General features: G+C 71.6%; 52 protein-coding genes (1 of these 52 only partly in view). 23 read left to right on the plus strand and 29 right to left on the minus strand.

What is annotated here, in order from left to right; translation table 11 throughout:
* Positions 1–478: 478 nt before the first annotated feature.
* A complete protein-coding gene (locus AC07EQ_RS32580) occupies positions 479–1,246 on the minus strand; it encodes a gamma-glutamylcyclotransferase (protein WP_478391669.1) in 768 nt (255 codons plus the stop codon).
* A 275-nt stretch (positions 1,247–1,521) separates the two neighbouring features.
* On the opposite strand from AC07EQ_RS32580, the gene AC07EQ_RS32585 reads away from it, so the two are divergent.
* Complete coding sequence (locus tag AC07EQ_RS32585) at positions 1,522–1,668, plus strand: hypothetical protein (RefSeq protein ID WP_478391670.1); 147 nt, start codon at positions 1,522–1,524, stop codon at positions 1,666–1,668.
* A 24-nt stretch (positions 1,669–1,692) separates the two neighbouring features.
* Here AC07EQ_RS32585 and AC07EQ_RS32590 read toward each other — a convergent pair whose 3' ends face one another.
* The 4 genes from AC07EQ_RS32590 to AC07EQ_RS32605 all read right to left on the minus strand — a co-directional run bounded on the left by AC07EQ_RS32590 (position 1,693) and on the right by AC07EQ_RS32605 (position 5,893).
* Positions 1,693–2,298 (minus strand): DsbA family protein, encoded by a 606-nt coding sequence (locus tag AC07EQ_RS32590; RefSeq protein ID WP_478391671.1) that lies wholly within the window; start codon positions 2,296–2,298, stop codon positions 1,693–1,695.
* A 30-nt stretch (positions 2,299–2,328) separates the two neighbouring features.
* Positions 2,329–3,750: a selenium-binding protein SBP56-related protein gene (locus tag AC07EQ_RS32595; RefSeq protein WP_478391672.1), complete on the minus strand. Its 1,422-nt coding sequence runs from the start codon at positions 3,748–3,750 to the stop codon at positions 2,329–2,331.
* Positions 3,751–3,853: 103 nt separating this feature from the next.
* Positions 3,854–4,141, minus strand: coding sequence for a DUF1540 domain-containing protein (locus AC07EQ_RS32600; protein ID WP_452615638.1), 288 nt, complete (start codon positions 4,139–4,141; stop codon positions 3,854–3,856).
* Between the two features lie 90 nt (positions 4,142–4,231).
* Positions 4,232–5,893, minus strand: coding sequence for an AMP-binding protein (locus tag AC07EQ_RS32605; RefSeq protein ID WP_478391673.1), 1,662 nt, complete (start codon positions 5,891–5,893; stop codon positions 4,232–4,234).
* A 104-nt stretch (positions 5,894–5,997) separates the two neighbouring features.
* Here AC07EQ_RS32605 and AC07EQ_RS32610 point away from each other — a divergent pair, with 104 nt between their 5' ends.
* On the plus strand, positions 5,998–6,843 hold the full coding sequence (locus tag AC07EQ_RS32610) for a helix-turn-helix transcriptional regulator (protein WP_478391674.1): 846 nt from the start codon (positions 5,998–6,000) through the stop codon (positions 6,841–6,843).
* Positions 6,844–6,909: 66 nt separating this feature from the next.
* Here AC07EQ_RS32610 and AC07EQ_RS32615 read toward each other — a convergent pair whose 3' ends face one another.
* Both AC07EQ_RS32615 and hrpB read right to left on the minus strand, forming a co-directional pair.
* Positions 6,910–7,323 carry an STAS domain-containing protein gene (locus tag AC07EQ_RS32615; RefSeq protein ID WP_478391675.1) on the minus strand — a complete coding sequence of 138 codons (414 nt, stop codon included), beginning with the start codon at positions 7,321–7,323 and terminating at the stop codon, positions 6,910–6,912.
* 186 nt (positions 7,324–7,509) lie between these two features.
* Positions 7,510–9,936, minus strand: a complete 2,427-nt coding sequence (hrpB, locus tag AC07EQ_RS32620; RefSeq protein WP_478391676.1) for an ATP-dependent helicase HrpB — start codon at positions 9,934–9,936, stop codon at positions 7,510–7,512.
* Positions 9,937–10,038: 102 nt separating this feature from the next.
* Between hrpB and AC07EQ_RS32625 the strand changes: the two genes are divergently transcribed.
* Positions 10,039–10,815 carry an IclR family transcriptional regulator domain-containing protein gene (locus tag AC07EQ_RS32625; RefSeq protein WP_478391677.1) on the plus strand — a complete coding sequence of 259 codons (777 nt, stop codon included), beginning with the start codon at positions 10,039–10,041 and terminating at the stop codon, positions 10,813–10,815.
* A 12-nt stretch (positions 10,816–10,827) separates the two neighbouring features.
* Here the strand turns inward: AC07EQ_RS32625 and AC07EQ_RS32630 are convergent, their stop codons facing one another.
* The 4 genes from AC07EQ_RS32630 to AC07EQ_RS32645 form a co-directional block, all read right to left on the minus strand.
* Positions 10,828–12,393 carry a GMC family oxidoreductase gene (locus AC07EQ_RS32630; RefSeq protein ID WP_478391678.1) on the minus strand — a complete coding sequence of 522 codons (1,566 nt, stop codon included), beginning with the start codon at positions 12,391–12,393 and terminating at the stop codon, positions 10,828–10,830.
* A 139-nt stretch (positions 12,394–12,532) separates the two neighbouring features.
* Positions 12,533–13,435 (minus strand): CPBP family glutamic-type intramembrane protease, encoded by a 903-nt coding sequence (locus AC07EQ_RS32635; RefSeq protein WP_478391679.1) that lies wholly within the window; start codon positions 13,433–13,435, stop codon positions 12,533–12,535.
* On the minus strand, positions 13,432–14,061 hold the full coding sequence (locus AC07EQ_RS32640; RefSeq protein ID WP_478391680.1) for a TetR/AcrR family transcriptional regulator: 630 nt from the start codon (positions 14,059–14,061) through the stop codon (positions 13,432–13,434). The genes AC07EQ_RS32635 and AC07EQ_RS32640 overlap by 4 nt, the downstream gene beginning before the upstream one ends.
* Positions 14,058–14,288, minus strand: a complete 231-nt coding sequence (locus AC07EQ_RS32645; RefSeq protein ID WP_478391681.1) for a DUF5708 family protein — start codon at positions 14,286–14,288, stop codon at positions 14,058–14,060. The genes AC07EQ_RS32640 and AC07EQ_RS32645 overlap by 4 nt, the downstream gene beginning before the upstream one ends.
* A gap of 247 nt (positions 14,289–14,535) precedes the next feature.
* On the opposite strand from AC07EQ_RS32645, the gene AC07EQ_RS32650 reads away from it, so the two are divergent.
* Genes AC07EQ_RS32650 through AC07EQ_RS32660 form a run of 3 tightly spaced genes read left to right on the plus strand, consistent with a single transcriptional unit; the run spans position 14,536 to position 17,179 of the window.
* Complete coding sequence (locus tag AC07EQ_RS32650; RefSeq protein ID WP_478391682.1) at positions 14,536–15,489, plus strand: MetQ/NlpA family ABC transporter substrate-binding protein; 954 nt, start codon at positions 14,536–14,538, stop codon at positions 15,487–15,489.
* A complete protein-coding gene (locus AC07EQ_RS32655; protein WP_478391683.1) occupies positions 15,486–16,520 on the plus strand; it encodes a methionine ABC transporter ATP-binding protein in 1,035 nt (344 codons plus the stop codon). Before AC07EQ_RS32650 ends, AC07EQ_RS32655 begins: the two co-directional genes overlap by 4 nt.
* Positions 16,517–17,179 carry a methionine ABC transporter permease gene (locus AC07EQ_RS32660; protein ID WP_132480038.1) on the plus strand — a complete coding sequence of 221 codons (663 nt, stop codon included), beginning with the start codon at positions 16,517–16,519 and terminating at the stop codon, positions 17,177–17,179. The genes AC07EQ_RS32655 and AC07EQ_RS32660 overlap by 4 nt, the downstream gene beginning before the upstream one ends.
* Positions 17,180–17,220: 41 nt before the next feature.
* Here AC07EQ_RS32660 and AC07EQ_RS32665 read toward each other — a convergent pair whose 3' ends face one another.
* Positions 17,221–18,177, minus strand: coding sequence for a DivIVA domain-containing protein (locus AC07EQ_RS32665; protein ID WP_478391684.1), 957 nt, complete (start codon positions 18,175–18,177; stop codon positions 17,221–17,223).
* A 320-nt stretch (positions 18,178–18,497) separates the two neighbouring features.
* Between AC07EQ_RS32665 and AC07EQ_RS32670 the strand changes: the two genes are divergently transcribed.
* Both AC07EQ_RS32670 and AC07EQ_RS32675 read left to right on the plus strand, forming a co-directional pair.
* Complete coding sequence (locus tag AC07EQ_RS32670) at positions 18,498–19,244, plus strand: DUF427 domain-containing protein (protein ID WP_478391685.1); 747 nt, start codon at positions 18,498–18,500, stop codon at positions 19,242–19,244.
* Positions 19,245–19,319: 75 nt separating this feature from the next.
* The gene (locus AC07EQ_RS32675; protein ID WP_478391686.1) at positions 19,320–19,841 is read left to right on the plus strand and encodes a DinB family protein; all 522 of its coding nucleotides are present in this window, start codon (positions 19,320–19,322) and stop codon (positions 19,839–19,841) included.
* Between the two features lie 9 nt (positions 19,842–19,850).
* Here the strand turns inward: AC07EQ_RS32675 and AC07EQ_RS32680 are convergent, their stop codons facing one another.
* Together AC07EQ_RS32680 and AC07EQ_RS32685 are read right to left on the minus strand one after the other, a co-directional pair.
* Positions 19,851–20,768, minus strand: a complete 918-nt coding sequence (locus tag AC07EQ_RS32680) for an LLM class flavin-dependent oxidoreductase (RefSeq protein WP_478391687.1) — start codon at positions 20,766–20,768, stop codon at positions 19,851–19,853.
* A 20-nt stretch (positions 20,769–20,788) separates the two neighbouring features.
* The gene (locus tag AC07EQ_RS32685) at positions 20,789–21,379 is read right to left on the minus strand and encodes a TetR/AcrR family transcriptional regulator (protein ID WP_478391688.1); all 591 of its coding nucleotides are present in this window, start codon (positions 21,377–21,379) and stop codon (positions 20,789–20,791) included.
* An 82-nt stretch (positions 21,380–21,461) separates the two neighbouring features.
* Between AC07EQ_RS32685 and AC07EQ_RS32690 the strand changes: the two genes are divergently transcribed.
* Positions 21,462–22,352, plus strand: a complete 891-nt coding sequence (locus AC07EQ_RS32690; protein WP_478391689.1) for an oxidoreductase — start codon at positions 21,462–21,464, stop codon at positions 22,350–22,352.
* A gap of 54 nt (positions 22,353–22,406) precedes the next feature.
* Here AC07EQ_RS32690 and AC07EQ_RS32695 read toward each other — a convergent pair whose 3' ends face one another.
* Entirely contained in the window at positions 22,407–24,473 is a 2,067-nt protein-coding gene (locus AC07EQ_RS32695; protein WP_478391690.1) for a 3-hydroxyacyl-CoA dehydrogenase NAD-binding domain-containing protein, read from the minus strand.
* 41 nt (positions 24,474–24,514) lie between these two features.
* On the minus strand, positions 24,515–25,303 hold the full coding sequence (locus AC07EQ_RS32700) for a crotonase/enoyl-CoA hydratase family protein (RefSeq protein ID WP_478391691.1): 789 nt from the start codon (positions 25,301–25,303) through the stop codon (positions 24,515–24,517).
* A 90-nt stretch (positions 25,304–25,393) separates the two neighbouring features.
* Between AC07EQ_RS32700 and AC07EQ_RS32705 the strand changes: the two genes are divergently transcribed.
* From AC07EQ_RS32705 to AC07EQ_RS32720, 4 genes are all read left to right on the plus strand, one after another.
* Complete coding sequence (locus AC07EQ_RS32705; RefSeq protein ID WP_478391692.1) at positions 25,394–25,897, plus strand: winged helix-turn-helix transcriptional regulator; 504 nt, start codon at positions 25,394–25,396, stop codon at positions 25,895–25,897.
* 188 nt (positions 25,898–26,085) lie between these two features.
* Positions 26,086–26,907, plus strand: coding sequence for a bifunctional allantoicase/(S)-ureidoglycine aminohydrolase (locus tag AC07EQ_RS32710; protein ID WP_478391693.1), 822 nt, complete (start codon positions 26,086–26,088; stop codon positions 26,905–26,907).
* 141 nt (positions 26,908–27,048) lie between these two features.
* Positions 27,049–28,866, plus strand: a complete 1,818-nt coding sequence (locus AC07EQ_RS32715) for a glycoside hydrolase family 15 protein (RefSeq protein WP_478391694.1) — start codon at positions 27,049–27,051, stop codon at positions 28,864–28,866.
* Between the two features lie 160 nt (positions 28,867–29,026).
* Positions 29,027–31,363 carry a putative bifunctional diguanylate cyclase/phosphodiesterase gene (locus AC07EQ_RS32720; protein WP_478391695.1) on the plus strand — a complete coding sequence of 779 codons (2,337 nt, stop codon included), beginning with the start codon at positions 29,027–29,029 and terminating at the stop codon, positions 31,361–31,363.
* Between the two features lie 4 nt (positions 31,364–31,367).
* Here the strand turns inward: AC07EQ_RS32720 and AC07EQ_RS32725 are convergent, their stop codons facing one another.
* Positions 31,368–32,348, minus strand: coding sequence for a DUF5996 family protein (locus tag AC07EQ_RS32725; protein WP_478391696.1), 981 nt, complete (start codon positions 32,346–32,348; stop codon positions 31,368–31,370).
* Between the two features lie 91 nt (positions 32,349–32,439).
* On the opposite strand from AC07EQ_RS32725, the gene AC07EQ_RS32730 reads away from it, so the two are divergent.
* Complete coding sequence (locus tag AC07EQ_RS32730; RefSeq protein WP_478391697.1) at positions 32,440–32,904, plus strand: hypothetical protein; 465 nt, start codon at positions 32,440–32,442, stop codon at positions 32,902–32,904.
* 53 nt (positions 32,905–32,957) lie between these two features.
* Positions 32,958–33,323, plus strand: coding sequence for an RNA-binding S4 domain-containing protein (locus tag AC07EQ_RS32735; RefSeq protein ID WP_478391698.1), 366 nt, complete (start codon positions 32,958–32,960; stop codon positions 33,321–33,323).
* 76 nt (positions 33,324–33,399) lie between these two features.
* Here the strand turns inward: AC07EQ_RS32735 and AC07EQ_RS32740 are convergent, their stop codons facing one another.
* Genes AC07EQ_RS32740 through AC07EQ_RS32755 form a run of 4 tightly spaced genes read right to left on the minus strand, consistent with a single transcriptional unit; the run spans position 33,400 to position 36,765 of the window.
* Positions 33,400–34,197, minus strand: coding sequence for an ABC transporter permease (locus AC07EQ_RS32740; RefSeq protein ID WP_478391699.1), 798 nt, complete (start codon positions 34,195–34,197; stop codon positions 33,400–33,402).
* Positions 34,194–34,946, minus strand: coding sequence for an ABC transporter permease (locus tag AC07EQ_RS32745; protein ID WP_478391700.1), 753 nt, complete (start codon positions 34,944–34,946; stop codon positions 34,194–34,196). The genes AC07EQ_RS32740 and AC07EQ_RS32745 overlap by 4 nt, the downstream gene beginning before the upstream one ends.
* Positions 34,943–35,713: an ABC transporter ATP-binding protein gene (locus AC07EQ_RS32750; RefSeq protein WP_358565299.1), complete on the minus strand. Its 771-nt coding sequence runs from the start codon at positions 35,711–35,713 to the stop codon at positions 34,943–34,945. The genes AC07EQ_RS32745 and AC07EQ_RS32750 overlap by 4 nt, the downstream gene beginning before the upstream one ends.
* Positions 35,710–36,765 carry an ABC transporter substrate-binding protein gene (locus AC07EQ_RS32755; RefSeq protein ID WP_478391701.1) on the minus strand — a complete coding sequence of 352 codons (1,056 nt, stop codon included), beginning with the start codon at positions 36,763–36,765 and terminating at the stop codon, positions 35,710–35,712. Before AC07EQ_RS32755 ends, AC07EQ_RS32750 begins: the two co-directional genes overlap by 4 nt.
* 204 nt (positions 36,766–36,969) lie before the next feature.
* On the opposite strand from AC07EQ_RS32755, the gene AC07EQ_RS32760 reads away from it, so the two are divergent.
* Both AC07EQ_RS32760 and AC07EQ_RS32765 read left to right on the plus strand, forming a co-directional pair.
* Positions 36,970–37,956: an adenosine deaminase gene (locus tag AC07EQ_RS32760; RefSeq protein ID WP_478391702.1), complete on the plus strand. Its 987-nt coding sequence runs from the start codon at positions 36,970–36,972 to the stop codon at positions 37,954–37,956.
* Entirely contained in the window at positions 37,953–39,155 is a 1,203-nt protein-coding gene (locus tag AC07EQ_RS32765) for an amidohydrolase family protein (RefSeq protein ID WP_478391703.1), read from the plus strand. The genes AC07EQ_RS32760 and AC07EQ_RS32765 overlap by 4 nt, the downstream gene beginning before the upstream one ends.
* A gap of 65 nt (positions 39,156–39,220) precedes the next feature.
* Here the strand turns inward: AC07EQ_RS32765 and AC07EQ_RS32770 are convergent, their stop codons facing one another.
* On the minus strand, positions 39,221–40,375 hold the full coding sequence (locus AC07EQ_RS32770; protein ID WP_478391704.1) for a PucR family transcriptional regulator: 1,155 nt from the start codon (positions 40,373–40,375) through the stop codon (positions 39,221–39,223).
* Between the two features lie 150 nt (positions 40,376–40,525).
* Entirely contained in the window at positions 40,526–41,173 is a 648-nt protein-coding gene (locus AC07EQ_RS32775) for a GntR family transcriptional regulator (protein WP_478391705.1), read from the minus strand.
* Positions 41,174–41,251: 78 nt separating this feature from the next.
* On the opposite strand from AC07EQ_RS32775, the gene lhgO reads away from it, so the two are divergent.
* Positions 41,252–42,499, plus strand: a complete 1,248-nt coding sequence (gene lhgO, locus AC07EQ_RS32780; protein ID WP_478391706.1) for an L-2-hydroxyglutarate oxidase — start codon at positions 41,252–41,254, stop codon at positions 42,497–42,499.
* Between the two features lie 31 nt (positions 42,500–42,530).
* Here the strand turns inward: lhgO and AC07EQ_RS32785 are convergent, their stop codons facing one another.
* The 4 genes from AC07EQ_RS32785 to AC07EQ_RS32800 all read right to left on the minus strand — a co-directional run bounded on the left by AC07EQ_RS32785 (position 42,531) and on the right by AC07EQ_RS32800 (position 48,580).
* Positions 42,531–43,751, minus strand: coding sequence for a damage-control phosphatase ARMT1 family protein (locus AC07EQ_RS32785; protein WP_478391707.1), 1,221 nt, complete (start codon positions 43,749–43,751; stop codon positions 42,531–42,533).
* Positions 43,752–44,013: 262 nt separating this feature from the next.
* Positions 44,014–44,604, minus strand: a complete 591-nt coding sequence (locus tag AC07EQ_RS32790; protein ID WP_478391708.1) for a hypothetical protein — start codon at positions 44,602–44,604, stop codon at positions 44,014–44,016.
* A 239-nt stretch (positions 44,605–44,843) separates the two neighbouring features.
* Positions 44,844–47,504 (minus strand): sugar-binding protein, encoded by a 2,661-nt coding sequence (locus AC07EQ_RS32795; RefSeq protein ID WP_478391709.1) that lies wholly within the window; start codon positions 47,502–47,504, stop codon positions 44,844–44,846.
* 101 nt (positions 47,505–47,605) lie between these two features.
* The gene (locus AC07EQ_RS32800) at positions 47,606–48,580 is read right to left on the minus strand and encodes an aldo/keto reductase (RefSeq protein ID WP_478391710.1); all 975 of its coding nucleotides are present in this window, start codon (positions 48,578–48,580) and stop codon (positions 47,606–47,608) included.
* A gap of 188 nt (positions 48,581–48,768) precedes the next feature.
* Between AC07EQ_RS32800 and AC07EQ_RS32805 the strand changes: the two genes are divergently transcribed.
* Entirely contained in the window at positions 48,769–49,608 is an 840-nt protein-coding gene (locus AC07EQ_RS32805; RefSeq protein ID WP_478391711.1) for a helix-turn-helix domain-containing protein, read from the plus strand.
* A 43-nt stretch (positions 49,609–49,651) separates the two neighbouring features.
* On the opposite strand, the gene AC07EQ_RS32810 is transcribed toward AC07EQ_RS32805, so the two are convergent.
* Positions 49,652–51,367 carry an NB-ARC domain-containing protein gene (locus tag AC07EQ_RS32810; protein ID WP_478391712.1) on the minus strand — a complete coding sequence of 572 codons (1,716 nt, stop codon included), beginning with the start codon at positions 51,365–51,367 and terminating at the stop codon, positions 49,652–49,654.
* A 102-nt stretch (positions 51,368–51,469) separates the two neighbouring features.
* Entirely contained in the window at positions 51,470–51,931 is a 462-nt protein-coding gene (locus AC07EQ_RS32815; RefSeq protein ID WP_478391768.1) for a YcxB family protein, read from the minus strand.
* A gap of 184 nt (positions 51,932–52,115) precedes the next feature.
* Here AC07EQ_RS32815 and AC07EQ_RS32820 point away from each other — a divergent pair, with 184 nt between their 5' ends.
* The 4 genes from AC07EQ_RS32820 to AC07EQ_RS32835 form a co-directional block, all read left to right on the plus strand.
* Entirely contained in the window at positions 52,116–53,654 is a 1,539-nt protein-coding gene (locus AC07EQ_RS32820) for an alkaline phosphatase D family protein (RefSeq protein WP_478391713.1), read from the plus strand.
* Positions 53,655–53,659: 5 nt separating this feature from the next.
* Positions 53,660–54,505 (plus strand): polysaccharide lyase family protein, encoded by an 846-nt coding sequence (locus tag AC07EQ_RS32825; RefSeq protein WP_478391714.1) that lies wholly within the window; start codon positions 53,660–53,662, stop codon positions 54,503–54,505.
* A 325-nt stretch (positions 54,506–54,830) separates the two neighbouring features.
* The gene (locus AC07EQ_RS32830; protein WP_478391769.1) at positions 54,831–55,514 is read left to right on the plus strand and encodes a FadR/GntR family transcriptional regulator; all 684 of its coding nucleotides are present in this window, start codon (positions 54,831–54,833) and stop codon (positions 55,512–55,514) included.
* Positions 55,515–55,519: 5 nt separating this feature from the next.
* A protein-coding gene (locus AC07EQ_RS32835; protein ID WP_478391715.1) for an amino acid permease crosses the window boundary here: on the plus strand, positions 55,520–56,430 show its 5' portion. It continues 526 nt past the right edge of the window; 911 of the gene's 1,437 nt are visible here — the first part of the coding sequence; the start codon lies at positions 55,520–55,522; its stop codon lies off the right edge, out of view.

Raw genomic sequence — 56,430 nt, forward strand, 5'->3', positions numbered from 1 at the left:
TCCGCCAACCGAATCTGATGCCGCCCAGCCTCCGCCAACGACAAATCCCGGACAGCGAACTCAAGACCATCGACCTTCTGCAACTTGACGCTCATCGCTACCTTCCCCTTGCAGGAATACTGATTCGGATCTGTTCATCCAAAGTGGAACGCCGAGATGGCCCGATCTGCTACTGCACTCGGGCGCGCAACCGCGAGATCTCGCGGGTCGGATTCGGTACGGCGTCAGGCCGCCGTCGACCGCGATGGACCGGCTCCGGGCCGCAATCTCAAGCCGCGCACAAAAAAAGCACCTCCCGTAGGAGGCGCCCTTACCGTGGTCTTCAAGCGGCTCGGCTGAGCGTGGCGGACGATAGTCCGTTGCAGCGCCTCTCAGCCAGCGCTCGCGCCGTTGTGGCGCATCGTGTCGGTCAAACCCGGCGTGACCACATTCTGAAACCGGCCCAATGGTTTGTCAAACGACTCCCGCCTCGCCGGACTCACCGATCCGCGCAGCGGGCGGCAGGCGGCTCGCCGGTGATTTCCGCGCACACCAATCCGTCGCCGGCGGCCGGAACACCGGAAAGACCCAGCGCGGCGCGCTGGTCCACTTCGGCGCACCGCACCGGGCGGCCCTCGACCAGCAGCGGCGCGCGCTCGCGGGACGCGCCCGCGTAGGCCAGGACGTGCCGAAGTTCACTGCCGTCCGCCAGCCCGATCCGCTCTGGACCGTGCAGGCACACCAGGCGGTAGCGGGCACCGCGTCCTTCGCATTCGTCGAGCACCCGGCGCTGTTCGGGTGTTGCGAGCCACACCGCGTGGTGTTCGACGATGCCCGGCGCGGTGGCCAGCACCGCCGGGCGCTGGCCGTCTCCCCTGGCCCGCAGCCCCGTCGCCCAGACTGCCGCGAGGCCGGTGCAGCGGGCGCGCAGCACGACCGCCGGCCCGGTCAGCCCCAGGTTCTCCCGCAGCCAGGTGATCTTCGAGGGGCAGGCGTTCGAGCCGTAGGCCAGCACCGGCCGCCGGTCGCGGAGCGGAGCCGCACCGCGTTCCGCCAGCCACCGGTCGACGCATGGCTGCGCCTCCGCGGCGGTGTGCACCCGCCAGCCCGACGGCGCGGTGCCGTCCGGGGCGAGCGGATGACCGAATCCGTCGAGCTGGACGAACGAGAAGTCCGGCCGCGCACCGGGATACGGGGCCTCGGGGTATTCGGCGTCGACGAAGCGGGTTCGCGCCGGGGGCTGGGTTTGCTGCTCGGGGAAGCACATGGCCGCAACAGCATCGCGTCGGAGGCGCCGCGGCGCTATGACCGCGATCGCAGGTTACGCCCGAAACACCGTGTTTTACGCCATTCGCGCCGACTCGAACACACTCGGTGTTCGACGACGGCCCCACCGGACGACACCGTCCACATCGGACACAAGACCGCGACCTCGCGGTTTTCGGCATGTGAGATCGCTCTACTTCGCGGCCGCGGCTGCGTAACATGCCCAGCCATGGATTCCGGTTCGGTACACCTGGTCGCGCGCCGGCACGTCGACACGTGCCGGATCAGCAGCGCCGCCTGGCGCGGCTGACCGCAGGCGGTGCTGCCCGGCGCGCGGTCGCAGTGCTCAGCCTCGTCACGCTCGCGGTCGTGCTCGTCGGCTACGAGATCCGCCGCCGGAAGGGCGCCCCGCAGCCGGGCTGACGCGGCGCCTCTCCACTGTGGACGTCAGCGCGGGATGGCGGTGTGCTTGAACTCGTTGAGGTCGCTCCAGCCCAGCAGGTCCACCACGCGTTCGACGGTCGTGATGGACGCCGCCGGGTCGGCGCCCTGCGGGGCGCGGTTCATCAGCCGGACGAACACGGCCTGCTCGTCGACGATGAAGGTCGGCACGCCCCAAACGCTGTGCGAGGAAACGAAGTCCTCGTGCTCGGTACGCACCTTCCCGAGCGCGGAACCGTCGTCGATGCGCGCGAACACCGCGTCGGCGGGAACGCCGTGGTCGGCGAGGACGCGTTGGACCACCGCGCGGTCCTCGAGGTGCAGTCCCTCGTCGTGCCGCGCCTCGAACAGGGCGCGGTGCACGGCCGGGAACCGGTCCGGGAACTCATCCCGGACCACGACACCGGCCTGCAGGGCGAGGATCCCGCTGTCCTGCTCGGGTTTCTCCCAGACGCTGGGCTGGCCCTCCTCGACGTGCGCCTGGCCGAGGGAGAACGGCAGGTAGCGCACCTGCCAGCCGGCACCGGCGGCCAGGCCGGTGAGCAGGTGCTCGTGCGCGTTGCGAGCGAACGGGCAGCGGTAGTCCCAGGTGACGGCGAAAGCGGAGGTCATCTTCGGTCAACATCCTTGTCCGGTTGCGGGTCACGGGTAGCAGTAGGAATCGGAGGAGGCGTCGCCGCCCTGCAGGCGCACCTGGTGGACCCGCCGGCCGCGGAATTCCGCGCCGTGCGGGAAGAAGCTCTCGTCGACCGCCAGTCCGCCGCCCGCGTCCGGGTCGGTGTCGATCTTGGCGAACCACGAGCCCACGCCGTCGGGGTAGAACTGGTCGTCCCACGATCCGTACAGCGAGTTCGTCAGGTAGATGCGCCGGCCGTCGCGGCTGACCTCCACCATCTGCGGCCCGCCGGCCAGCGGCCGGTCCGGCTCGGCCGGGTGCGGCACGCGGCCGGTGATCCCGCCGAGGCGGACCGAGCCGGTCTCGCGGGGCCGCGCCGGATCGCTGACGTCGTACTGCTTCAGCTCACCCGTGCCCCAGCACGAGACGTACAAGAACCGGTCGTCGACGGACAGGTTGATGTCGGTGACCAGCGGCGGCACCGCGCCGAAGGGCTGCAGCGCGGGCGGGAGCTCCGCCGCCGGCGCCGGCTCGGCGGGGATGGTGATCACCTTGTCGGCCTGCCAGTCGCCGTTCTCGCGGTGCCAGCGCCAGACCGACGCCGACAAGTCCTCGGTGCTGACCACCACGCCGGCGAAGCCCCAGGTGGCGCCGGGGTCGTGCGACGGCCGCAGCTCCAGCACCATCTGGTGCTGCGCGCCGAGGTCCACGCGCTGCCGGTGGCGGCCCTCCGCCAGGTCCCAGAAGTGCAGGGCGTGGCCGTACTCGTTGTTCAGCAGCAGCTCGGGGACGACCCCGTCCTCGATCATCGAGGGCGTGCCCCACTCGCTGGTGATCAGGGTGTTCTGGTTGAGGTGCCACCAGGCGTCGTAGGCCAGGCGCTGCGGCCCGCGGTCGGTCTCCCACGCGCGCACGACGTCGAACGTGTCGTGGTCGAGCACCGCGATGCCGCCGGGTCCGTCGTCCCCGTTCGCACCGCCGAGGCAGGAGAGGTAGATCCCGTCCGGGCCGCAGTGCAGCGTGTGCGGCCGGGAGTAGCCGGCCCCGGTCGCGAGCTCCTCGGCCGTCACGGTCCGCACCAGCCTCGGCTGCCGCGGGTCTGGATGGGTGTCGTAGATGTGCACGTTCGACGACCGCAACCCGGGGAGCAGCAGGTAGCGGCGCTGCAGGCCGTCGGTGTGGTGTCCGGCGTGGGCGAACACGCTGCTGCACGCGTTCCAGCCGAAGTGGTGCAGTTCGTCGCCCCGGGTCGGCAGGTCGGCCCAGCCGACCACCCGGCCGAAGCTCGCCGACCCCGGATCGGTGTCGACGACAGTGAGCGCGTCCGGCTGCTGTCCGGACCGGTCGAACGCGACGACGTAGGCCAGGCGTTCGGCTGGCGCGGCGATGGCGTCGCCCGGGCTGCGGTAGAAGGTGGGATCGAGCTCGTGTCCGGTTGGAGAACTCATCGCGTCTCCTCGACTGCAACGGCTTCGTCACCCAGCGTCTCGCCAACCGCACTGAGCGTCGAGGCCGTCCACATCGTAGGACCCGTGCGCCCGCCGGCCCCCGCTAAGCGGGTTGGTAGGTCAGGCAGTCGACGATGTCCCGCTGGTATCCGACGGAGATGCCCGGCGCCTGGCATTCGAGGTGGTCGTTGTACCGGCAGTCGGCCATCTTGCACGCCCCGACGTGGCCGATGGCGTTCGGATCGCCGCCGTCGAACTCGCCGCCGACGAAGGTGTCGCACTGCGCGTGGGCCGGTTCCCCGATGGTGATGGCCAGGGCGTGGCAGTTGTGGTCGTGGTTGAACGCGCAGTTCTCGGCCGTGCAGTTGTTCACCAGTGGCATTTCTGGCATTTCCATGTTTCCCCCCGGATCCGGTCGGTTGCCGAAGCGGTTCCCATGATGGACCGCGTGCGGCCGCCCGGCAGCGGATCCGGGGGCCCGTCAGCGGGCGGCGCGGTGCCGCTCGCGGAGCAGGAAGCGCTGGATCTTGCCGCTCGGCGTTTTCGGGAGCTGCTCGACGAAGTGCACTGAGCGCGGATAGGCGTGCGCGGCGAACCTGCGCTTCACCAGCTGCTGGAGGTCCGCGACCAGCTCCTCGTCGCCGGTCCGTCCCGCGCGGAGGACGACGTAGGCCTCCAGGACCTCGCCGCGCAGCTCGTCGGGCACGCCGATGACGGCCGCTTCGGCCACCGCGTCGTGGCGCACCAGGACGCTTTCGACGTCGAACGGCCCGATGCGGTAACCGGCCATGATGATCACGTCGTCGTCGCGGGAGGAGAAGAAGAAGGAGCCGTCGGCGTCCCGCGTCCCGGCGTCGCCGGTGAGGTACCAGCGGCCATCGGCGGAGAAGCGCTCGGCGGTCTTCTCCGGCGCGGCGGCGTAGCCGGTGAACCACATCAGCGGGCTGTCGGCGACGTGGAACGCGATGCGCCCCGCGGTGCCCGCGGGCGCGGGCTCGTCCCGGTCGTCGTGCAGCACCTCGGCGGACCAGCCAGGCAGGACGCCGCCCATCGAGCCGGGCTTGACCGGCTCGCGAACGCCGTCGGCCCAGGCGTTGACGATGACCATGCCGTGCTCGGTCTGCCCGTAGTGGTCGCGCACCGCCACGCCCAGCCGCTCCTCGGACCAGGACACGACCTCCGGCGTCAGCGGTTCGCCCGCCGAGGACGCGCGGCGGAGCCGGATTCCCTCGGGCACGCCCGCCGGATCGGTGCGCAAGCTGCGGTAAACCGTTGGCGCGGCGGCGAAGTTGGTGACGCCGAACTCGCGGATGACCTGCCAGGTCAGCGCGGCCGAGAACCCCGCGTGCAGCAGGATGCTGCGGCGACCGGCCGCCAGCGGCCCGAGGATCGCGTAGTACAGGCCGTACGCCCAGCCCGGGTCGGCGGCGTTCCAGAACACGTCATCGGCCCGGACGTCGAGCCCGAACTCCAGGTACGCCTGGAACGAGGCCAGGGCCTTGATCGGCACCGGAACGGCCTTCGGGGTTCCGGTGGTGCCCGAGGTGAACAGCTGGACCAGGATGCCGTCCCCGCCCCGGCGGACGGGTTGCGCGGTCGGCTCGTCGCCGCTGTACCGGCCGAGCAGCCCGGCGACGGTCGGCTCGTCGGTGGCGTCCCCGGCGACGATGATCCGCCACGGCGCGTCGGCGGGGATGTCCTCGCCCGGCTCCAGCTTGGCGCGCTGGTCCTGGTCGACCACGATGACCTTCGCGCCGCTGGCGTTGAGCCGCAGGGCGATGGCGGGCGGCGCGAAGGCGGTGAACAGCGGCACGTGCACGGCACCGCGGCGCCAGAGGCCCAGCAGCGCCACGACCAGGTCGGCGGACTTGCCCATCAGCACCGCGACCGCGTCGCCCGGCTCGACGCCCAGGTCGGCGAGCGCGGCGGCGAAGCGCGCCGAGTCGCGGCGCAGCTCGCCGTAGGTGAGGTCCCGGCTGGTCAGGTCGGCCTCGACGACGGTGCAGGCCACGGCGTCCGCGGGGTGGTCGTCGCACAGCAGGCCGGCCGCGCACGCGTCCGGCGAGCCGAACCTGGCGAGCAGCTCGGCGACCCGTTGCGGCGGCGGTGTCGTCCCTGGTGCGGCGGTCGGCTCGATGCTCACGAATGCCCCTTCCCGCCGCATGCTCCTTTGCCGCGGCGTAGCCGGGCGTTATGCTCCGCGCCACACATCAGTCCGCGATACCCCCGGAAAGGGGTGAAGGGGTCGTGTACTTGCGCCCGGATGACGGGAACGCCTTCCGGCAGGCCGTGCGGGTGGTGCGGCAGCGGGCCGACGTGCCGGTCGCCTTCGGCGGGCAGGTCGCGGCGGGTTCCCTGCACCTCTCGGAGTTCGCCGGCGTCCGCACGGCCGCGCTGAAGGGCCTCCAGATCCGCGCCGCGGCGGGTCTCGGCGGGCAGGTCATGACGTCCCGGCGCCCGGGCGCGGTGAGCGACTACGGGTCCGCGGTGACGATCAGCCACGACTACGACGCGCCCGTGCTCGCCGAGGGCATCTGCTCGGTGGCTGCCGCGCCGGTGACGGTGCACGGTTCCGTTCGCGGGGTGCTCTACTGCGCCGCGCGCGGCGTGGTCCCGCTCGGCGACCGGGTGCTCGACACCATGGTCGACGCGACCCGTCGGCTGGCCGGCGAGCTCGCCGTCCGCGACGAGGTGGACCGGCGGCTGCAACTACTGGACGTGGCGGACGCCGACCGCACGGCACTTCGCGACAGCGTGGCGATCGAGGAGGTTCGCGAGCTGCACGCCGAGTTCCGCGCCATCGCCCAGGGACTCGACGACGCGGTCCTGCGCGACCGGCTGCACCGGGCGTGCGAGCGGCTGGCGCACCTCACCGACGCCCGGGACGCCGGCGATCCGCCCGCGTTGTCGCCGCGCGAGCTGGACGTGCTCTCGCAGATCGCGCTGGGCTGCAGCAACGCGGAAACGGCGCGGAGGCTCTCGCTGAAACCCGAGACCGTCAAGGCGTATCTGCGCAGCGCCATGCGCAAGCTGGACGTGCACACCCGGCACGAGGCGGTCGTCGCAGCCCGGAGACGCGGCGCGCTGCCCTGATTCCTCTGCGCAGCCGGGAAGCGGTTGCGCCGCCGCCGTTGCGACGGCGGTGAAATCCTGACCCGGCTAGCGCAGGACCGTCGCGCCCGAGGGGCCGACGGCCTCCTCGACCGTGGTCGCGTAGGTGAACCGGTCGGCGACGTCGAGCATCTCCAGCAGGCGGTCCACGACCCTGTTCTGGGAGAGCAGAACCAGGTGCACCCCGCGCATTAGGGCGCGGTGCGCGGCCTCCAGCAGCACGACCGCGCCGTGGGTGGACAGGAAGGACAGCCTGGACAGGTCCAGGACGGCGGTGCCGGTGGCGGCCGAGAGGTGCGCTCGCACCGCGTCGGCGAAGTTCGTGGCGCTGTTCATGTCCAGGATTCCGGCCGTTTCCAGGACGACGACGCCCGGAGCGGGGCTCGTGGTGCGCAGTCGCAGCGCTCCTGGCGCGTGGTCGTCGGTGCCGCGTTCGGTGCGCGGGGCGGGGATGAAGGACATGTGCGGCCTCCCCAATGTTCGGGATTCGGGCTGTCGGCCACGTCGCGGAGAACCCCGGCGGGCCGCCCTCCACGCTACGGCCAAACCCTAGATCACCAGGCAAAATGACCCTTCGAGCGCATCACAGCACGAAGGGTGTTCGCCCCTCGGCCGCGCCCCACGATCGGGCGACGGCGGCCGTCACGGTCAGCTCGCGGGGCTGCGCCGGGTGCGGCGGGTCGGCGTCGCGGTGGCCGGGTCCTCCGGCCACGGGTGCTTCGGGTAGCGCCCGCGCAGTTCCGCGCGGACCTGCCGGTAGCCGTTGCGCCAGAACGAATCGAGATCGGCCGTGACCGCCGCGGGGCGCCCGGCCGGCGAGAGCAGGTGCAGTACCACCGGCACCCGGCCGTCGGCGATGCGCGGCACGTCCTGCCAGCCGAAGACCTCCTGCAGCTTCACCGGCAGGGCGGGCCGATCGCCCTGGTAGTCCACCTTGATCCGGGAGCCGGAGGGGACCTCGATCCGGTCCGGCGCGAGCTCGTCCAGGCGTCCCGCCGCGGACCACGGGATCAGCCGCCGCAGCGCGGCGCCTGCCGGAATCCGCAGGTCGGCCCGCCGCCGCGCGGCCGAGAGCTCCGGTTCCAGCCACTGGTCCACCATGGACAGCAGTGTTCCGTCGTCGGTGGCGGGCCAGGGATCGCCGAGGGCGGCGTGCAGGAACCCGAGCCGCTGCCGCAGCCGTCGCGCGTCGTCGTTCCAGGACAGCAGTTCCAGGCCCTCGGCGCGCAGGCCGGCCAGCAGCGCCTGCCGGACCTCGGCGGCGTCCGGGTCGCGGATCTGCCTGCTGCTCAAGGTGATCGCGCCGAGCCGCTCGACGCGGACCGCCCGCACATCGCCGTCCGCCCAGCCGATCTCGTCGCCGGTCGTCACAAGCGCGGGCGCCGCGCTGCGGGCCAGCGCCTCGTCCGCAGGCGCGGCCAGCCGGACGACCCCGGAGGCGCTTCCCGGCGCCCGGTCCGCGACGGCCACGGCGAGCCATTCCGATTCGCGCAACCCGGAGTTGCCGGGCAACTCCACCGCCGTCCCGGACGCCATCAGGTACACCGCGGATCCGGAACCCCGGCGCCGCGCCAACCTCTCGGGCTGCGCCAGCGCGACGACGAGCGCCGCATCGTCGCGCGCGGAGGTGCCGGGATGCGGCTGCACCGAACCGCGCAGCCTGCGGACCTCGCGCCGCCACCGATCGCTGCCCGGCGCGCCCCGGCGCAGCCGGGAAAGCGCCGTGGTGACGTCGACTTCGCTGGTCAGCGCGTCGTTGTCGAGCAGGGCGACGACCTCGGTGGTGATGTCGGTGCCGGCCAGTTCGCGGCCGTCGAGCAGGGCCCGGGCCAGCCTCGGGTGCAGACCGAGCTCCGCCATCCGGCGGCCCCGGGCCGTGACCGCATCTTCTTCCAGCGCACCGAGCCCTCGCAGCACGTCACGGCCTGCGGCCAGCGCACCGGCTGGCGGCTCGTCCCACCACGTCAGCGCCGATCCGTCCGGCGTTCCCCAGCACGCCAGCTCCTGGGCGAGCCGGGTCAGATCGGCCGTCCGGATCTCCGGTTCCGGGTACGCGGGCAGCGTGCTGTGCTCGTGCTCCGGCCAGCACCGGTACACCGCGCCGGGCCCTTGCCTGCCCGCGCGGCCCGCTCGCTGGTCGGCGACCGCCGCCGACACCCGGACCGTGGCCAGCCCGGCCAGGCCGCGCCGGTTGTCCACCCGCGACACCCGGGACAGCCCCGAGTCGACGACGGCGCGCACCCCGGGCACGGTCAGGCTCGACTCGGCGACCGCCGTGGCCAGCACCACGCGGCGCCGCTTCCCCACCCGCAGCGCCGAATCCTGCTGCGCGTGCGGCAGTCGTCCGTGCAGCGGCAGAACGTCCACATCGGACTCGCCCAGCTGGTTCGCGACGCGGCGGATCTCGCCGGCGCCGGGCAGGAACGTCAGCACGTCGCCGTCCTGCTCGGCCAGCGCGGTGCGCACCGCCCGCGCCACGCACGCCTCGATCCGCTCCCCGCGTGTCGGCGGCAGGTACGAGGTCCGGACCGGATAGGTCCGCGCGTGCGCCTCCAGCACCGGTGCGCCGCCGAGCAGCTCCGCGGCGCGACCGGCCGCCACCGTGGCCGACGTCGCCAGCACCCGCAGGTCCGGGCGCAGCCCGTCCCGCGCGTCCAGCAGCAGCGCCAGCAGGAGGTCCGCGTCCAGGTGCCGCTCGTGGCATTCGTCGAGCATCACGACGTCGACGCCGGTCAGCTCGGGATCGGATTGCAGCCGCCGCACCAGCAGGCCGGAAGTCACCACCTCGACGACCGTCGCCGCGCCGCGACGGCGCTCACCCCGCACCGAGTACCCCACGCGCTGCCCGACCTCTTCGCCGAGCAGGCTCGCCATGCGCTCCGCCGCGGCCCGGGTGGCCAGCCGCCGCGGCTCCGCCACCACGACGCGAAACCCCTGCTCCGCCAACGCCAACGGCACGAGCGTCGTCTTCCCGGTGCCGGGCGGCGCCACCAGCACCGCCGTGCCGTGCTCCGCGAGAGCACGGGTGACGTCGTCGAGCACGGCACGCACGGGAAGATCGGGGAAGTCGAGCATAACGGCCTCATCTTGCCATCCCCGCCGCGAAGTTCGATTGACGCACGGAAGTTCGGCGGATACGTTGCCGGAAAACCACCGCCGCCGAACGGGAATGGCACCTTGGGACGACTCGCGGACGCCGACAGCGCCGCCCGGAAGCAACGGCAGCTGGCCGGCGCACCGAACGCGGCGGACTTCTCCGAGGCGCTGGCCCGGGGCTTGGCCGTGCTCGCGGCCTTCGACGGCGAGAACCGGCGGCTGACGCAGGCCGACCTGGCGCGCAAGCTCGGCCTGTCCCGCGCGACCGTGCGGCGCGCCGTGCTGACCCTCGAACACCTCGGCTACCTTCGCGCCGAAGGCCGCGCGTACGAACTCAGCCCGCGAATCCTGCGGCTCGCGGCCGGATACCTGACCTCGAACGTCACCGGCGCGGTCATGCAACCGGTGTGCGACCGGATCTGCGCGCAGCTGCAGGAGGCGTGCTCCGTCGCCGTGCTCGACGGAGCGGACGCGGTCGTGATCGCCCGCGCGGTGCCGAACCAGCTGATCCACGTGGGCAGCGGCATCGGCTTCCGGACTCCGGCGAACATCTCCTCCCTCGGCAAGGTCCTCCTCGCGCACCTGCCGGAGCAGGAGCGCCCCGGCGCGCTCGACGCGGCCGGGGCCAGGGCCGATGCCCTCGACGGGATCGAGCGCGACGGGTACTGCTACGTCGCGAACGACGTGGAGCCGGGCGCCCATTCGATCGCCGTGCCCCTGCGCCGGTGGGACGGGCGGGTGATCGCGGCCGTGCACGTCGGGTGCAGCATCGAGCGGATCTCGCCCGAGGCCATGCACGGCGACGTCCTGGCGCTGCTGCGGGAGGCGGCCGACGAGCTGCACGCCCAGCTCATCTGAGCCGCCGCACCGTCAGCCGAGGCGGTCGGCCATGAGCTCGCCCGCCATGATCGCCGCGAGGTTGGTGTTCGCGCGGGGAACCGCCGGGAAGATCGACGCGTCGACCACGCGGAGCCCCTCCACGCCCAGCACGCGGCAGTCGGGATCGACCACCGTCGCCGGATCCGACGGGCTTCCCATCCGGCACGTGCTGGTCGCGTGCTGCGCGTCGGCCGCCGTCACGAGCAGGTAGTCGTCCAGCTCCGCGTCGTCGTCGATGGCCGCGAGCAGCGTCTCGTTGAGCCGGTCCGGCGAGAACGCCGTGATCGCCGCGACCTCGTCGCCGCGCACCAGCTCGACCAGGTGGCGGATGCCGCTGCGCAGCCGCGCCAGATCCCGCTCGTCGGAGAGCATGCGTTCGCGCACCTCCGGCTGCGCCGTCGGGTCGGTCGAGGTCAGGCCGACCGACCCGCGCGAGTAGACCTGGTTGTTCCACACGCCGAAGGAGCCCGCGCCGAAGCGGATGTCGGCGATCTCCATCGCGAGCACGCTCTGGTTGGCCGCGATGACCATCATGTCGTCGGCCTGGGCCGCCGGGTGGTCGCTGGTGTAGCGGATGCAGACGTTCGTGTGCCGGTCGTCGGGCGTGCGCACCGCCGACTCCTCGTTCAGCGGGATGCCGACGAAGACCACCGGGTGGTCCTGCAGGCCCTGGCCGACCGGCAGGTCCCGCAGCACGTCGATGCCCATCGAACGCAGGTGGGCGGCCGGGCCGACGCCGGATCGCAGCAGGATCGCCGGCGTGTGGATCGCACCGGCGCTCAGCACGACCTGGTCCGCGTGCTCGCGGCTCATCGTCCCGCCGGCGAGGACCTCCACGCCGACCGCTCGCCCGCCGGACACGATGACCCGGTCCACGACGGCGTCGCCGCGGATCACGAGGCCGGGCAGCGCCCTGGCCGGTTCGAGGTAGGCGTCGTTGGTGGACACCCGGCGGCCGAACCGCGAGTTGATCGGATACGGCGAAATCCCCGTCGCACCAGGGGCGTTCACATCGGCGGCCCACCCGTGCCCCGCCGCCAGCGCGGCCCGGTGCAGCGCCGCGTCCACCGCGCCCCACTCCGCTCGGGGCGTCCGGTAGACCGGGATCGGGCCACCGCGCCCGTGGTACGGGGCGTCGCCGAACTCCTCGTCGTCCTCCAGCTTCGCGAAGTACGGCAACACGTCCCGGGGAGCCCAGCCCTCGCATCCCGCGCGGGCCCAGTCCTCGAAGTCCGCCATCGGCGGGCGGATCGCGATCTGCCCGTTGATCACCGAACTGCCGCCGACCCCGCGGCCGCGCCAGAACGGCTCCGGAGCCTGCTTCTCGGTCCGCGACGCGGTGAGCCCCTGCCACACGAGATGCCGCCCGGCGTCGGGATCCAGCAGCGCGCGCATCGGGTTCGGCGACCGCCACACCTCCGGCATCTCGGCGGAGCGGTAGTCCGGGCCGGCCTCCAGGAGCAGCACCCGCCTCCCCTGTTCCGCGGCCCGGACCGCCAGGGCGGACCCCGCGGAACCGGCCCCGACCACGATCAGATCCCAGCCACCCTCAGCCACCGCGTCCTCCAAAAAGTTCGATTGCCGCACATATGTGCGCTGTTTCGGAGACGCAACGGTACGACCACCCGGCCGGACGCCGCAACGGATTTCCTCGCCGGTGTCCGCTGGTCACGCTGCCCGTGGTCTGCCCCGTTCGCTACACCGTCCCGGGGCCGGCCTGGCGGGAAACCGGGTCGCGGCGCACAGCCGGGCGGGTCAACCAGCGGACGCCGAGGAAGACGACGGCCGCGAGCAGCAGGTAGGCAGGCACGAGGAGCAGGGCATCGGGCGTGGTCATCTCGGCCGACCAACCCGCGTCCCGGGCTTCGCCGTCCAGGACGATTCGCTGCACGGTGAGGAACGTCAGGTGGGTCGCGATGCTCGTCCACAGTGAACCGGTGGCGCCGCGCGCGGCGATCAGCGCGATGCCGAAAACGGTGAGCAGGATCAGGTAGGACACCGGGTCTTGGCCCGCGGGTGCCAGGCCGATGGCGCCGGGCGAGCCGCCGGCCAGCACCTCGATACCCGCCGAGACCAGGAAGGACATCGCGGGGGTGGCGAGGAACATCGCCGTGGTCCCGACCGCGGCCGCCCACCGCCCGAACCGCGACCGCAGGGTGCTCCAGGCGTGCCCGCGCAGCGTCAGCTCCTCCGGAAAGGCCTCCAGCAGGAACGCGATGATCGCGTTGGTGACGAGGAAGGCCGCCAGGCTCCCGGGATCCAAGGCGTTCCACCGCAGCCAGCCCGCGGCGGTCCCGGCGCCGAACACGACGGCGGCGCTGGCCGCCGTCACGACACATCCGAGCAGGAAGCCCCGGAGCCCACGCAGGCCCGCCGTCAGCCCCAGCCCGCGCAGCCCGCCGCGGCGTCGCCACAGCAGGACGATGAGCGGTACGGCGATCAAGCTGGTCAGCACCGCCGGCAAGAGGCGAACCGCGAACCCGTCGTCGCCGGCTGCCGGCGCCACCGCCGTCGCGATACCCAGAGCCAGTGCCATCGTGATCGGGCCGAGAGCGGCGCGCCCGAGCACCGCGAGTGCGCCAGGACGGTGCACGATCATGTCTCCTTCCGTCCTTTCGGTTTCTGCTGCGATGTCTTGGGAAAGAGCAGGTCCAGGTGAGCCTCGACGCGCGGGGCGAGGAATCCCGCGCGCTCGGACTCGTCGAGGACCAGCGACTGCACGACGAGCCCGTCGATGACCGCGAGCAGCCCGGCCGCCGCCGCCACCGGGTCGGCGGCCGGGTTGAGCTCACCGCGCTCCCCCGCGCGCCGGAGGATCTGCGCGAACGCCTCGCGGAGCCCCTCGTCCACCTCCGCGGCGAAACTCATGAGCGACGGCCGCGTGGTCGCCTCGGCGGAGAACGCCAGCCACACGCGGGCGTCGCGGCTGAGGCGCTCGTCGACCGGCAGCCAGAGGTCGATCAGCGCACGCAGCACCGAGCGGGCGGGCCCGTCGAAACCCACCGCCGCCGCGCGCCCCTCCACATCGCGGCAGATGTGGCGGAACGCCTCGACGATGAGCTGGTCCTTGCTCCGGAAGTAGTACTGGACCTGCGCGAGGGACACGCCCGCCGCGGTGGCCACCGCGCGCATGCTGACGGCCGGGATCCCGCCCCCGTCGATCAGGTCGAGCACCGCGCCGATCAGGTGCGCTCGCCGCTCGGCGGCGCGGTCCCCAGCGGTCACTCCTGCCGGCCGCGCGCCGACCGGCCGATCATCATCGCGAGACCCACCACGATCTCGATGGCGCCCACCACGAGCAGGACGACCCCGACCTTGCTCGGCGAGACGACCGGCAACTCGATCCCGCCCGTCGTCGCCCACAGCACGGCGCCGATCAGCGCCAGAACCACACCGCTGACGAGGGTCGTGCGCGCGGCACGAGCGCCGCTTTCGATCTTTTCAACACCCATACGACCGTATAGTACAGACGTACTATACGACCGTATAGGACACCCCGAGCAAGCCTTTCGATCGATCGCGGGATGCAGGTCACGGTGAGGCGGGCGCCTAGCACGACGCATGCCGCGACGGCAAATCGCGCCCGGAAAATCCAGATCATGAAACGATGTCAGGTTCCTCGGCCGGCTGCTGCATCGTGGCGTCCGAAGGGCGCGCACGCATCGGATTCCCGCGCGCCGACACCGCGAAAGGCATGACATGTCCGAGAACGACAACGCCCCCGAGAACAACGACCTCGGGCTGCCGGAGAAGCCGAAGCAGAAGCGACGGGGCGTCCTGCTGGGCCTGGCCGCGCTGGTGGTGATCGCCGTCGTCGCGGTGGTCGTCGTGGTGCAGGGCGGCTCGACCGACACCGCGGCCGGCCGCACCAAGGTGCGCATCGGCGTGACCGACGCCAGCAAGTCGTACTGGAAGACCTACAAGGACCTCGCCGCCGCCCAGGGCATCGACCTGGAGACGGTCAACTTCAGCGACTACCACCAGGCCAACCCGGCGCTGTCGCAGAAGCAGATCGACGTGAACCTCTTCCAGCACCTGCTCTTCCTCGCCAACTACAACGCGTCCAATTCGGACACCCTCACCCCGATCGGCTCGACCTACGTCGTGCCGCTGAGCCTGTACTCCCGCAAGCACACCAACGTCGCCGACGTCCCGCAGGGCGGCACCGTCGCGATCCCGAACGACCCCACCAACCAGGCGCGGGCGCTGCTGGTGCTCCAGCAGGCCGGGCTGATCAAGCTCAGGGACGGCGGGACCGTGCTCGCCACCCCGGCCGACATCGACGCCGCGGCCTCGAAGGTGACCGTCACCCCGGTCGACGCCGCGCAGACCGTCGCGTCGCTGCCGTCGGTGGACGCGGCGATCATCAACAACAACTTCGCCCTCGACGCCGACCTCGACCCGAGCAAGGCGCTGTTCGGCGACGACCCCGACAGCCCGGCCGCCGCGCCCTACATCAACGCGTTCGTCGTCCGCGCCGAGGACCGGGACAACCCGACCTACCACAAGCTCGTCGAGATCTACCGGGACGAGCGCGTCTCCGGGCAGGCCGAAGCCGACTCGAAGGGCACTTCGGTGCTCGTCGACCGCCCGCAAGCCGAGCTGGAGGGCATCCTGGCCGACCTCACGCGGACCGTGCAGGCCGCCAAGTGAGCACGGGGTCCCCGCTCATCGAGTTCCGCGGCGTCGGCAAGACCTTCGGCTCCGGCGATCGCGCGGTCACCGCGCTGGCGGACGTCGACCTGACCATCGACGCCGGCGAGGTGTTCGCGATCATCGGCTATTCCGGGGCGGGCAAGAGCACCCTGGTCCGGCTGATCAACGCGCTGGAGCCGGTCAGCACCGGGCGGGTCGTCGTCGGCGGCACCGACATCACCGGCCTGCCCGAGCGGCGGCTGCGCGAGGTCCGGCTCGGCATCGGCATGATCTTCCAGCAGTTCAACCTGCTCCGCTCGCGCACCGTGTTCGGCAACGTCGCCTACCCGCTGAAGATCGCGGGCTGGGACAAGCGGCGGCGCGAGCAACGGGTCGCCGAGCTGCTCCGGTTCGTCGGCATCGCCGACAAGGCCTGGCACTACCCCGATCAGCTCTCCGGCGGGCAGAAGCAGCGGGTCGGCATCGCCCGGGCGCTGGCGACCAACCCGAAGATCCTGCTCGCCGACGAGTCCACCAGCGCACTCGACCCGGAGACCACCGGCGAGGTGCTGCGGCTGCTCAAGCGGGTCAACACCGAGCTCGGGGTGACCATCGTGGTGATCACCCACGAGATGGAGGTGGTCCGGGAGATCGCCGACCGGGTGGCGGTGCTCGACGCCGGGCGCGTCGTCGAGCAGGGCAGCGTGGTGGACGTGTTCTCCGCGCCCAAGACCGCGATCACCCGCCGGTTCGTCGAAACCGTGCTGCACGACCAGCCCGACGGCGAGAACCTCGCCAGGCTGCGCGCCCGGCACGACGGCCGGCTGGTGACCGCGAAAATCCGCGACGACCGGCGGATCGGCGCCGTGCTGTCCAACGCGCTGGGCAGGCACGGCGTCCGGTTCGAGATCGTCTACGGCGGGATCAAGGAGCTCGGCGGCGAGTCGCTGGGCAGGCTGACGCTGGAGCTCAACGGCGCGGCCGACGGCGTCGACGCGCTGATCGCCGAGCTCCGCGAGATCACCGACGTGCAGGAGCTGGTGGCGTGAACATCGACTGGGCGACGATCGGGCCGGTGCTGCTCACCTCGATCGGCCAGACCATCTGGATGGTGCTGGCCACGATGCTGATCGGCGGCTTCCTCGGCCTGGTGCTCGGCATCCTGCTCTACACCACGCGGGCGGGCGGGATCCTCGCCAACCGCTTCGTGTTCGTGGTGCTGAACGTGCTGGTGAACATCATCAGGCCGATCCCGTTCATCATCTTCATCACGGCGATCGGCCCGCTGACGATCCAGGTGGTCGGCACCACGCTGGGCACCACCGCGGCCACGTTCGCGCTGACCGTGGCGGCCACGTTCGGCATCTCGCGGATCGTCGAGCAGAACCTGGTGACCATCGACCCCGGGGTGATCGAGGCGGCCCGCGCGATGGGGGCGAGCCCGCTGCGGATCATCGTGGGCCTGCTGGTGCCGGAGGCGCTCGGGCCGCTGATCCTCGGCTACACCTTCGTGTTCGTCGCGGTCGTCGACATGACGGCCGTCGCGGGCGCGGTCGGCGGCGGCGGGCTCGGGGACTTCGCCATCACCTACGGCTATCAGCGCTTCGAGTGGGGCATCACCGCGATCGCGGTGCTGATCATCATCGTGCTGGTGCAGGCGGCCCAGTACCTGGGCAACCTGCTATCCCGCAAGGCGCTGCGCGGCTGATCCTCGTGAGTGTTCGTTCCGGCAAGAACCGGAACGAACACTCACGAGCGGCGCGGCACCGCGTCGGAGTCCAGCTGATCCGCGATGAGGTCCAGCAGCGAATCGACCTCCGCCCGGTCGTAGCCGGTACCGGCCTCGGGCTGCGCACGGAACGCGACGGACCGAACGTCCTGCGAGGTCAGCGTCCCGGCGCCGCGCAGGGCGTCGGCGACGCGGTCCAGGAAGTCATCGACCTCGTCCTCGTCGTAGCCGTGCTCGTTGCCTGCGGAACCGTGCAGCACCACGCTGCCGATCGCCTCTGGGGTGAGCTGCGGCGTCCCTGCGATCAGCGCGCGCGGGAAGGCGCGGGCGATCGGCATCCGCTGCGCCGGGACGGCCTGCGGCCGCTGCCGCGGGGTCATGTTCTTGATCATCGTGGAGACCATGACGAGGAAGGCGAAGACGCTGGCCTCCTGGTATCCCGGCCGGCCCGGGCCGGGCGGGTTGAACCGGGCGCCCAGCACGTCCTGCGCGGTCAGCGTGTCGGCACCGCGGAGGGTGGCCTCGACGCGGTCCATGAACGCATCGACCTCGGCCTTGTCCAGCACGTTCTGCTGCGCCGCCGAACTGCTGAACACCTCGACGCGCCCCGGCTGCACGGCCTCGCCGCGCCGGGGCGCCGGCTCCACGACCGGGGTCGCGCGCCGGACCACGGTCTTCTCCTCGCTCACTGCGCCGCCCTGCTTCTCGCGGCGCTCGGACTCCCGCACCTCGCGCTTCATCAGGGTCAGCGCGATCTGGTCCAGGAACTCGGCGACCTGGGACTTCTTGTAGGACCGTCCGGGCCTGCCCGGGCTGAACCGCGCCGTGAGCACGTCGCGCGCGGTCACCAGCCGCTTCCCGCGCAGCGTCGCCTCGACGCGTTCGAGGAGTTCGTCCACCTCGCGCTCGTCGTAGCCGCGGTTGCGCCGCCAGCTCCTGGCGAAAGCAACGTTGCGCACGTCGTCGGGGGTGAGCATCCTCGGGCCTCCAGGGCATGTGCCGCCAACTTTCGGACGCATGCCCGGCGTTGAACCGCCCGAGCCCCCGACCCGCCCGTTCTGCGCGAACAGCTTGCCCGGGGCGGCGCCCGAGATCAACCCTTCCGGGCACCCCCGAAATGGGGCGTTCGTCGCACGCTGCGCCGAGCGCCCGGCCGACTGCGGACAGTGGCCCCGGCGGCTGCGCCCGAACGGTCCAACCCACTTGATCATCCACTGAGGACCAGGCGGGTGGTGGCCCGCGCCGCGCCCGCGCGCCAGGATGGGAGGTAGCAGACGCGCGAGCATCGGAGAACGCCATGACCGACAACCCGGGCGAGCAGCCGAAGATCCAGCGATCGCCCAAGCGGGTGCGCACCTATCTCGGCGGGCGGCTCGTCGCGGACTCCAGGCGCCCGATGCTCGTGTGGGAGCACCCCTACTACCCGACGTACTACCTGCCGGCCGAGGACGTCCAGGCGCAGCTGCGCCCGACCGGCGGCACGCGCCACATCGACCTCCTGGGCGACGGAGACGTCCACGACGTGCTGGTCGACGGGGCTTCCGCCGAGGGCGCCGCCGTCCGGTTCCCGGACTCCTCCCCCGCCCAGGGCCTGGTGCGTATCGACTGGGATGCGATGGACGAGTGGCTCGAGGAGGACGAGCCCGTCTACGTCCACCCGCGCGACCCGTACAAGCGGGTCGACATCCTGGCCGGCTCGCGGCACGTCGTCGTGCGCGTCGGCGGCGCCGTGGTGGCCGACTCGCGCCGCCCGCAGATCCTCTTCGAGACCGGCCTGCCGCCGCGCTACTACCTCCCGCTGGCCGACGTCCGGATGGACCTGCTGCGGCCGTCGGACCGGCGGACCCAGTGCCCCTACAAGGGGACCGCGACGTACTGGCACGTGGTGGTCGACGGCACCGAACACCCCGACATCGTCTGGGCCTACCGCACGCCGCTGCCGGAGAGCCAGAAGATCGCCGGCCTCGCCTGCTTCTACGACGAGCAGGTGGAGGTCACCATCGACGGCGAGCTCCAGGAGAAGCCGCACACGCCGTTCTCCTGACCACCAGCGACCGTCCACCATGGACGATCGGAAAGTCGCTTTCGGCCCGGCCGGACGGAATGCGAAGATCCTCCCATGCCCGCATCCCGTCGCGAACTGCTGCGCTGGCAGTTCGACCTGACCTGGTCGCTGTTCGAGTTCCACCTGGAACGGCTGAGCCCCGAGGACTTCCGCTGGGAACCCGCGAAGCACTGCTGGACGATGCGCCGGGGCGAGGACGGGGCGTGGGTGCCGGACTGGGCCGACGCCGAACCCGATCCCATCCCGGTGCCCACCATCGGCTGGCTCACCTGGCACATCGGCTGGTGGTGGAGCGTGACCATCGACCACGCGCGGGGCGTGCCGCCGCGCGACCGGACCGAGGTCGAGTGGCCCGGCGCCGGGCAGCCGGCCATCGACTGGCTGCGCGGGCTGCGCGCGGACTGGCTCGCCGTGCTGGACGAGTTCACCGAGGCCGACCTGGACGCCGTCGCGCCATTCCCCTGGCAGAACGACCCCGAGATGACCGTGGCGCACACGGTCGGCTGGGTCAACGCGGAACTGATGAAGAACGCCGCCGAGATCGGCCAGCTCCGCCTGGTGCGCGCCGCGTCGTGACCGGGGACGTCAGCCGAGCCGGGGCAGGACCTCGGCCGCCAGGCGTTCGGTCTGCTCGGCGTGGTCGAACATCGGGCTGAGCAGGATGCGCTGCGCACCGGCGGCCGCGACCGCGCGCAGCTCCCGCTCGCAATCCTCCGGGGTGCCAACCACTGCGGCGGCCTCGATGGTTTCGGAGCGGCGCCCGTAGAGGCGCTCGAGCTCGGCGTTCATCCGCTCCCGACCGCGCTCCGGCGAGTCGTCGACAGCGATGTAGACGCGCTTGGCGATCGGGAAGTCGGCCGGGTCCCGTTCCTGCTCGGCGAGCGCGGCCGCCACGGTCCGGGCCTGGTCGGCGAACCGCTCGGTGGGCGACGATCCGGCGCCGAAGAAGCCGTTGCCGTGGCGGACCGCGCGCCGCAGCGCCACCGGGCTGTTGCCGCCGAACCAGATCGGCGGATGCGGCTTCTGGAACGGCTTGGGCTCCATCGCGGCGTCTTCGAGCTGCCAGAACCGGCCGTCGAAGGTCACCCGCGGCCGGGTCCACAGCTGCTTCATCAGCTCCAGGCCCTCGGTGAACCGGCCGACGAAACGCTCCGGCTCGACGCCGAACGCGGCGAACATCCGGCCCCGGCCGCCCGTGCCGACGCCGATCTCCAGCCGTCCCCGGGACAGCTGGTCCAGCGTGCTCAGGCTCTTCGCGAGGTGCACCGGGTTGTGCAGGGTGGTCACCAGCACGGCGCAGCCCAGCCGCAGCCGGTCGGTGCAGGCCGCCGCGAAGGTCATCGTCTCGATCGGGCTGAGCTGCGGCATGGTGCCCAGCACCTGCTCCTGGGTCCACGCGCTTTCGAAGCCGAGTTCCTCGACCCGCCTCAGGTAGCCGGCGAAACCGGCGGCGTCGAACTCGCCGTCTGCGAAGAACTGCGGGATCGAGATCGCGAACCTCATGCGGTGATCGTAGCCCCCGCTCAGCGTGGCGCGATGCCGTTGAGGAGCTCGCCGAGGAGGACGTCGAGCGCGGCGTCCGAGCCCTCTTCCGGGACCATGCCGCCGGCCGCCAGGCTGGCGAAGCCGTGCAGCCCGGCGAACACCGACAGGCCGATGCCGTCGGTCCCACCGGCGTGCACGTCGCCGCTGCGCTGGCCGTCCACGATGACCGCGAGCATCGATGTCCCCAGCCGGTGGCCCGCCGCGACCAGTTCCTCGGAGGCGTCCGGCGCGTGCTTCCGGACGAACATCAGCTCGAGCAGTTCCGCGTCGTGCACGGCGAAGCGGACGTAGGCGCGGGCCAGCGCGGTCAGCCTGCGGCGGAACGGGCCCTCGGTGGCCGCGGCCGCGTCGAGCTCGGCGGTCAGGCGCTCGAATCCGCGCAGGGCGAGCGCGTTCAGCAGCGCCCGCTTGTCCTTGAAGTGCCGTCGTGGCGCGGCGTGGCTGACGCCGATGTCCCGCGCGAGTTCCCGCAGGGACAGGGCGTCGACCCCGCTCGTGCGCAGCGCGGTGGTGGCGGAGTCCAGCAACGCGGCGCGAAGGTCCCCGTGGTGATAACGACCTCCAGCCATGACCAGCACCCTACCGTGGATGTTGACACCGGCAGCATTGTTGCCATTGTCAACTTTGTTGTCGGTGACTACATTGGCGCCCATGCCTGCTTGGAGCATCGATCGGATCCCCGACCTGACCGGCCGCACCGCGATCATCACCGGCGCCAACAGCGGCCTCGGCGTCCACACGGCCCGCGCACTGACCAGGGCCGGCGCGCACGTGGTGCTCGCCGTCCGGGACGTCACCAAGGGCGCGGAGGCGGCGGCCGCGCTCCCCGGCAGCCACGAGGTCCGCCGCCTCGACCTCGCCGACCTCGCCTCGGTGCGGGAGTTCGCCGGCTCCTGGGACGGCGACGTCGACCTGCTGATCAACAACGCCGGGGTGATGATCCCGCCGGAGGGGCGCACCAAGGACGGGTTCGAGACGCAGTTCGGCACCAACCACCTCGGCCACTTCGCGCTCACGAACCTGCTGCTCCCGCACGTCACCGACCGCGTGGTGACCGTGGCCTCCACGGCGCACCGGTACGTCCGGGGCATCGACTTCGACAACCCGAATTTCACCGGCGCTTACAACGCGCAGCGCGCCTACGGCCAGTCGAAGCTGGCGAACCTGCTGTTCGTGCTGGAGCTGCAGCGGCGGCTCACCGAGGCCGGTTCGCCCGTGCGGGCATTCGCCGCGCACCCCGGCTACGCGGCCACGAACCTGCAGAACCATTCCCCGAGCGCGGCACTGCGCCTGCTCATGCGCGTCGGCAACCGGATCGTCGCGCAGGACGCGAAGGCAGGCGCGCTGCCGACGCTCTACGCCGCGACGCAGGACCTGCCCGGCGCGAGCTACCTCGGCCCGGACGGCCTGTTCGAGGTGCGCGGCGGTCCGACGCTGGTGAGCAGGTCGGCCGCGGCCAGCGACTCGGCCGCGGCGAAGAAGCTGTGGACGCTGTCCGAGGAACTGACCGGCACCGGCTTCCCCCTCGCCGGGGCGAGCTGAAAGCAGCTGGGACACTGTGGACTCGTCCACAGTGTCCCAGCTGATCACCTGCCGTCAGCCGAAGTTCGCGGACTCATCGGCCAGCCGGACCAGCAGCGGCGCCGGCTCCCAGCCGTCGTCGTGGAACTTCCGCAGTGCGGCCAGCACGTTCGCCGTGCCCACGGTGTTCGCGTAGTGCATCGGGCCGCCGCGGTGCCGGGGGAATCCGTAGCCCGCCAGGTACACCACGTCGATGTCCGAGGCTCGCAGCGCGATTCCCTCGTCGAGGATCCGCGCGCCCTCGTCCACCAGCGCGAAGACCAGGCGCTGCACGATCTCCTCCGCCTCGAAGGTGCGGCGCTGGGTGCCGTGCTTCTCGTGGTACGACGTCAGCAGCTCGTCGACGACCGGGCTCGGGATCGCCTCCCGGCTGCCGGACTTGTAGTCGTACCAACCCGCCCCGGTCTTCTGGCCGAACCGCCCCAGCTCGCAGAGCGCGTCGGAGATCTCGTCGCGCGGCGAGTCGGGGTGCTCCGCGTAGCGGCGCTTGCGGATCGCCCAGCTGATGTCGTTGCCCGCCAGGTCGCCCATCCGGAACGGGCCCATCGCGAAGCCGAAGCCCTCGATCGCCGAGTCGACCTCGGCCGGCGATGCCCCGGCGCGAAGCAGCGCCATCGCGGCATCCCGGTACTCGGCCAGCATCCGGTTGCCGATGAAGCCGTCGCACACCCCGGACACCACGGCGGTCTTGCCGACCCGCTGCCCCACCGACATCGCCGTGATCAGCACGTCGTCGGCGGTCTCGGCGCCGCGCACGACCTCCAGCAGCTTCATCACGTTGGCGGGGCTGAAGAAGTGCATGCCCACCACGTCGCCGGGCCGCCCGGTGACCGCGGCGATCGCGTCGACGTCGAGGGTCGAGGTGTTCGACGCCAGGATCGCGCCGGGCTTGGCCGCCGCGTCCAGCTTGGTGAACACCTCGCGCTTGACGCCCATGTCCTCGAAGACCGCTTCGATGACCAGGTCGCTGTCGGACACGTCGGCGTAGTCGAGGCTCGGCGTCAGCAGCGCCATCCGCCGTTCGAGCACCTCCGCCGCGAGCTTCCCCTTGTCCACCTGGGCCTGGTAGTTCCGGCGGATGATGCCCAGCCCGCGGTCCAGCGCCTCCTGGCCGGTTTCCACGATGACGACCGGGATGCCCGCGTTGAGGAAGTTCATCGCGATCCCGCCGCCCATGGTGCCGGCGCCGATGACGGACACCTTCTCGACGGGGCGCGGCTGCGTCTCGCGCGGCACATCGGGGATCTTGCGGGCGGCCCGCTCGGCGAAGAACGCGTGCCGCAGCGCGGCGGACTGCGTGCCGCCCATCAACTCCAGGAACGTCCGGCGCTCTTCGGCCAGCGCCTCGTCGAACGGCGCGGTCCCGGACAGCTCCACCAGCTTGAGGGCGGCCAGCGGCGCCTCGAACCCGCGGCTGCGGCGGCGCAGCGGCTCGCGCATCGCGCTCACCTCGTCCACGCCGCCGACGGCGAGGTCGCGGACCCTGGGCAGCGGCCGCACCGCGGCGATCTCGCGGGCGAACGCCGTCGCGGCCGCCACCACGTCGCCGTCCACGACCCGGTCGAGCAACCGCTGGCCTTCGACGCCCGCGAGCGCCTTGGCGGTGCGCGGCCTGCCGCCGGTGATCATCTCGGCCGCGACCGCCGGGCCCACCGCGCGCGGCAGCCGCTGGGTCCCGCCGGCACCGGGGACGAGCCCGAGCGTCACCTCCGGGAGCCCGAGCTTGCTGGCGGCGGTGGCGACCCGGTAGTGCGCGCCCAGCGCGAGTTCCAGCCCGCCGCCGAAGCAGGTGCCGTCGATGGCCGCCACGACCGGCTTGCCGGCGGCGTCCAGCGCGGCGATGACGTCCACGAGCGTCGGTTCCGCCGCGGACTTGGGCGTCCCGAACTCGGTGATGTCGGCGCCCGCCGAGAAGAAGCCCGGACGGCCGGTCAGCACGACGGCTTCGACGTCGGCGGATTCCAGGGCCCGGCGCAGATCCCGCACGATCCCCTCGCGCACGGCGTGCCCGAGCCCGTTGACCGGCGGGTTCTCGATTCGGATGATCGCGACGGGACCGTCTAGGGCGTACTCGGTGGACATGCAGCAGACCCGCTTTCTGGTAGTGCGTCGTTCTCTTCGGCTCAACGGCCCTGGAATTCGGCCGCGCGCCGCTCCACGAAGGACTGAATGCCCTCCCGGAAGTCCTCGGTTGCGAACACCTTCTCACGAATTAGCGGGATTTCGGCGATCGCTGCCCGCTCGGCCGCATCGACGAAGGTCAGCGCCGCCTCCTTGGTCGCCCGGATGCCCAGCGGCGCGTTCCGGCAGATCAGCTTCGCCAGCTCGATCGCGCGGTCGACGTGCTCGCCGAAGGGCACGACCTCCTGCACGAACCCGATCTGCAGGGCGCGCTGCGCGTCGAACTCCTCGCACAGGAACAGGTGGTACATCGCGTTGCCCCAGCCGGTCCTGGTCAGGTACCGGAAGTGCGCGCCACCCAGCGGCGCGATGCCCCGCTTGGCCTCGATCTGCCCGAACCGGGCGGTGTCCGCGGCGACCACGATGTCCGCGGCCAGCATCAGCTCGATCCCGACGGTGTAGGTGATGCCCTGCACCGCCGCCACGACCGGTTTCCGGCACCGGCGGCCGAGCCCGAACGGGTCGACCTGGTCCTCCGAGCGCGGCTTCGCCGTGGCCTTCGGCCCGAAGAACTTCGGCATGTCCAGCCCGGCCGTGGTGTGCTCGCCCGCCGAGCAGAACACCGCCGCCCAGAGCTCGTCATCGTCGTCGAACGCCGTGAGGTGCGCGCTCAGCTGCTCCATCATCGCCGGCGTGTAGGAGTTCTTCTTGGCCTCGTTGGCCACGGTGATGATCGCGACCCGACCATCGACCCGCATCGTGACCTCGCCGGGCTCGGCTTCCGCGCTCATCCGGTCCTCCGCTCGGAGTCAGTCCTCTAGAACAACTGACTGGAACGTAGCAACGTCCGTCCAGTAGGACAACCCACTACGATCGGCGGCATGAAGCGGACTTCGCTGGCGAACTGGCCCTGCTCCATCGCCCGGACCATGGACCTGATCGGCGACTGGTGGACCCCGCTCGTGCTGCGCGAGGCGTTCGCCGGGATCCGGCGGTTCGACGACTTCCAGGAGTCCCTGGGCCTCGCCCGCAACACGCTCAACGCCCGGCTGCAGCGGCTGGTCGAGGAGGGCCTGCTCGACCGCGCGCGCTACCAGCAGCGGCCCGACCGGTACGAATACGTCCTCACCGAGAAGGGCGAGGACTTCTACCCGGTGCTCGCGGCCATCATGACCTGGGGCGACCGCTGGCTGGCCGGCGAGTCCGGGCCTCCGGTGATCACCCGCCACACCTGCGGGCAGGCCACCCACGGCGTCGTCGTCTGCGAGCACTGCGCGCAACCGCTCACGGCCGGTTCCGTCACCAAGGAGCTCGGCCCCGGGTTCCCCGCCCGCCTCGCCGACCGCGAGGACGTCCGGGCGCGCTTCGGCTCGCGACCGGAGTGACTCCACGCCAAACCGATTCAGCGCGGTTCAGCGAAGTCCGGATGTGATGTATACGTAGGCCTCGGACGGCTGTCCCGACGGGTTCCGGAGCCTTACGCTGTCCACGTCACACATCGCTGGCCCCCGCGGCGCACCCGGCAAGCACTGCACGGCAGCGTGTGAACGTCGATCAAGACAGGAGTTGCAACTTGAGCGAGCCGACGTACTACGCCCCAGCGGGCGGCCTGCCGTCGCAGAGCACTCTGCTGACCGACCGGGCCGTGGTGAAGGAGGCGTACACCGTCATCCCTCGTGGCGTGCTGCGGGACATCGTCACCAGCAACCTGCCCGGGTGGATCAACACCCGCGCGTGGATCCTCGCCAAGCCGATCGCCGGGTTCGCCACCACGTTCGCGCAGTACATCGTCGAGGTCGCGCCCGGCGGCGGCAGCACCGAGCCGGAGCCGGAGAGCGGCGTCGAGTCGGTGCTGTTCCTGCTCACCGGCACGCTGAACGTCGTCATCGAGGGCGAGAAGCACGTCCTCACGGCGGGCGGGTACGCCTATCTCCCGGCGGGCGGCAGCTGGTCGGTGGCCAACGAGTCCGACGCGGTGGCGACCTTCCAGTGGGTGCGCAAGGCCTACGAGCCGGTGGCGGGCCACCCGACGCCCAAGGCGTTCGCGCTGCAGGAGCAGGACCTCGAGCCGACGCCGATGCCCGACACCAACGGCGCCTGGGCGACGACCCGGTTCGTCGACCCGAACGACATGTCGCACGACATGCACGTCAACATCGTGACGTTCGAGCCCGGTGCAGTGATCCCGTTCGCCGAGACGCACGTGATGGAGCACGGGCTCTACGTCCTCGAGGGCAAGGCGGTGTACCGCCTCAACGACGACTGGGTCGAGGTCGAGGCCGGCGACTTCATGTGGCTGCGCGCCTTCTGCCCGCAGGCCTGCTACGCGGGCGGCCCGGGCAAGTTCCGCTACCTGCTCTACAAGGACGTCAACCGGCAGATCAAGCTGACCTGACGGCGGCGCCGAGCAGCGGCGATGGCCCGGCGGGTTCCGCCGGGCCACGCTCGTCCCACTGGTGCTCTACCCGGGGACAGGGGTAGAACGAGGGTGTCCGTCCTCGCGCGCTCGCGCGGGAATGCTGCACGGGAGGCACCCGTGACGTCGAACCAGCAACCCCCGGAATACCTGCCGATCGCCGATCACGGGTTGATCGGCGACCTGCGCAGCGTCGCGCTGGTGGGCACCAACGGCACGATCGACTGGTACTGCTGCGGGCGCTTCGACGGGCCGAGCGTGTTCGCCGCGGTCCTCGACGCCGAGAAGGGCGGTTCCTTCGAGCTCGCCGCCGACGTGTCCGCGCGGACCAAGCAGTTCTACTTCCCGGACACCAACGTGCTGATCACGCGGTTCTTCGCCGAGGACGGCGTCGGCGAGATCCAGGACTTCATGCCGATCGTGGACGGCTCGCTCGAGGCGGGCCGGCACCGGCTGATCCGCCGGGTGGTGTGCGTGCGGGGCTCGCTGCCGTTCCGCGCCCGGGTGGCGCCGCGGTTCGACTACGCGACGCGACCGCACACCTTGCGCATCGAAGGCTGCCAGGCGATCTTCGAGTCGGAAGAGCTGTCCCTGGCGTTGACGGCCAGCGTGCCGGTCGAGCCCGACGGATCGGACGTGTGGTCGGCGTTCAAGCTGCACGAGGGCGAGGTCGCGGTGTTCGCCCTCGACCAGGTCGGCGGTGACGTGGCCCCGCGGGGGTGCCCGTTGGCCGAGGCCGAGCACGAGTTCGCCGCCACAGTGCGGTTCTGGCGGAACTGGCTGTTGGCTTCCCGCTACCGCGGCCGGTGGCGGGAGATGGTGCACCGCTCCGCGCTGACGCTGAAGCTGCTCACCTACGCGCCGACCGGCGCGATCGTGGCCGCACCGACGACGAGCCTGCCGGAGAGCATCGGCGGCGCGCGGAACTGGGACTACCGCTACGTGTGGATCCGGGACGCCGCGTTCTGCGTGTACGCCCTGCTGCGGCTGGGGTTCACCGCGGAGGCCGAGGCGTTCATGGGTTTCCTGTCCCAGCACGTCGACCTGCGTCGCTGCGATTCGTCGGGCCCGCTGCAGATCATGTACGGCATCGACGGGCGCAGCGAACTGCCCGAACGCGAGCTCCACCACCTCAGCGGCTACCAGGGCTCCGCCCCGGTGCGCGTCGGCAACGCCGCCGTGGACCAGTTCCAGCTGGACATCTACGGGGCGCTGATCGACTCGATCTACCTCTACGACAAGTGGGGCGAGCCGATCTCCAGCGACCGCTGGGACGAGGTGGTCGACGTGGTGGACTGGCTCTGCGACAACTGGGACCGCCCTGACGAGGGCATCTGGGAGACCCGCGGCGGCCGCAAGAACTACCTGTACTCGCGGCTGATGTGCTGGGTGGCGATCGAACGTGCCATGCGGCTGGCCAACCACCGGGGACTGCCCGCCGACATCCCGCGGTGGCGGCGGTCCCGCGACGAGATCTACCGGCAGATCATGAAGCGCGGCTGGTCGGCGAAGCGGCGCGCGTTCGTCCAGCACGAGGACGACGACGTGCTCGACGCGGCGGTGCTGATGATGCCGCTGGCGAAGTTCGTCTCGCCGACGGACCCGAAGTGGCTGGCCACGCTCGACGCGCTGGGCGAGCACCTGGTGTCGGACTCGCTGGTCTACCGCTACGACCCGCTGGCCAGCCCGGACGGCCTGCCGGGCACCGAAGGAACGTTCTCGATCTGCTCGTTCTGGTACGTCGAGGCGCTGACCCGCGCGGGCCGCCTCGAAGAGGCCCGGCTGGCGTTCGAGAAGATGCTCACCTACGCCAACCACCTGGGCCTCTACGCCGAGGAGATCGGCCACACCGGCGAACAGCTGGGCAACTTCCCGCAGGCCTTCACCCACCTCGCGCTGATCAGCGCGGCGTTCAACCTCGACCGGTCCCTCGGCTGACGGCCGCTCGGGACGCGTAGCGCGGAGCCCCGAACGAAACGAGCAGTTGAGAAATGGGTGAATAAACAGTTAAGTCACTCGATGTGATCACACGATCGCAAGCAGCATCCATCCGGTGGGGCATTTACGGCAAAACGTGCACGTTGCGTATCAGCCACTGGTGAACATTCGGCTGGGCGGGATCGTGGCCGTCGAGGTCCTACCCCGTTCGGCCGACTGCCATCCGCGACCGAACAACCCCGACGCGCAGCCCGGCCTGGTCGATCAGGACCTCCGACTGGCCGTGAGCGCGGTCCGGGCGGCCGCCGACCTCCGGGTCTGGCTCCCGCTGCACCTCACCATCCAGGCCCAGACGGTCGTCGGCGATCCCGGCGCGCTCATGGATGTGCGTCGCGCGCTGTGGTCGGCCGACCGCCAAGAGCACGAGGTCACCCTCGAGATCCGCCCACCGCTGGATTCGGTGCAGGTCGCGCACGTCGGCGGCGACGACTTCCTGATGGCTTGCGCACCCGCGCACCTGGACGCGCTCGCCGCGGCGCTGCTGGACCCACCGCGCAACGCCGACGACACTCCGGTCACCCTGTCCCTCGCCACGCTGGCGATCGACGGCCGTGGCGCAGGGAGCTACGAGGAGATCGCGCAACGCCTGGCACCGTTGAAGCGGTTCGCGAAGGAGCTGCGCGGCCCCAGCTGGGTGATGTCGCGACCGGGCACCGAGCACATCGAAATCCTGCGCGGCCGCAACGAGAACCCCGGCGAGCCGCCCCGGCCCGAAGCCCCGGCCGCCGCGCCGGACGACGCCCTGACGTGGCTGCGCCGGTCGAGCCAGCGCTTCACCGACCTGCTGGCCGTGGCTCCGGTCGGCATCGGGCTGTTCGACCGGTCCGAGCGGCTCGTCGACGCCAACGAGGCGCTGTGCCGACTGCTCGGGTTCCGCTTGGACCAGCTGCGCGGATGCACCGCCGACGAGCTGGACCATCCGCAGGACCAAGCCCGGTCGCCGCGCTCCGGCAAGGGCGTGCTCGGGCCGAACGCGAACCCGAAGGTCCTGCAGCGGACGCTGTTGCGCTCGGACGGCCAGCCGGTGTCCTGCGAGCTGCACACCGGCCTTTCCGTGCAGGACGACGGCTCGCAGTTCTGGCTGGTCGTCTTCCAGGACATCACCGAACGGCACCGGCAGGCCGAGGCGCTGCACCACCAGGCCACCCACGACGACCTCACCGGCCTGCCCAACCGGACCGCGGTCAAGGACCTGCTCACCGACTACCTCGCGGGCCCGGACCGCGAGCGCACCGCGGTTGTGTTCTGCGACATCGACAAGTTCAAGCGCGTGAACGATTCGCTCGGCCACGACGCGGGTGACGAGCTGCTGGTCGCATTGGCCCGGATCTTGGAGAACGGCGTGCCGCCGGGGTGCACCGTCGTGCGCCTCTCCGGCGACGAGTTCGTGATCGTCTGCTCGGACGTGACCGCGGTCGACGGGCTGGACGCGCTGGCCACCCGGGTCTCCGCGCTCCTGCGCACCACGGTCCCGGTGCGGGGCCAGCTCGTCCGCGTTTCGGCGTCGGTCGGTGCCGCACAGGCCGATCGGCCCGACGCCACGGCGAACGACCTGCTGCGGTTCGCCGACGCGGCCATGTCCGAGGCCAAGCGGCGCGGCCCGGGCAAGTTCTCGCTGGCCAGTCCGACCTTGATCGCATCCGCCGACGGGCAGCTGCACATGGAGGGACAGCTGCGGGACGCCCTGTCGCACGACGAACTCGAGCTGCACTACCAGCCGGTGGTCGCCGCCGACGGCTCGATCATGGGGGCCGAAGCGCTGGTGCGCTGGCCCCACCCGGTCCACGGGCTGCTCTCGCCGGGCGCTTTCCTGCCCGTCGCCGAGCAAGGCGACCTGCTGCGCAAGCTGGACCGCTGGGTGTTGCGCACCGCCTTGCGCGAAGCGGCCGGGTGGCCGGACGCCAGCGGTGGGCAGGCCCGGGTGGCCGTGAACCTGGCCGGGCTCGTACCCGGCGATCCGCGCTTCGTCACCGCGGTCTCCTCCGCGCTGGACGAATCCGGCATCGACCCCGCCCGGGTCGTCCTGGAGCTCGTCGAGACCGCGCTGGTCGACCTGCCGGCACAAGCCCGGTCGGCGATGCACGCGCTCGCCGACCGGGGAGTCAGCTTCGCCGTCGACGACTTCGGCACCGGCTATTCGTCGCTGGCCCGGCTCAAGGAGCTGCCCGCCCAGATCATCAAGGCCGACCGCCGGTTCATCGCCGGCATCGGCGGCGATCCCGCCGACTTCGCCGTCGCGCGGGCCGTGGTGGACATGGCCCGCGCCATGGGGCGCCACTGCATAGCGGAGGGCGTGGAAACCGCCACCCAGTTCCACGTCCTGAAAGGACTCGGCGTCGACGGCTACCAGGGCTGGCTGTTCTCGCACGCCGTCGGACCGCGTGAACTCCACGCCATGCTCGAAACGACCACACTGCCGGTCCCCGAAGCGCAGTAGGAGATCAGCCGCGCTCCGCAACACCCTCCAGCTGGTTGCGAGCCCAGCCACCGTTGTCGGCGGCGGCCTCGTAAGTGGTCTGCAGGAACTCCAGCAACGTCCCGTCCGGGTCGGCCGCGGTGCGCACGGTTTCGTAGGGCAGCAGGAACTCGCCGACCTCGGCGCTGTAGGAGGCGTCGGCCGGGCTGACCGGATGCTGGGCGTACCCGGCGGGCTCGGGGTAGGCGTACGAGTAGAAGGTGCCCTCGCCGGGTCCGCCCGGCCAGAAGCCGCAGCTGCTGAGCTCGTGGGAGTAGCCCTCGACCATCACCCAGTCCGCGCAGTTGGGGGCGCCGCCCGGATGTTCCGGCGCGGTCCGGCCGGAGAACCGGGTGACCGCCAGGTCCAGCGCGCCCCAGAAGAAGTGCACCGGGCTGACCTTCCCCACGAACCGCGACCGGAACTCGGTCAGCACCCGGTGGGCGGCGAGCAGCTGCTGCCAGAACAGGTGCGCGTGCTCCGAGCTGTAGGAGGAGTGTTCGGTGTCCTCCTCGAACGGAATGGCGTGCTCGATCTCCCGCGGCATGGTCCAGACGGAAACCGGCAGTTCGAGCTCGCGGAGCGCGGCCATGGTCTCCCGGTAGAACTCGGCGACCGGCTTCGGCGCCAAGCGGATCCGCCGCGCGTCCCCGCTGCTGGACCGGATGTGCAGCACGTGCTCGCAGAAGTCGAACTCGATGTCGAGCGAACGCCGGCCGTGCGGCATCAGCGAGGTGGTGAGCCCGCGAGCGGAGAGGTAGAGCGGAACCTGCCACCAGTGGTTGACCATGGGCGCCAAGGCCAGCCGGACCTTCCCGACGACCTGCATCCACATGTGCAACGTGTCGCGCGTATCGACCCACTCCGCGACCCGCAACGAAGGCCAATCGCCCGCAGAATCCCCGAAACCCGCCACAGCCGCCCCCAGCAAGCCATCCAGACGGCCCCAGTGTGCCTCCCCCACCATCCCACCGCGCTGCAATCCGCTCGCTCCGATCAACCTTCCGGCCTGTCGGACGTCTCAGTACCGAGAACGCTGCCTTCGCAGAGGAGATAACGTGCCAGGTCGACGAGGGTTCGCGGCGGCGGCCGCTGCCGTTGGGTGCTTCATCTCGGGCTGCGCGCCCGAAGGGCCTGCTCCGCTGGACCGGGTGAAAGCCGACCTCCAGGCGACCCAGACCGCCGGCTCCACCTCCCTGCAGTTCGGAGGCACATCGGCCGGTGCCGACCTCTCTTGCGAGGGGACGGGCGACGACGACGAGAACTTCTACGGGACGACCAGGGCCAGGGCCAGGGCTGAGGCCACGCACGTCAGCCCCGAGCAGGCACGCCAGTACCTCGACGCCGTCGAGACCCTCTGGCGCGGTCGCTCGAACTGGCTCGACCACGACAGGAGCACTCCCGAGATCGCGGAAATGGTCTACGTCTCCGTGGACCGCAGCAACGAATACCTGATCACCGCCCGGTACGACCCGAGCGCCGAGACGGTCAACGTGAGCGCCGAGTACACCTGTCAACCTTGACCGGCGGGCCGGTCGGCGGATCGCGCCGGGTCGCCGTGACATCATGTGGTGTTGTGGAGTCCACCCGTATCGACCGCTGGCTCTGGGCCGTCCGGCTGACCAAGACCCGCCCGGACGCCGCCGCCGCTTGTCGCGGCGGGCACGTGCGCGTCAACGACCGCCCCGCCAAGCCCGCGACCACCGTCTGCCCTGGTGACGAGGTTCGAGCCCGCGTCGGCGACCGGACCCGCGTCGTCGAGGTGGTGCGGGTGATCCAGCGGCGCGTCGGCGCGGCCGATGCCTCCACCTGCTACATCGACCGGACACCGGCTCCGCCGCCGGAGGCCTCGGTGCCGGTGGCCCGCCGCGAGCGCGGTGCCGGGCGGCCGACCAAGCGCGACCGCCGGCTGATCGACAAGTTCCGCGAGCGGGGCGCCTGAGCAGGCTCTGGCCCGTGCGTGTTCTGTGTTGCCATAGCAGCACAAAACACGCACGGGCCCGTGGCCGGCCGCGCGCCTAGTTCTTGGCCCGGTCCGGGAAGAAGCGGGTCACCACCGCCGTTTCGACCAGGCCCACCAGCGTGTACAGGACGATCGACGTCGCCGTGAGGACCACGACCGACGCCCACAGCTCGTCGTAGCGGAAGCCGCCGACCGCGCGCAGGATCGCTCCCCCGGTGCCCTGGCCGGTGGCCAGCCACTCCGCGATCAGCGCTCCGATCAGCGCGCCCGGCACCGCGATGCGGGCCGAAGCGAACAGCGCGGGCAGCGCCGCCGGGACCGCCACCTTCCGCAGCACCGTCACCTTGCCGCCGCCGTAGGCCGTGACCAGGTCGATCGTCGGGCGGGGCGCCGAGCGCAGGCCGAACACCAGGTTCACCAGGGCCGGGAAGAACACCACGATCCCGCCGATCACGGCAATGCCGACGGCGTCGCGGCCGAAGACCAGCATGATCAGCGGCGTCATCGCCACCAGTGGCACCGAGCGCAGCAGCATCGCCACCGGCATGACGGCCTGCTCGACGCCGCGCGCCAGGAAGAACGCCACCGCGAGCACGATCGCCGCGACCAGGCCGGCGACGAAGCCGAGGCTCGCGTCGCGCAACGTGACCGCCAGGTTGCCGAAGACGGTGGCGCGGTTGGCGGCCGCGTCGTCGTCAGTGACCAGGTACTCCCACACCGCCGACGGCGGCTTGCCGACCATCGAGTTGATGTCGAACAGCTCCAGGAACGCGATCCACAGCAGCACCACGACGACGGCCGAGGCCACCATCGGGATCAGCAGGCGGATCGCGGATCGGGCGAACGTGCTCATCCCTGCTCCCCCTTGGCCCACGGCGTGATCAGCCGTCCGAGCACGGCGAGCAGCGCGTAGCCAGCGCCGGCGAGCAGCCCGCACACCACGGCCAGCGCCCAGGTGCGCGGCACCACGTACTGCTGCTGGGCCACCGTCAGCACCACGCCGAGTCCACTGTCGACACCGCCGAGGTACTCCCCGATGATCGCGCCGAGCAGCGCCGCGGGCACCGCGATCTTCAGCGCGTTGAGCACCGCCGGCAGCGCGGCGACGAGCTGCACCTTGACCAGGCGGTGCCAGCGGTTGCCGCCGTAGGCCGTCACGACGTCCAGGCTCGCCTTGTCGGCCGCGCGCAGGCCGAGCAACGAACCGACCAGCGTGGTGAAGAAGACCGACAACGCGGCGAGGAAGATCGTGGGCGTCCGGCCACCGAACACCACCAGGATGATCGGGCCGATCGCGGTCAGCGGCATGCAGTAGCTGACCACCGCGAGCTGGGTGGCCACGCCCTCGGTGACCGGGAACAGCAACACGACCATCGCGATCGCCAGCGCGATGAGATTCCCCCACAGGTAACCCATTCCGGCCCCGCCGAGGGTGACGCTCGCGTTGTCCCAGTAGAACTGCCAGCCGTCCTCGGCGAACTGCCGCACGACGGCCAGCGGCGTCGGCACCGCGCCCCCGCCGGCGAACACCGTCGCCGCGAGCACCCACCACAGCGCCACCAGCGCCGCGATCCCGGCGGTTCCGCCCAGCCAGCGGGTCATGAGGCGGTCCGGGCGGTGAACAGCAGCTCGGAGATGTGGTCGTGCAGCGCGTGGAACTCGGGCGTGCGCATCATCTCCGGAGTGCGCGGGCGGGGCAGGTCGATCTCGACGACCTCGAGGACGCGGCCGGGCCGCGGGCTGAGCACCGCGACGACGTCGGACAGGAAGATCGCCTCGGAGATGCCGTGGGTCACCATGAGCGTGGTGGCCGGGCGTTCGGTCCAGATCCGCAGCAGTTCCAGGTTGAGCCGCTGCCTGGTCATGTCGTCCAGCGCGCCGAACGGCTCGTCGAGCAGCAGCACGCGGGGCTGGACCACGAGGGCGCGGGCGATCGAAACGCGTTGGCGCATCCCGCCGGAGAGCTGCGCGGGCTTCGCCTTCTCGAAGCCGCCGAGCCCGACCAGCTCGATCAGCTCGTCGATCAGCCCCGGCTCCGGCTTGAGGCCCGCGACCTCCAGCGGCAGCCGGATGTTGGTCGCGACGCTGCGCCACGGCAGCAGCGCCGAGTCCTGGAACGCGATCCCGAGGTGGTGGTGCTTGCGCAGTTCCAGCGGCGTCTCGCCGTGCACGAGCGCGGTGCCGGTCGTGGGCTCTTCGAGCCCGGCGAGGATGCGCAGCACCGTCGACTTGCCGCAGCCGGACGGCCCGAGCAGCGACAGGAACGCCCCCTGCTCGGTGTGCAGGTCGACGTTCTCCAGCGCGGTGACCGGGTTCTTGCGCAGCGCGAAGCGCTTTCCCAGGCCCGACAGCGAAATCCCCTCGGTCACCGCAGCAGGTCCGGGTTCTCCTGGTAGACCTCGCGCAGCGGGGCGAGGTCGAACAGGTCGTCGGCGGCGATGTCGATCCCGGCGAACTTCAGCGAGTCGATGCTGGCCCCGATGAGCTCGTCGGAGACGGTCAGCAGCCCGTTCGCCCTGGTGTCGTCGGAGACGATCAGCTCGGCCTGGCGCCGCATCATCCCCTCCTGCTCGTCGGCCTTGAGGTTCTGGTCCTTGCCGTACTGGTCGACCGCGAGGCGCGCGGCGGCGGCCGGGTCGGCGATGGCGTCCTTCCAGCCGCGCACCATCGCCTTCAGGAACGCCTTCAGCTTGTCGCGTTCCTCATCGATGGTCTGCTGCGACACGATCAGCGTCTCGCCGACCAGCGGCAACCCGTTGTCGGCGAACAGGAACTGCGTCGCCGGGACGCCGCGGCGGGCGAGCGTGGCGGCGCCGCTGGTGGAGAACCCGAGGTAGCCGTCGATCTGGCCGGTGGTGATCGGCGTCGGGTCGAACTGGAACGGCACGCGGGTGAGCTGGCCCGGGTCGATGCCGTTGGCCTTCAGCAGCGCGGTGAAGGCGAGGTCGTTGCCGTCCTGCACCCCGATCCGCTTGCCGATCATCGACTTGGCGTCGGGGATCGGGTTCTTCTCCAGCGACACGACCGCGAACGGGTTCTTCTGGTAGGTCGCGGCGACGATCTTCAGCGGCGCGCCCTGCTTGATCGCCGGGGCGGTGATCAGCGGCGCGGACACGCCGATCCACGCCCGGCCGGTGGCGATCGCCGCTTCCGCCGAGGTGCCCGCGGCGCCCCCGGCGAGCAGCTCCACCCGCTCGAAGCCCGCCTGCGTGAAGTAGCCGCGGCTGTCGGCGAAGTACTGGCCGGCGAACTCGACGTTCTTCACCCAGGACAGCTGCATGGACACCGAGCCGCCGGAGGAACCGCTCGACGCGTTGCCGCCGCAAGCCGACAGCAGCGCCGAGCCGCCCAGCGCCAGCCCGGACAGACGGAGGAATCGACGCCGGTCGAGGGGCCGGCCGGCAGACCGGAGGTTAACCATGCGTGGCAGTCAAACAAACGGCGCAGGCGCGATCCATGTGCGCGCAGACGAAAGATCCGGCCCGGTCCGGACGCGATCGTTGGAGGGTCCTACAAGGACGTTACGGTGCTGTGTCGAAGTTGCAGGCCCGATCGGGGCACGTGGGGAAAACCTTGGGCGATCCGCCGAAGCGGCGCGCGGGCGGTTCCGGTTGGCTGTGGAGCGATGACGGTGGGAGGAGACACGTTCATGCTGCCGACGGCGGAGTTGCACATTCACATCGAGGGCACCTTGGAGCCCGAGATGCTGGTCCGCCTGGCGGCGCGCAACGGGGTGAAGCTGCCGACCACGGACATCGACGAGCTGCGCGCCCGGTACCGGTTCACCGACCTGCAGTCGTTCCTCGACCTGTACTACGCGAACCTGCCGGTGCTGCGCACCGAACAGGACTTCTACGACCTCACCAGCGCATACCTGGTGCGCGCCGCGCAGGCAGGCGTGCGGCGCGCCGAGATCTTCTTCGACCCGCAGACCCACCTGCGCAACGGCGTGCCGCTGGAGGCGGTGTTCGCGGGTCTCTCCGGCGCGTTGGACGACGCCCGCGACATCTCGACCGATCTGATCCTGTGCTTCCTGCGGGACCTCGGCGCGGATGCCGCGGAGGAGACGTTCCGGGCCGCGTTGCCGTTCCGCGACCGGTTCATCGGCGTGGGCCTGGACTCCGCCGAGGTCGGCCACCCGCCGTCGCTGTTCCGCGAGGTGTACCGGATGGCGGCGGCCGAGGGGCTGCACCGCGTCGCGCACGCCGGCGAGGAAGGCGGGCCCGACTACGTGTGGGAGGCGCTCGACGTGCTCGGCGTCGAGCGGATCGACCACGGCATCCGTGCGATGGAGGACGCGAAGCTGGTGCGGCGGCTGCGCGAGGAGCAGGTGCCGCTCACCGTCTGCCCGCTGTCCAATGTGGCCCTGCGGGTGGTGGGCGAGCTGGCCGATCACGTCCTGCCCGCGATGCTCGACGAGGGCCTGCTCGTCTGCGTCAACAGCGACGACCCCGCCTACTTCGGCGGTTACGTCGACGACAACTTCGCGGCGCTGCGCAGCGAACTCGGCCTGGACGACCAGCAGCTCGCGACGCTGGCCCGCAACTCGTTCGACGCCTGCTTCGCCCCGGCGGAGCAGAAGGCCCGCTGGAAGGCGGAGGTGACCGCATGACGCATCGGCTGGACGGCATCAGGGTCTGGGACGGCACCCGGGACGTCGGGGTCAGCGACCTGGCGTGGGCGCCGGACCGCATCGAGGAGGTCACCCCCGCCACCGAGGAGCGCTGGCCGGAGTTGTGCGTGCTGCCGGGCCTGGTGGACACGCACGTCCACCTGCTCGGCTTCGCCGGCGAGGGCGACGGCGGCACCGACACGTTCACCTTCCCGCTGGTCACCACGCGCGAGGAGCAGACGCTGCACGCGGCCGCGAACGCGCAGAAGGCGATGCGCCGGGGCGTCACGACGCTGCGGGACCTCGCGGGCGACCAGGCGCAGGCCGCGGCGCGGCGGGCGTTCGAACTCGGCATCATGCCGGGGCCTCGATTGCTGGTCAGCGGCCCGGTCGGGATGACCGCCGGCCACGGCGACCTGTTCGTCCCGCCCGCGGTGAAGGAGCGGGCGCCGCTGGCCGACAGTCCCGACGAGTGCCGCAAGCTGGTGCGCACCTGGGCGCGGGCCGGGCTCACCGGTATCAAGATCTTCACCAGCGGCGGGGTGCTGTCGATCGGCGACAAGGTCGGCTGGCGCAACCACACCCGCGAGGAGCTCCGGGCGACCATCGACGAGGCGCACGCGCTGGGCATGCTCGTGTCCGCGCACGCGCACTCGGAGATCGGCATCCAGATCGCCCTGGAGGAAGGCGCGGACTCCATCGAGCACGGCACCGAGCTCACCGCGGAGCAGGCGGAGGTCCTGGCCGCGCGCGGGACGCCGGTCGGGCCGACGCTGCTGATCAACGAGATCATCGCGCGGGGCAAGGCCGCCGCGAGCGCGGAGGCCCGGGACAAGGCCGCCGAGCTGGTCGCCCGCCGCGACGAGCTGTTCCGGGCCGCGGCGCGCGCCGGGGTGCGGTTCGTGCTCGCCACCGACGCCAGCGGCTACTTCGTCGAGTTCGGCGACCAGCTGACCGAGGTGGTCCGGATGACCGAGGTCCTCGGCTTCGACGCGGAGACCGCGCTGCGCGCGGCCACGTCCGACGCCGCCGCCTCGATGGGCCTCGGGAACGTCACGGGGCGGATCGCGTCGGGCCTGGGCGCGGACTTCATCGTCCTGCGCGGCCGGCCCTGGGAGCGGGCGGCCGACCTGGCGCCGGAGAACATCGTCGCGGTCGTCTGCCGCGGCGTCCTCGTCGCCGGGCAACTCCCGGCCTGACCGCACGGGCTCGTGAGTGCCGAAGCCGGTTCTTGCCGGAAATAGCACTCACGAACCTCGTGCGACTAGGCCGTGCCCGTTGCGGGCTGGTTGTTCTCGGCGACGTCCAGGCAGGTGAGCGCGAGGTAGAGGTCGACGCGGTCGCGCATCGAGGACAGGCTTCGGCCCGTCAGCTGCTCGATGCGCTGGATCCGGTACCGGAGCGTGTTCACGTGCACGTGGAGCTCCTCGGCGGAGCGCTGCCACGAACCGCAGGATTCGAGGAACGACGTGAGGGTGCCGATCAGGTCCGAGCCGTGCACGGCGTCGTAGTCGGCCAGCGGCGTGAGCATGTGGTGCCGGAACGAGCGGCGCAGCCGGGCCGGCAACGCCGACAGCAGGACGGCGTGCGAATCGACCTTCGACCCGGACACCACCACCGGCGCCCGGCCGGGCCCGTGGCCCCGCGCGGAACGCAGCCGCCGGCGGGCGATCTCCAGCGCCGAACCCAGGTCGCTGACGCTGGCGGTCCGCTCGCTCACTCCCGCCAGCAGCCGGTTCCGGCCGGGCAGTTCGGCCGCCGACAGCTCGGCGGCCACGCCGTCGAGGTGCTCGGCCGCACCGTTGACCAGCAGCACGGTCTTGTCGTCGTCGGCGTGCACGAGGAGGCGGCGGCCAGGGGCCGCCAGCAGGTCGGCGAGGTTCTCCGCCAGGCCGTCGCCGGGGCCGGCCGAGGCCGCGACCACGACCGTCGGGAGGTGCGGGTCGGCGCCGAGCATCCGCAGGTGCGCCGACACCTCGCCGGGCGCCGCGGTGTCCGAGCCGAGCACGCCGACGAGGTCGGCGATCTGCCGCTGCCGCAGGGAAAGCCGCTGCTTCTCCGCCAGCACGGTCTCGCAGACCGGGGTGAACGACCGGTCCTCGGCGATCACCAGCAGCGGCAGGCCGAGCTCGGCGCACGCGGCCACCAGGCCCGCGGGCATCGCCCTGGTGACGAGCAGCCCGACGACCAGCCCGGCCGCCCGGCTGCGCGCCAGCGCGGCGGCGAACGGCCGGCTGTCGGCGGGCTCGCGGTACCAGAGGCAGCTGGTGAGCACGAGGTCACCGGGGAGCAGGAACCGGCTCGGATCCGGCAGGTCCGTCACGTAGGCGCGGCGCACCTCGCCGGTGAGCCCGGCGGCGCCCGCTTCCACGACGGACAACCCGAGGTCGAACTCGTGCACCAGCTCGCGCAGCCTCATCGTCTCTCCTCAACTCCGGTCGGTCGCCGAGGTAGCACATCATGGAGCCCGTGGTCCGCGCCAAGGCCGGGTCGGCTCCGGCGGGCCGTCGCGAGTCCGTTGTGGACGGTGTTGAACAGCCGGTGACGGGCCCGGTACGCCGCGCGATGCTCAGGTCTCGTGGGCGGCGAGGACGTGGTCCCGGGCGCCCTCGACGTGGGCCGTGATCACGCGTCGCAGCGCTTGCGCATCGCGAGCCCGGAGGGCGTCGACCATCGTCTGGTGTTCGTCGTCGATGCGCTTCAGGTCGCGCCCGGAGCGGACCCAACGGCGGCTGTAGGGCTCGACGAGGTGCAGCAGCTGGTCGATGAAGCGCAGCGCCAGCCGCCGCTCGGACATCTCGTAGATCTGGCGGTGGAACTGGTAGTTGAGGGACGCGCGGCCCGCCGCGTCCGCGCCCTTCTCGCGCATCTGATCGGACATGGCCTGCAGCTCGTCGACGTCGCGTTCGCGGCAGCCGCGCACGATCTCCTCGGCCAGGTGCGGTTCGAGCCGGAGGCGCAGCTCGAAGAGCTCGGTGATGTCGTCGCGGCTGAGCTCGGCGACGATCATGCCGCGCTGCGGCTGCACCTCGATGAGGCCTTCGGCGGCCAGGGCGTGCAGCGCCTCGCGCAGCGGGATGCGGCTGACCTCAAGCTCGCCGGCCAGTTGTTCCTGGACCAGGCGGGTGCCGGGGAGGAGCTCGCCGCCCCGGATGGATTTCCGCAGCCGCGCGGCGATCACCTCGGCGCTGTTGCTGGTCCGGGCTGCACGAGTCACCGCGCCAGGATACTCATTGCCCTCTCCGCAGCGACTGTATACATTCGCTGCGGATCAATTCGAAGGGAAGGTTCCCGGATGTCCGGTGACGTCGACGTCGCAATCATCGGCGGCGGATTGCTCGGGCTGGCAACGGCGAGGGCGGTGCTGCGCGCGCATCCTGATGCCTCCGTGACCGTCCTGGAGAAGGAATCGCGGTGGGGCGCCCACCAGTCCGGGCACAACAGCAACGTGATCCACAGCGGCCTGTACTACGCGCCGGGCAGCCTCAAGGCTCGACTGGCCCGCGCCGGCGGCGAAGCGATGATCCGCTACTGCGACGAGCACGGCGTGCCGGTCAAGCGCACCGGCAAGATCGTGGTCGCCACGGCCGAGGAGCAGCTGCCGCGGATGGACGCGCTCGAAGCCCGGGGCCGGGAGAACGGCGTCACGGTGCAGCGGTTGAGCCGCGGCGAGATCGCCGAGCGGGAACCGCACGTCGCCGGTGTCGGCGCGCTGGCGGTCGCCGACACCGCCATGACCGACTTCGGCCAGGTGTGCCGCGCCTTCGCGGCCGAGCTCGCCGGGCTCGGCGCCGACCTGCGCACGAACTCGCCGGCGCGGTCGTTCGCCGCCGCCGGCGACCGGACCGTCGTCCACACCCCCACCGGCGAGGTGCGGGCGCGGATCATCGTCAACTGCGCCGGCCTGCACAGCGACAAGATCGCCGAGGCCACCGGGCACCGGCCGCCGGTGCGGATCATGCCCTTCCGCGGCGAGTACGCCGAGATCCGCCCGGCCCGGCGCGGCCTGATCAACAACCCGGTCTACCCGGTGCCCGACCCGGATCTGCCGTTCCTCGGCGTGCACGTGACGCCGATGCTCGACGGCACCGTGCACGTCGGCCCCAACGCCGTGCCCGCCCTGGCGCGGCAGGGCTACCGGTGGCGCGACGTCGACCCGCGCATGCTGCGCGAACTGCTGCTCGACCCCGCGCTGCGCGGGCTCGCCCGGCGCTACTGGCGGTACGGCCTCGCGGAAATCGGCCGCTCGCTGGTCTGGCCGCTGTTCGTCCGCGAAGTCCGCCGGATGATCCCGGAGATCAACGGCGAGGACCTGCGCAGGCACGGCAGCGGCGTGCGAGCGCAGGCCGTCAAGCCCACCGGCGAACTGGTCGACGACTTCGTCATCAGCCACACCCCGCGCGCGATCCACGTGCTCAACGCCCCGTCCCCCGCGGCGACGTCGAGCCTGCTCATCGGCAGCCACATCGCCGCCGAAGCCTTCGACCGGCTCGGGCTGGCCGACCTCGCCCGGGACGTGCGCGAGTCCCCGACCGGCATCTGACCGCGAATCCCTTGCGGCGCAACCGCGTCGGTCAACGTGTGACCGCTGCACCACCGGGGACCGCCGCCTGGACGAGTGCGTGGGAGCCGCTGGTCCGCCAGGCATCGCCGGTGCCGTCCAGCGCGGCGGCTGCCGCGTCGTCCAGGCCCACCACGACCTCCGATTTCAGGACGCGCAACGCGACCACCGGGGACGGGAAGTGGCCGACGACGTCGGCGAACGGCGTGGTGGCCGGCCAGTACCGGTCGCCGACGAGGCGCCGGTAGTTCAGGTCGCCCTTCATGATGGTGACCGACGCGGACGCGAGCTCGGCGCGCAGATCGGCGGGCATGGCGCGGTAGTCCAGTGGCGCGCAGAAGAACGGATGGGCGCGCACCTCGATCCGCCCGTCCCGCAGGCCGTCCCAGATCCGCCGCCCGACCGTGCCCGCCTCCCCGGTGAGGCCCACCAGGTGGCGCAGGACGCCGACGACGTCGGCGGGCGTGGCGTCGGAGACGTAGTACGGCGTCGGCTTGACGTGCAGGACGACGCGGGCCGCGCGGCCGGTCGCCAGCAGGTGATCGGTCAGCACCAGGTCGGCGGCCAGCTCGCCGGCGGAGTTGTCGGCGACGAGGTGGACCGGGCCCGGCTCGCCGAACAGCGACCAGAACACCTCGCTGTCGCCGGTCACCAACCCGGCCGCAGCGCCCTCGGCGCCCGCCGACATCCGGAACGCGAGATCGGCCTGGTTTCCCCACACCGCCGCCCGCACCACGGTGTCATCGCGATCCGCCTCGCTCAGCCCCGGCAACGCGTCCAGCGCCGCCAGCGCCTCGGCGGTGCCGGCGCTGCGGAGCTCCGCTTCCTTCATCGGAGCGAACGGATCGATCCCGCACCACGGCCCGGGCTCGAAGTAGCCGACGGCCGCGAGCAGCCTGCGGAAGAAGTAGCTCTCCGCCCACAGGAACGAGCAGTCCGACCACGGCCTGCCCAGCCGGTCCGCCGCCCAGGCCGCCCAAACGCCGTGGTCGGGTGCGTCATCGCCGAGCGGCTCGACCACTCCCCCGGTCGTTTCGCGCAGGAGCTCCGCCAGCCTGTCCCGCACGTCCGCCCCGTAGGGGAACGCGGCGCACAGCTGCTCGATCATCGCCGGATGGCGTTCGTGGAACACCTTCCAGGCGAACGAACCCGGCATCCCGATCGTGATCAACGGCGCTTCCGGTCCCACTACTGCTCCCGTCTCGTGCCCGTCCACCCGCCGAAGCCTACGCATGCGGCGCAAGTGTCCACATCAGACGTCCGCGTCGCGCGTTCGGGGGCAACCTGCGGGTTCCCGCCGACACGACCCGCGCCGCCGCCGAATGCTCCGACTCACGTTGTCACGCGCAACGATCCGCACGCCGGAGAGCTGGGGAGCGCGGCCGTGGTCGGCCCGCGGCTGTACATCTCGGCAAGCAGCAATCTCGCGCGGTACCGGGCCGAGGAGATCTTGAAGCAGCTGCGCGAGCCGGGCGTGCCGGCCGGGCGCGGCCCCGTCACGTCCCAGCGGCGGCCGCCTCGCGGCGCCGAGTGGTGGGTTGGCCGACCGCGAGCGGGGCCAGTGCGGCGAGGACGCACAGTGCGCCGACCGGGATCAGGTCGAGCGACACGACCGGCAGGATCGATCCGACCAGGATGAGCGCGGGGCACCACCACGCGACCGCCTTCGCCCTGGCCAGCATGATCGCCAAGGCCAGCAGCCCGACGTACAGCAACGGCGGCCCGACCACGTAGAAGACGACGCGCGCACCTGGGATGGCGCTGACCTCAGCGCTGATCGCGCGCATCCCGGCCTTGTCCGTCGCCAGCAGTCCGGCCACGACGTCGATCACGAACTGAACGACCGAAGTGCCCACGCCGACGAACGTGACGACGGCCCAGAAGGTCCGGCCTCGGGTCGCCAGCTCGCGTCGCAGCGCCAGGACCGCGGGGACGAACAGCGCGAGGCCGACGAGATTCACGAGGTGGGCGAGCTGCCAGTCGAGACCCGGGCCGTACTGCCCGTCCATCCTCCCGACGAGGCGAACGACACCGTACCCGGCGAAGCACAGCGGTGCCGCGATCAGACATGCACGTGCGAACGTCATGCACCGACACTGGCCCGGGCCGGCCTCGTGGACATCAGGGCTTTCCCCGAACAGACCCGGGGACTCACCGAGGCCACGACACGCCGACGGCTGTGGACAACCGACCTCGGCTGTGGACAACTTCCGCAATTTCAATGGAAATCGGACCTTCGATTTCCATTGAAATTGCGGGCCGACCGGTGCCGTCCGGGGCGCGGTAGGCGGCCGGGTGGTGGCCGGGTGGCGATTCTGCGCACTGCCTAGCCGATCTCGGCTGCCGATGCCGCCGTGGCTCCGGTCGGGGTGGTGAATCCCGCTAGCAGTCGCGTCGGCTTGCCGCCCGGGACCGCGATCGTCGTGGTTCGCTCGCCTTGGCCGTCCACTTCGATCTCCTGGTCCGCCAGGACCGCTCCGTCGGCGTCCACCGCGAACAGGTGGACCTTCCCCGGGCCGTTCGCCTCCAGGCTCGCGTGGATCTCGCCTCCGTCGGCTCGCGCGCTCGTGAGCCGGGTCGCCGAATCGCCCGCCGGCGGGGCACCGCCCAGCGAGGTGTTCAGGCGGAGGGCTTGCTCGACGGACCCCAGTGAGTCCACCGAGGACAGCGCGTCCAGCGGGAGCACCGGGGCCGGTGGCGGGGCCGGGTCTCCCGCGGGCCGGTCTTGGAGGAGCGCGTGGCCCCAGCGGTACGGGTCGCCCTGCACGCCGCCCCAGGTGGACCAGCCGATCCGGGACTGGCCGGTGAGGTCCTGGGTGTCCGAGTCGTACACCAGGACGTTCAGGCCCAGGCGCCGGGGATCGACCGATCCCGGCAGGTCCTGCAGCGGAATCGCCACCTCGACCGCGTAACCCCCTTCGCGGGGCTTCGACGCGAGCTCCACGCCCGGTGCGGTCTCCTCGCCCGGACCCTGGTGGTTGTCCGCATCCCTTGCGTAGCAAGGATTTCCGGCCCCGCCGGTGGACGGCAGGACCGCCACCTTGAACGTGCTCGACGTGTTCTCCGAATCCGCCTTCGGGTCGACGGTGATCTCGACCGCGTCGGTGCGCCAGTGCCGCTTGCAGTCCTCCGGAGCCAGCAACGCACCCTGCTCGTCGTCCACGACGTCGACCAGTGCGTACAGCTTGTCGCCGCGCCAGGACAGCCTTGCCGTGGCGGCGCAATCCGCAGCCGAGCACTGCTCGCCCTCCCACAGCGCGGATACGTCGAGCGGCGCGCCCGGGTACTCCTGCGGTCCGGCTTCGCCGTCCACCACCGGTTCCGAGCCCGCCTGCGGGATCGTCGTGGCAGGCACCAGTTCGAGGGCCGCGGTGGTCTCGCTCGTCGTCGCGTCGTCGGTGCGGGCGGTCAAGGTGTAGGCGTGGTCGCCGCCCTGCATTCCGGTGGGCGTCCCGGGGTCGGTGCCGCGCACCTCGTACGTGAGCGACGCGGTTTGACCGGGGCCGACTTCCTCGAACCGCTGCTCCGCGTTCGGCACGTCGAATCCCGGCGGCGGCGCGAACCGGACCGCACCAGAACGGGGCTGCGCGCTGTAGTTGCGGACGATCACCTGAACGTCGCGCTCGCCGAGCGCCGGAACGGTCTGGACCGGCGGGACCTTGTTCTCCAGCAGGGGGAATCGCGCTTGCTCCGTCCACCGCTGGAACTCCGCGACACCCGGCAGCGGCGCCTGCTCCGCCACCACCGGTGGCACGACGTCGAACCGCAGCTCGCTCTCCGCGCGTCCCTGCGGGGTTTCGATCCGCACCGGGACCGGCACGCGCGCGGCGGCGTGCCGCGGCGGCGCGGTCACGGTGAAGTCGACTCGCGCGGTCGCTCCCGGTTCGATCGTCCCGTGCGCGCCGTCGCCCCGGGCTTCCCACCCCGGCGGCAGATCCAGCGCGACCCGGCCCGCTTGCAGCGCCGTTTCCGCCGGTGCCGTCACCTCGACGCCGACCTGCGTGCGCTCGCCCGGAGTGATCCGCTGGCGCTCCGCGGTCGCGGCCAGCCCGGTGCCGACCGGGAGGCCACCGGGAATCGGCAGCAACGCGCCGAGCAGCGGCGCGTCCGCGCCTTGCGCACCCGGCGCGTGCGGCGCGCGGTTGGCGATCTCGGTGAGGTGATCGCAGCCGATCTGCGCGGGATCGGCCGGGATCTCCGGCCGTCCGGCCCAGCCCTGGCTCCTGTACTCGCGTTCGGCGGCGCGTTCCCGCTGCTCCCAGTTGATGCCGCCGGCGATCCCGTGCACGTAGTACTCGGGTCCGGGCGAATCCGCCGGGGCGGTGCGCTTCTCGCAGTCCGGTCCCTGGACCTCCTCCTCCGCCCCGGCCGCGTTCGACAACACCCGGCGCACCGACCAAGGCGCCAAGCCCTCGTCGTCGACCTGCTCGGGGAACGCCGCGGGGTCGGCGGCCTGGCGGTACGCCTCGAGCGCGAGCCGTGCGGCGTACTGGTGGTTGCCGTGGTTTCCCGGCGTGGGCGCGGGATCCATGGTGACGACGACCTCGGGCCTGGTCTGGCGCACGACGCGGACGAGCTTCGCGAGCACGTCGTCGTGGTGCCAGGCCTGTTCGGTCAGCGGGGCGCTCACCGTGTAGTACAGATCGGGCTCGTCCAGGTTGTACACGTCCGTGACGCCGAGGCCGCCGACCGCGTGCCGCTCCTCCCCTTCGCGCAGCAGGCCCAGGGCCGGTCCCTCCTCCGGCCCGACCGCGTTGCCGCCGCCTTCACCTCGGGTGATGGTCACGACGCCGGTGCGCACCTGGTGGTCGTGGCGCCACCGGCCGAACGTCGACAGCAGCGATGCCTCGTCATCCGGGTGCGCGCCGACGAACAGGACGTCCAGGTCCTGGGCGGGATCCGGCTGCGCGGAGCCGGGCGGCGCCAGCACCCCGGCACCCAGCGCAGCCGTCAGCACGACAACCGAACCAGCACGAACCGATGGCACCGAACCACTCCTCAGCCGAGATGATCACGCGACGCCGAGGATGGCACGGACGCCCTTGCCGTGCACCCGAAAACACGCCGCAGCGCAGCGCGTCTCACGCTTCAGGACGGCCAGGCGTCCACCTTCGTCGCGTTGTCGCCGAAGACGAACGGGCTCGGCTCGCACTCGGCGATGAAGTCGCCGGGGAAACCGAGCCGGAACTCCACCGCGGCATCGAGCTCTTCGACCGCCTCGGCGGGCAGGACGACGTCGGCCGCGCCGACGTTCTCGACGATCTGCTCGACGCTGCTGGCGCCGACGATGGGCAGCACCGCCCGGGATTTGCTGCGGGTCCAGGCGATCGCCACCTGGGCCGGCCGGACGCCCAGTTCGCCGGCGACCTTGCGGACTGCGTCGGCCGCCGCGCGGTCCCGTTCGGTGAGCGCGGCGGGATCGACTCGCCGGCCCACCGCGCCGGAGAGCACGCCCGCCGCGAGCGGCGCCCACGTCGTCACGCTCATCCCGAACGCCTCCGCCATCGGCAGGAGCTCCCGCTCGATGTCCCGGTTCAGCAGGTTGTAGGGCACCTGCAGGCCCGCGAACGGCGTCCAGTCCCGCCACTGCGCGAGCGTGTTCGCGCGGCTGACGACCCACGCCGGCGCGTCGGACACCCCGATGTGGAGGATCTTCCCCGCTCGCACGGCGTCGTCCAGGGCGCGCATGGTCTCCTCCACCGGTGTGTGGCGGTCCCAGATGTGCACCCAGTAGATGTCGATGTAGTCGGTGCGCAGGCGGCGGAGGCTCTGCTCCAGCGACAGCACGAGGTTCTTGCGGTGGTTACCGGCGGCGTTGGGATCGGCGGCATCCCGCGACAACGTGTACTTCGTGCCGATGACGAAGCGGTCGCGCCGGTCGACGACCGTGCCGAGGATGCTCTCGCTCTCGCCGTAGGCCGAGGCGGTGTCGAGGACGTTGCCGCCCGCATCGGCGTAGGCGTCGATGATGCGCCGGCACTCGTGCGCATCGTCGATGACCATGGTGCCGAGGACGAGTTCGGAAACGCGCAGGCCGGTTCGGCCGAACAGGCGGTATCGCATCGTCACACCACCTCCGTGCCGACCGCCGCACGACGGGCGCGGGTTCGGCTTCGGAGGTTCTCGATGCGGGTGGAAGCACTCATGCCCACCAGGCTGTTACGTACCGGCTGCGAGAGGGAGGCCCTGTCGGGGCCCGTCTCCTGGCCGATCCGCTTCCACCGCGCGCCCGGCCACCTAGACTCGGGCGCGTGACCGACAAAGCGCTGGGCAAATTCCTGCGAGCCCGACGGGAGGCGACCGCACCGCCCGAGGCCGGGCCGTCGCTCGGAACGCGCCGCACCCCGGGCTTGCGCCGGTCCGAGCTGGCCGCGCTCGCGGGCATCAGCGTCGAGTACCTGACGCGCCTGGAACGCGGCAGCGACCGCAGGCCATCCGGGCAGGTGCTCGGCTCGCTCGCCGATGCCCTGCACCTCTCGCCCGAGGAACGCGTGCACCTGCACCGCCTGGTCAAGCTCAGCGACGGAGCTGTGTGCCCGCAGGCGACCGCGCCCGTGCGCTCGTTGCGCCCCACCCTGCGCGCCCTGCTCGACCGGTTGGAGCCCGGCCCCGCGTTCATCGTCGACTCGCAATCCGACATCCTCGCCCACACCGAGGGATTCCGGCTGCTCGCGACGCCGATCGGCATCCTCGACACCGACCCGCCGAACCTCGCGCGGTTCGTGTTCACCGACGCCAGGGCGCGCACGACGTTCCCGGAATGGGATCGTGTCGCGGACGAGCAGGCCGCGGCATTGCGCGCGGCGACCGATCTCGGCGATCTGATGCCGGCGGCGCTGGCCGACGAGCTGTCGGTGACGGCGGGCGCGGAGTTCAGCCGCCGATTCGGGAGCGCAGCGACCCTCCCGCCCTCGACCGGCGTCGAACGGTGGGCACACCCCATCGCCGGTGAGATTCGCCTGGCCTACGAAAGTCTCGCCGTCCCAGGCCCTGACGATCACCGCCTGGTCGTCCACCTCCCAGCCGACGCGGCAACCGCCGAGGCGCTCGAAGCCCTGCGCGCTGGTCACCTGGCTCCGGCAACCGGCTAGCTGACAGCGGATGTGAAGCCGCCGAGCGCCTGGATCGCTGACGTCAGTCCCGCGCGGCGGTGCGCCGCAGCAGCACCAGCGTCGACGCCAGCAGCGCCGCCGCCACGACCGCTTGCGCGAACGCGAAAACACCCCAGGAACCGACGAGCTGACCGTCGGACCAGAAAGCACCGCCGAGGTAGGTGAACTGCGGCCCGAGCAGCAGCGAACCGAGCAGGAGCAGCAGTTCCGGGCCGAGGTACGCGGCGACCGTCGCGGCGACGAACGTCCGCTGCGATTCGTCGCCGGGCTCGGTCAGCGCGGTGACCGAGCACAGGCCGCCGATGGCCACCACGGGCAGCAGCGCCGCCAACGCGCCGACACCGGCCATCACGGTCATGCTGCCGTATTCGTACGGGATCCCGGCGAAGAGCATGACGAACTGCGCGGCGGCCGCCCCGACCACGACGTAGGCGAGCGGGCGCCGGCTGGGCGACACGAAGCGAGCCCGCCGCGGCACCGCGTCGAACGGAGCCCACCGCATGACCAGCAGGACGGTGAAGGCGATCACCGCGAAGAACTCCAGCCACACCCACACATCGGCCTCGGCGTGGATCGAGGCGAGCGCGTCCACGAGGCAGTAGCCCGCGTTCGCGACGACCAGCCCCGCGCCGATCACGCTCCGCCCGCCGGGACGCTCCATGAGCACGAGCCCGGCGAAGAGCAGGGCGAACCGGATCAGGAAGTACGCGAGCCCGAGGAAGCTGGACGCGGCGATCATGCCGGTGGACACGAACAGCGTGGTCGCCGTGACGGCCGCGGCGGCCGCGAAGAGGACCTTCGAGCTGCGCACCCAGCCGGGAGCCCGGACCCGGCTCCGCCAGTCGCCCTCGACCGGTGGTGGCGCACTGCGCGCCCGGGACCATTCGAGCACCGCCGCCATCCTGGTCGACAGGTCGCCGACGCCCGGCGGGCCGACCGAATTCCGCAATTCCGCCGCCAGCGCGGACAACGGCGCGCTCGCCGCGCTGGCGGCGACGACGCTCAGCGCGTGCGGCAGCCGCCCGCACAGCTCGATCAGCTCGTCGGCAGCCTGCCGCTCGGCCGCCGACCGGTCGTCGCCCAGCCGGCGGGCCAGCAGCTCGCGAGCCTCGTCCGCGCCGAGCGGGTCCAGGGTGATCGAGCGGGCACCTTCGGCGATCAGTCCGGTCAGCTGGTTCCGGCTGGTCACCACGACGAACGCGGTAGAACCGCCGGGCAGCAGCGGGCGCACCTGCTCGGCGTCGCGGACGTCGTCGAGCACCACCAGGACCCGCCGGTCCGCCAGCAGCGTGCGGTACCGGGCGGCCTGCGCCGCCGGGTCCGACGGGATCTCGTCGTCCCCCAGCGCTTTCAGGAATCTCCGCAGCACGTCGCCCGGCCGCACCGGCCAGTCGGACGCGTCGGAACCCCGCATGTTCGCGTACAGCTGGCCGTCGGGGAACCGCTCGGCCACCTGGTTCGCCCAGTGCACGGCCAACGCGGTCTTGCCGATGCCCGCCGTCGCCTCGACCGCCGAGATCACCACCACGCGGGCGGATTCCGCCAGCGCCGCGTTCAACGCCGCTGTCTCGTCCGCCTGCCCGGCGAACGACGCGACAGCCGACGGCAGCTGCCGTGGCACCACCGGATCCCGTTGCCGCCCACCGAAGTGGACGCCGCCGTAGACGTTGCCGACCTGAGCGACCGGCCCGTTCACGGTGCCGCTCTGCTCGTTGTTGGTCTCGCCCTCATCGCCCACGAGCCACCCACCCCATCCCACCAGGCCCAATGCGACGTTCCGCCGACGATCTTAGCGCCGTGGCGATGGCCTGCGAGCGGAATCCCGCACCATGCGGGCGGATCAGCGTCGTGCGGCGACGAAAGCCTCGAACTCGGCCCGCTGCTGCGGGGTCATCACGTCCTTGGGGACGACCATGGCCTGCGCCTTGCCGAACATCACGTACCAGGCCTCGGGGGTCTCCACCGCGCGATCGAGCCCCGCCCACCGGCACCGCGACTCGACCAGCGGGTAGGCGACGTGCATCCACTCGTCGTCCAGCGTCAGGCGGTACCCGTGCTGGATGGCGGCGGCCTGGGTGCGCATCCCCACCGCGACCATGATCGGCCCGATCGCGAACACCACCGCCAGCCCGCCGGCGACGGCCGCATACCCGACCGCCGAGGAGGTGTCCAGCACGACGAGGACCACACCGAGGAAGGCGAGCACCCCGCCCAGGATGCGGGTGAGGAGCACGTAAGGACGGGACAGGAACCGGATCGTGCGCCGCAGGCGGTGCACGTCGTGGGGAACCTCCAGGGACATCTGCACCGACGCATCTTAGACTTGCGACCCGCCCGCACCGTCCACAATGTCCTCGCCGCGAACGGAACCGGGCCGCAACCGCTCCCGCCGGACGGGTCTCGGCCGCCGCGCCGTCATCCGGCCGTCACCTTTCGTCCCCTTTCGTCGATCAGGCTGTCGATCACGCACCCCCGATCGGAGCACTATGACCTCGACACGCCCCGGGTTCGACCGGCGCACCTTCCTGCAACTCACCGGCGTCGCCTCCGCGACGGTGGCGCTGGGGATCGCGGCGCCCGACGCCGCCGGGGCCACCCCGGGCCGCCCGCTGCGCGACGGCGCCTTCTCCCTCGGCGTCGCCTCCGGCGACCCCCGCCCGGACGGGGTGGTGCTGTGGACCCGGTTGGCGCCCGAGCCGCTCGCGGCCGACGGGCACGGCGGGATGCCATTGCACCAGGTCCCGGTGCAGTACGAGGTCGCCGAGGACGAGCGGTTCCGCCGGATCGCCCGCCGCGGCACGGTCATCGCCTCCCCCGAACTCGCGCACTCCGTGCATCCCGAGGTCCGCGGCCTGCAACCCGGCCGGGAGTACTTCTACCGGTTCCGGGTCGGCGCGCAGCTCAGCCCGGCGGGCCGCACCCGGACGCTGCCGGCGCCCGGCCGGCGCACCGGCTCGTTCAGCTTCGCGACGGGCTCCTGCCAGGCCTGGTACCACGGCCACTTCGCCGCCCACCGGCACCTCGCCGGCGAGGACCTGGACGCGGTGTTCTTCCTCGGCGACTACATCTACGAGTACGGAATCACCGAGAGCAACCTGTGGCGGCGCGGCGCTCCCGCCCTGGGCCCGGAGCACCGCGTCGAGATCGAGACGCTGGAGCAGTACCGGCTGCGCTACGCGCTGCACAAGAGCGACCCGCACCTGCAGGCCGCGCACGCCGCCGCCCCGTGGCTGGTGACCTGGGACGACCACGAGGTGCAGAACGACTACACCGCCGACCGCTCGAAGTACGGCATCTCCCCGGAGCACTTCGAGCACCGCCGCGCGGTGGCCTACCGGGCGTTCTACGAGAACCTGCCGCTGTCGCTGGCGGCCCTGCCCAACGGCCCCGACGGCCGGGTCCACCGGCGGTTCGACGTCGGGTCGCTGGCCCGGATCAACATGCTGGACACCCGCCAGTTCCGCGACTCCCTCGAGCTGCCCGCCCAGCAGCGGTCGATGCTGGGCGGCGAGCAGGAGCGGTGGCTCTACGACGGCATGGCCGGATCGCCCGCGACGTGGAACGTGATCGCCAACGGCGTCACCGTCACGGCGATCACCGAGGACCGCACCGACCAGTGGGACGGCTTCCCCGCCGCGCGGGGCCGGCTGATCGAGGCGATGCGGCGCACCAGCAACCCGGTGGTGCTCACCGGCGACATCCACAAGCATGTCGCCGCCGAGCTCAAGGCCGACTTCGCCGACCCGGCCTCGCGCACCGTCGGGGTGGAGCTGATCTGCACCTCGATCGCCTCCGACGGGGACGGCGCGCCGACCGACAAGTACACCGCGGACTGGTTGCAGCACCCCTACGTCAAGCTCTACGACGGGCGCCGCGGGTACGTGCACTGCCGGATGACGCCGGAGGAGCTCGTGTCCGAGTTCAAGATCGTCCCGTGGGTGCAGGCGGACGCAACCGCGCCGATCGAGACCGTCGCCCGCTTCAGCACTCCCGCCGGCAGCCCCGGCCTGCACAGGAAGGCCTGACTCCGATGGGCGCACCCTTCCCACCCGCCGTCACCGGCCTGCGCGGCCGGGGCGAGCTCGCCCGGATCGTCGTCGACTGGACGCCGGTTCCGTGGCACACCGTGGTCGACCACTACGCGGTGCACGGCGCACCCGGCTCCGGCGTGCGGATCTCACCGGAGACCCTGCTGGCCAAGACCGTCTACCCGCACTTCGAGCACGAGGGGCTCGGCGGCGACGCGCAGCGCTGGACGTACCGGGTGGTGACGGTCGGCGCCGCCGGCTCGCGTTCCCGGCCGTCCGCGCCGATCCCGGTCACCAGCCGCGAGTCGGTGAGCGCGTCGGGGATCCCGCTGGTCGTCGTCGGCGACTTCGACGGCAAGGGGCTCGAGTTCGCGCTGTCCCCGGACGGGTACTCGCGGTATCCCGCCACGTTCCCGGACGGCGTCGACTTCCGCCCCGGAACCGATGACCCGCGCAAGGCATGGAGCTACCTGCAGCCCGGCCCCGCCGACTCCTGGGCCGGCCGGCGCGACCACCGGTTCCGGCTCCGCTTCGACCTCGCCGCCGCGCCCACCACCGGCGTGGACCTGGCGCTGTGGCTCATCGACAGCCACGCGACGATCCCCGGTTCCGCGGTGCTCGGCATCAACGGGACCACCGTCGACCGGCTGGTCTTCGCGGGCGGCGCGACGAAGGGTTCGACGCTGGGCGACAGCACCGCCGCCGGATCGCCGCTGAAGCCGTCCTACCTGGAGCGGCCGCTGCCGGCCGAGCTCTTCCGCGCCGGGGAGAACGTCCTCGAACTGCACAAGGACGAGGGCTCCTGGATCGCCTACGACGCGATCGGGGTGTTCGCCCGGCGCGGCTGATGTCGCAGGCTGCGCCCCGGGGCCATCGCCGCGGGGCGCCGACGACCGGTTACCGTACGTTGCGGTTCGCGCAGGAGACCTGCACCTCAGCGGCGGGATGGTATCGGTCGAGATGAGCTCGGTTCACGTGGCGTCCCCCGGATTTCGGCCGGGCAGTAGCCATACCGGACATAAGCGTCACATCGGCATCAAACGGTCGTTTTTCACCTTTTCGGGCGTAACGGCACGAAGGCTTGACAACAGAACGTGTTCGCGTTCACCCTTTCGTGCCATGAACCTGTCCGACAGCCGGGCAGCCGGACATGGCGTCCGGCGAGTCGGCGCGATGGAGGCGGTCCTCGAGACCCTCCGCGACGCCATCGAGCGAGGCGAGTACTCGGTGGGCGACAAGCTGCCCGCCGAGGCCGGCCTCAGCAAGGAGTTCGAGGTCAGCCGGTCGGTCGTCCGGGAGGCCCTGCGCGCCCTGCAGGCCCTCGGGCTCACGGCGTCGAAGACCGGCAAGGGCACGTTCGTGGTGTCGAACCGGCCGGTCGAGAACCCCGTGTTCGGCCACTACTCGGCGCGCGACCTCCTCGAAGCGCGCCGGCACGTCGAGGTCCCGGCCGCGGGCTACGCCGCGCGCCGGCACACCTCGGACCACCTGGACACGCTCACCGAGCTGGTGGAGCGGATGGAGCAGGAGACCGACAACACCGCCTGGGTGGCGCTGGACTCGCTGTTCCACATCACCATCGCCCAGGCATCGGGCAACCCGGTCTTCGCGAAGGTCATCGAGGAGATCCGGGACGCGCTGGCGAAGCAGTCGACGCTGCTGAACCAGCTCGGTGACCGGCGCCCGGCGTCCAACGTCGAGCACCGGCTGCTCCTGGAGGCGATCGGCGTCCGCGACGAGAACGCCGCGGCCGCGGCGATGACCCATCACCTGACCCACGTCGAAAGCACGCTCAGCAACATCGTCGGGTCCGCCGCTACCGCGGTGCCCGCAGCTGATGAGAACGGGGATAGCTGAATCCAATGACCGACCAGACCCTGCAGCCGTCGCAGCGTGGCGACGGCCCGGCCGACGCCGGCGACGCTGGTTACAGCAAGTCGCTGAAGGCGCGGCACATCAACATGATCGCCATCGGCGGCGCGATCGGCACCGGGCTGTTCCTCGGCGCCGGTGGCCGGCTCGCGCAGGCCGGCCCGTCGCTGGCGATCGCCTACGCGGTGTGCGGGTTGTTCGCGTTCTTCGTCGTGCGCTCGCTCGGCGAGCTGATCCTGCACCGGCCCTCCTCCGGCTCCTTCGTCTCCTACGCCCGCGAGTTCATGGGCGAGAAGGGCGCCTACACGGCGGGCTGGATGCACTTCCTGAACTGGTCCACCACGGGCATCGCCGACATCACGGCGATCGCGCTGTACGTGCACTACTGGTCGGCGTTCACCCCGATCCCGCAATGGGTGCTGGCGCTCATCGCGCTGGCGATCGTGCTGACCCTGAACCTGGTGTCGGTCAAGCTGTTCGGCGAGCTGGAGTTCTGGTTCGCCATCATCAAGGTCGCCGCGCTGGTGCTGTTCATGTTCGTCGGGATCTTCCTGCTGGTCACCCAGCATCCGATCGACGGCACCCTGCCCGGCCCGCAGCTGATCACCGACAACGGCGGGATCTTCCCGGCCGGCGTGATCCCGCTGGTCCTGATCATGCAGGGCGTGGTCTTCGCCTACGCCTCCGTCGAGCTGGTCGGCGTCGCCGCCGGTGAGACCGAGAACCCCGAGAAGATCATGCCGAAGGCGATCAACTCGATCATGTGGCGGATCGGCCTGTTCTACGTCGGCTCGGTCGTGCTGCTGGCGATGCTCATGCCGTGGGGCGCCTACAGCAAGAGCGAAAGCCCGTTCGTCACCGTCCTTTCGCACATCGGCGTGCCCTACGCCGGCGACGTGAT

Source organism: Saccharopolyspora sp. NPDC045839, assembly GCF_056431645.1.

Coding starts and splice junctions, on each gene's coding strand:
- AC07EQ_RS32580 (WP_478391669.1), bottom strand. CDS start 1,246: ATGTGCTTCCCCGAGCAGCAAACCCAGCCCCCGGCGCGAACCCGCTTC.
- AC07EQ_RS32590 (WP_478391671.1), bottom strand. CDS start 2,298: ATGACCTCCGCTTTCGCCGTCACCTGGGACTACCGCTGCCCGTTCGCT.
- AC07EQ_RS32595 (WP_478391672.1), bottom strand. CDS start 3,750: ATGAGTTCTCCAACCGGACACGAGCTCGATCCCACCTTCTACCGCAGC.
- AC07EQ_RS32600 (WP_452615638.1), bottom strand. CDS start 4,141: ATGCCAGAAATGCCACTGGTGAACAACTGCACGGCCGAGAACTGCGCG.
- AC07EQ_RS32615 (WP_478391675.1), bottom strand. CDS start 7,323: ATGTCCTTCATCCCCGCCCCGCGCACCGAACGCGGCACCGACGACCAC.
- hrpB (WP_478391676.1), bottom strand. CDS start 9,936: ATGCTCGACTTCCCCGATCTTCCCGTGCGTGCCGTGCTCGACGACGTC.
- AC07EQ_RS32635 (WP_478391679.1), bottom strand. CDS start 13,435: ATGATCGTGCACCGTCCTGGCGCACTCGCGGTGCTCGGGCGCGCCGCT.
- AC07EQ_RS32645 (WP_478391681.1), bottom strand. CDS start 14,288: ATGGGTGTTGAAAAGATCGAAAGCGGCGCTCGTGCCGCGCGCACGACC.
- AC07EQ_RS32650 (WP_478391682.1), top strand. CDS start 14,536: ATGTCCGAGAACGACAACGCCCCCGAGAACAACGACCTCGGGCTGCCG.
- AC07EQ_RS32665 (WP_478391684.1), bottom strand. CDS start 18,177: ATGCTCACCCCCGACGACGTGCGCAACGTTGCTTTCGCCAGGAGCTGG.
- AC07EQ_RS32670 (WP_478391685.1), top strand. CDS start 18,498: ATGACCGACAACCCGGGCGAGCAGCCGAAGATCCAGCGATCGCCCAAG.
- AC07EQ_RS32675 (WP_478391686.1), top strand. CDS start 19,320: ATGCCCGCATCCCGTCGCGAACTGCTGCGCTGGCAGTTCGACCTGACC.
- AC07EQ_RS32680 (WP_478391687.1), bottom strand. CDS start 20,768: ATGAGGTTCGCGATCTCGATCCCGCAGTTCTTCGCAGACGGCGAGTTC.
- AC07EQ_RS32685 (WP_478391688.1), bottom strand. CDS start 21,379: ATGGCTGGAGGTCGTTATCACCACGGGGACCTTCGCGCCGCGTTGCTG.
- AC07EQ_RS32690 (WP_478391689.1), top strand. CDS start 21,462: ATGCCTGCTTGGAGCATCGATCGGATCCCCGACCTGACCGGCCGCACC.
- AC07EQ_RS32695 (WP_478391690.1), bottom strand. CDS start 24,473: ATGTCCACCGAGTACGCCCTAGACGGTCCCGTCGCGATCATCCGAATC.
- AC07EQ_RS32700 (WP_478391691.1), bottom strand. CDS start 25,303: ATGAGCGCGGAAGCCGAGCCCGGCGAGGTCACGATGCGGGTCGATGGT.
- AC07EQ_RS32705 (WP_478391692.1), top strand. CDS start 25,394: ATGAAGCGGACTTCGCTGGCGAACTGGCCCTGCTCCATCGCCCGGACC.
- AC07EQ_RS32725 (WP_478391696.1), bottom strand. CDS start 32,348: ATGGTGGGGGAGGCACACTGGGGCCGTCTGGATGGCTTGCTGGGGGCG.
- AC07EQ_RS32740 (WP_478391699.1), bottom strand. CDS start 34,197: ATGAGCACGTTCGCCCGATCCGCGATCCGCCTGCTGATCCCGATGGTG.
- AC07EQ_RS32745 (WP_478391700.1), bottom strand. CDS start 34,946: ATGACCCGCTGGCTGGGCGGAACCGCCGGGATCGCGGCGCTGGTGGCG.
- AC07EQ_RS32755 (WP_478391701.1), bottom strand. CDS start 36,765: ATGGTTAACCTCCGGTCTGCCGGCCGGCCCCTCGACCGGCGTCGATTC.
- AC07EQ_RS32760 (WP_478391702.1), top strand. CDS start 36,970: ATGACGGTGGGAGGAGACACGTTCATGCTGCCGACGGCGGAGTTGCAC.
- AC07EQ_RS32765 (WP_478391703.1), top strand. CDS start 37,953: ATGACGCATCGGCTGGACGGCATCAGGGTCTGGGACGGCACCCGGGAC.
- AC07EQ_RS32770 (WP_478391704.1), bottom strand. CDS start 40,375: ATGAGGCTGCGCGAGCTGGTGCACGAGTTCGACCTCGGGTTGTCCGTC.
- lhgO (WP_478391706.1), top strand. CDS start 41,252: ATGTCCGGTGACGTCGACGTCGCAATCATCGGCGGCGGATTGCTCGGG.
- AC07EQ_RS32785 (WP_478391707.1), bottom strand. CDS start 43,751: ATGCGTAGGCTTCGGCGGGTGGACGGGCACGAGACGGGAGCAGTAGTG.
- AC07EQ_RS32790 (WP_478391708.1), bottom strand. CDS start 44,604: ATGACGTTCGCACGTGCATGTCTGATCGCGGCACCGCTGTGCTTCGCC.
- AC07EQ_RS32800 (WP_478391710.1), bottom strand. CDS start 48,580: ATGCGATACCGCCTGTTCGGCCGAACCGGCCTGCGCGTTTCCGAACTC.
- AC07EQ_RS32815 (WP_478391768.1), bottom strand. CDS start 51,931: ATGTCCCTGGAGGTTCCCCACGACGTGCACCGCCTGCGGCGCACGATC.
- AC07EQ_RS32820 (WP_478391713.1), top strand. CDS start 52,116: ATGACCTCGACACGCCCCGGGTTCGACCGGCGCACCTTCCTGCAACTC.
- AC07EQ_RS32825 (WP_478391714.1), top strand. CDS start 53,660: ATGGGCGCACCCTTCCCACCCGCCGTCACCGGCCTGCGCGGCCGGGGC.
- AC07EQ_RS32830 (WP_478391769.1), top strand. CDS start 54,831: ATGGAGGCGGTCCTCGAGACCCTCCGCGACGCCATCGAGCGAGGCGAG.